The organism is Deltaproteobacteria bacterium (genome assembly GCA_017302835.1).
In the GTDB taxonomy this organism is placed as follows: Bacteria; Bdellovibrionota; Bdellovibrionia; order Bdellovibrionales; family Bdellovibrionaceae; genus UBA2316.
Genome location: JAFLCC010000007.1, coordinates 1 through 57,671, shown reverse-complemented (window position 1 = coordinate 57,671; position 57,671 = coordinate 1). Strand labels below are relative to the sequence as shown.

At 37.8% G+C, this 57,671-nt stretch carries 53 protein-coding genes and 2 tRNA genes (1 of these 55 running past the window's edge); 39 read left to right on the top strand and 16 right to left on the bottom strand.

Annotated elements, in window-relative coordinates:
- The 5 genes from pheS to J0M15_09475 all read left to right on the top strand — a co-directional run.
- On the top strand, positions 1 to 318 hold the end of the coding sequence (gene pheS / locus J0M15_09495; GenBank protein MBN8537276.1) for a phenylalanine--tRNA ligase subunit alpha. Its footprint begins 705 nt before the window's first position; the window shows 318 of its 1,023 coding nt (coding positions 706–1,023); the start codon falls outside the window, past its left edge; the stop codon is at positions 316 to 318.
- A 25-nt stretch (positions 319 to 343) separates the two neighbouring features.
- Positions 344 to 2,914 (top strand): phenylalanine--tRNA ligase subunit beta, encoded by a 2,571-nt coding sequence (locus tag J0M15_09490; GenBank protein ID MBN8537275.1) that lies wholly within the window; start codon positions 344 to 346, stop codon positions 2,912 to 2,914.
- 105 nt (positions 2,915 to 3,019) lie between these two features.
- Positions 3,020 to 3,364 (top strand): integration host factor subunit alpha, encoded by a 345-nt coding sequence (locus tag J0M15_09485; protein MBN8537274.1) that lies wholly within the window; start codon positions 3,020 to 3,022, stop codon positions 3,362 to 3,364.
- 103 nt (positions 3,365 to 3,467) lie between these two features.
- Positions 3,468 to 4,034 (top strand): MerR family transcriptional regulator, encoded by a 567-nt coding sequence (locus J0M15_09480; protein MBN8537273.1) that lies wholly within the window; start codon positions 3,468 to 3,470, stop codon positions 4,032 to 4,034.
- A gap of 166 nt (positions 4,035 to 4,200) precedes the next feature.
- The gene (locus J0M15_09475; GenBank protein MBN8537272.1) at positions 4,201 to 5,121 is read left to right on the top strand and encodes a trypsin-like serine protease; all 921 of its coding nucleotides are present in this window, start codon (positions 4,201 to 4,203) and stop codon (positions 5,119 to 5,121) included.
- Here the strand turns inward: J0M15_09475 and J0M15_09470 are convergent.
- Positions 5,113 to 5,637, bottom strand: a complete 525-nt coding sequence (locus tag J0M15_09470) for a hypothetical protein (protein MBN8537271.1) — start codon at positions 5,635 to 5,637, stop codon at positions 5,113 to 5,115. The genes J0M15_09475 and J0M15_09470 overlap by 9 nt on opposite strands.
- 122 nt (positions 5,638 to 5,759) lie before the next feature.
- Here J0M15_09470 and miaB point away from each other — a divergent pair, with 122 nt between their 5' ends.
- The 10 genes from miaB to J0M15_09420 all read left to right on the top strand — a co-directional run bounded on the left by miaB (position 5,760) and on the right by J0M15_09420 (position 18,157).
- A complete protein-coding gene (gene miaB, locus J0M15_09465; GenBank protein ID MBN8537270.1) occupies positions 5,760 to 7,208 on the top strand; it encodes a tRNA (N6-isopentenyl adenosine(37)-C2)-methylthiotransferase MiaB in 1,449 nt (482 codons plus the stop codon).
- Complete coding sequence (locus J0M15_09460) at positions 7,192 to 7,776, top strand: bifunctional nuclease family protein (GenBank protein MBN8537269.1); 585 nt, start codon at positions 7,192 to 7,194, stop codon at positions 7,774 to 7,776. The genes miaB and J0M15_09460 overlap by 17 nt, the downstream gene beginning before the upstream one ends.
- A 64-nt stretch (positions 7,777 to 7,840) precedes the next feature.
- Positions 7,841 to 8,350 (top strand): gamma carbonic anhydrase family protein, encoded by a 510-nt coding sequence (locus J0M15_09455; protein ID MBN8537268.1) that lies wholly within the window; start codon positions 7,841 to 7,843, stop codon positions 8,348 to 8,350.
- A 21-nt stretch (positions 8,351 to 8,371) separates the two neighbouring features.
- On the top strand, positions 8,372 to 9,835 hold the full coding sequence (gene guaB / locus J0M15_09450) for an IMP dehydrogenase (GenBank protein MBN8537267.1): 1,464 nt from the start codon (positions 8,372 to 8,374) through the stop codon (positions 9,833 to 9,835).
- A 204-nt stretch (positions 9,836 to 10,039) separates the two neighbouring features.
- Complete coding sequence (guaA, locus tag J0M15_09445) at positions 10,040 to 11,608, top strand: glutamine-hydrolyzing GMP synthase (protein MBN8537266.1); 1,569 nt, start codon at positions 10,040 to 10,042, stop codon at positions 11,606 to 11,608.
- Between the two features lie 12 nt (positions 11,609 to 11,620).
- On the top strand, positions 11,621 to 15,166 hold the full coding sequence (dnaE, locus tag J0M15_09440; GenBank protein ID MBN8537265.1) for a DNA polymerase III subunit alpha: 3,546 nt from the start codon (positions 11,621 to 11,623) through the stop codon (positions 15,164 to 15,166).
- A gap of 82 nt (positions 15,167 to 15,248) precedes the next feature.
- Positions 15,249 to 16,442 (top strand): hypothetical protein, encoded by a 1,194-nt coding sequence (locus tag J0M15_09435; protein ID MBN8537264.1) that lies wholly within the window; start codon positions 15,249 to 15,251, stop codon positions 16,440 to 16,442.
- Positions 16,443 to 16,448: 6 nt separating this feature from the next.
- Positions 16,449 to 17,387, top strand: coding sequence for a hypothetical protein (locus J0M15_09430; GenBank protein MBN8537263.1), 939 nt, complete (start codon positions 16,449 to 16,451; stop codon positions 17,385 to 17,387).
- A complete protein-coding gene (lipB, locus tag J0M15_09425) occupies positions 17,388 to 18,062 on the top strand; it encodes a lipoyl(octanoyl) transferase LipB (protein MBN8537262.1) in 675 nt (224 codons plus the stop codon). It abuts the gene before it with no gap.
- Positions 18,063 to 18,081: 19 nt separating this feature from the next.
- A tRNA-Val gene (locus J0M15_09420) sits at positions 18,082 to 18,157 on the top strand.
- A gap of 68 nt (positions 18,158 to 18,225) precedes the next feature.
- On the opposite strand, the gene J0M15_09415 is transcribed toward J0M15_09420, so the two are convergent.
- Both J0M15_09415 and J0M15_09410 read right to left on the bottom strand, forming a co-directional pair.
- On the bottom strand, positions 18,226 to 20,841 hold the full coding sequence (locus J0M15_09415) for a cation-translocating P-type ATPase (GenBank protein ID MBN8537261.1): 2,616 nt from the start codon (positions 20,839 to 20,841) through the stop codon (positions 18,226 to 18,228).
- An 89-nt stretch (positions 20,842 to 20,930) separates the two neighbouring features.
- Positions 20,931 to 21,926: a sigma-54-dependent Fis family transcriptional regulator gene (locus J0M15_09410; protein ID MBN8537260.1), complete on the bottom strand. Its 996-nt coding sequence runs from the start codon at positions 21,924 to 21,926 to the stop codon at positions 20,931 to 20,933.
- Positions 21,927 to 22,006: 80 nt separating this feature from the next.
- On the opposite strand from J0M15_09410, the gene J0M15_09405 reads away from it, so the two are divergent.
- Complete coding sequence (locus tag J0M15_09405; GenBank protein ID MBN8537259.1) at positions 22,007 to 22,177, top strand: DUF1328 domain-containing protein; 171 nt, start codon at positions 22,007 to 22,009, stop codon at positions 22,175 to 22,177.
- 29 nt (positions 22,178 to 22,206) lie between these two features.
- On the opposite strand, the gene J0M15_09400 is transcribed toward J0M15_09405, so the two are convergent.
- Both J0M15_09400 and J0M15_09395 read right to left on the bottom strand, forming a co-directional pair.
- A complete protein-coding gene (locus J0M15_09400; GenBank protein ID MBN8537258.1) occupies positions 22,207 to 23,223 on the bottom strand; it encodes a lipid A deacylase LpxR family protein in 1,017 nt (338 codons plus the stop codon).
- A gap of 102 nt (positions 23,224 to 23,325) precedes the next feature.
- A complete protein-coding gene (locus J0M15_09395) occupies positions 23,326 to 24,012 on the bottom strand; it encodes a lipid-binding SYLF domain-containing protein (protein MBN8537257.1) in 687 nt (228 codons plus the stop codon).
- 290 nt (positions 24,013 to 24,302) lie between these two features.
- On the opposite strand from J0M15_09395, the gene J0M15_09390 reads away from it, so the two are divergent.
- The 7 genes from J0M15_09390 to J0M15_09360 all read left to right on the top strand — a co-directional run bounded on the left by J0M15_09390 (position 24,303) and on the right by J0M15_09360 (position 27,670).
- Positions 24,303 to 24,557, top strand: a complete 255-nt coding sequence (locus J0M15_09390) for a CsbD family protein (GenBank protein MBN8537256.1) — start codon at positions 24,303 to 24,305, stop codon at positions 24,555 to 24,557.
- 32 nt (positions 24,558 to 24,589) lie between these two features.
- Positions 24,590 to 24,823, top strand: coding sequence for a hypothetical protein (locus tag J0M15_09385; GenBank protein ID MBN8537255.1), 234 nt, complete (start codon positions 24,590 to 24,592; stop codon positions 24,821 to 24,823).
- Positions 24,824 to 24,887: 64 nt separating this feature from the next.
- Complete coding sequence (locus tag J0M15_09380) at positions 24,888 to 25,289, top strand: hypothetical protein (GenBank protein MBN8537254.1); 402 nt, start codon at positions 24,888 to 24,890, stop codon at positions 25,287 to 25,289.
- Positions 25,290 to 25,628: 339 nt separating this feature from the next.
- Complete coding sequence (locus J0M15_09375; GenBank protein ID MBN8537253.1) at positions 25,629 to 25,904, top strand: hypothetical protein; 276 nt, start codon at positions 25,629 to 25,631, stop codon at positions 25,902 to 25,904.
- An 80-nt stretch (positions 25,905 to 25,984) separates the two neighbouring features.
- On the top strand, positions 25,985 to 26,272 hold the full coding sequence (locus tag J0M15_09370; GenBank protein ID MBN8537252.1) for a hypothetical protein: 288 nt from the start codon (positions 25,985 to 25,987) through the stop codon (positions 26,270 to 26,272).
- Between the two features lie 19 nt (positions 26,273 to 26,291).
- Entirely contained in the window at positions 26,292 to 27,584 is a 1,293-nt protein-coding gene (locus J0M15_09365) for a hypothetical protein (protein ID MBN8537251.1), read from the top strand.
- A gap of 10 nt (positions 27,585 to 27,594) precedes the next feature.
- Positions 27,595 to 27,670: transfer RNA gene (locus tag J0M15_09360), tRNA-Arg, on the top strand.
- A 237-nt stretch (positions 27,671 to 27,907) separates the two neighbouring features.
- Here the strand turns inward: J0M15_09360 and J0M15_09355 are convergent.
- Positions 27,908 to 28,309 carry a hypothetical protein gene (locus J0M15_09355; GenBank protein MBN8537250.1) on the bottom strand — a complete coding sequence of 134 codons (402 nt, stop codon included), beginning with the start codon at positions 28,307 to 28,309 and terminating at the stop codon, positions 27,908 to 27,910.
- A gap of 342 nt (positions 28,310 to 28,651) precedes the next feature.
- Here J0M15_09355 and J0M15_09350 point away from each other — a divergent pair, with 342 nt between their 5' ends.
- Both J0M15_09350 and J0M15_09345 read left to right on the top strand, forming a co-directional pair.
- The gene (locus J0M15_09350) at positions 28,652 to 28,999 is read left to right on the top strand and encodes a type II toxin-antitoxin system RelE/ParE family toxin (protein MBN8537249.1); all 348 of its coding nucleotides are present in this window, start codon (positions 28,652 to 28,654) and stop codon (positions 28,997 to 28,999) included.
- Complete coding sequence (locus J0M15_09345) at positions 28,996 to 29,316, top strand: type II toxin-antitoxin system MqsA family antitoxin (GenBank protein ID MBN8537248.1); 321 nt, start codon at positions 28,996 to 28,998, stop codon at positions 29,314 to 29,316. Before J0M15_09350 ends, J0M15_09345 begins: the two co-directional genes overlap by 4 nt.
- 118 nt (positions 29,317 to 29,434) lie before the next feature.
- Here the strand turns inward: J0M15_09345 and J0M15_09340 are convergent, their stop codons facing one another.
- Together J0M15_09340 and J0M15_09335 are read right to left on the bottom strand one after the other, a co-directional pair.
- Positions 29,435 to 30,304 (bottom strand): hypothetical protein, encoded by an 870-nt coding sequence (locus tag J0M15_09340; GenBank protein MBN8537247.1) that lies wholly within the window; start codon positions 30,302 to 30,304, stop codon positions 29,435 to 29,437.
- 73 nt (positions 30,305 to 30,377) lie between these two features.
- On the bottom strand, positions 30,378 to 30,908 hold the full coding sequence (locus tag J0M15_09335; GenBank protein MBN8537246.1) for an HAD family hydrolase: 531 nt from the start codon (positions 30,906 to 30,908) through the stop codon (positions 30,378 to 30,380).
- 135 nt (positions 30,909 to 31,043) lie between these two features.
- Here J0M15_09335 and J0M15_09330 point away from each other — a divergent pair, with 135 nt between their 5' ends.
- From J0M15_09330 to pstB, 4 genes are all read left to right on the top strand, one after another.
- The gene (locus tag J0M15_09330) at positions 31,044 to 32,045 is read left to right on the top strand and encodes a PstS family phosphate ABC transporter substrate-binding protein (protein MBN8537245.1); all 1,002 of its coding nucleotides are present in this window, start codon (positions 31,044 to 31,046) and stop codon (positions 32,043 to 32,045) included.
- Between the two features lie 99 nt (positions 32,046 to 32,144).
- Positions 32,145 to 33,068: a phosphate ABC transporter permease subunit PstC gene (pstC, locus tag J0M15_09325; GenBank protein MBN8537244.1), complete on the top strand. Its 924-nt coding sequence runs from the start codon at positions 32,145 to 32,147 to the stop codon at positions 33,066 to 33,068.
- 11 nt (positions 33,069 to 33,079) lie between these two features.
- Positions 33,080 to 34,036 carry a phosphate ABC transporter permease PstA gene (gene pstA, locus J0M15_09320; protein MBN8537243.1) on the top strand — a complete coding sequence of 319 codons (957 nt, stop codon included), beginning with the start codon at positions 33,080 to 33,082 and terminating at the stop codon, positions 34,034 to 34,036.
- Positions 34,037 to 34,038: 2 nt separating this feature from the next.
- A complete protein-coding gene (gene pstB, locus J0M15_09315) occupies positions 34,039 to 34,869 on the top strand; it encodes a phosphate ABC transporter ATP-binding protein (protein ID MBN8537242.1) in 831 nt (276 codons plus the stop codon).
- Between the two features lie 12 nt (positions 34,870 to 34,881).
- Here the strand turns inward: pstB and J0M15_09310 are convergent, their stop codons facing one another.
- Positions 34,882 to 36,270: a mannose-1-phosphate guanylyltransferase/mannose-6-phosphate isomerase gene (locus J0M15_09310; protein MBN8537241.1), complete on the bottom strand. Its 1,389-nt coding sequence runs from the start codon at positions 36,268 to 36,270 to the stop codon at positions 34,882 to 34,884.
- Positions 36,267 to 37,574 (bottom strand): O-antigen ligase family protein, encoded by a 1,308-nt coding sequence (locus J0M15_09305; GenBank protein MBN8537240.1) that lies wholly within the window; start codon positions 37,572 to 37,574, stop codon positions 36,267 to 36,269. The genes J0M15_09310 and J0M15_09305 overlap by 4 nt, the downstream gene beginning before the upstream one ends.
- Positions 37,575 to 37,720: 146 nt before the next feature.
- On the opposite strand from J0M15_09305, the gene J0M15_09300 reads away from it, so the two are divergent.
- From J0M15_09300 to J0M15_09285, 4 genes are all read left to right on the top strand, one after another.
- On the top strand, positions 37,721 to 39,871 hold the full coding sequence (locus J0M15_09300; GenBank protein MBN8537239.1) for a serine/threonine protein kinase: 2,151 nt from the start codon (positions 37,721 to 37,723) through the stop codon (positions 39,869 to 39,871).
- Positions 39,872 to 39,884: 13 nt separating this feature from the next.
- Entirely contained in the window at positions 39,885 to 41,723 is a 1,839-nt protein-coding gene (locus tag J0M15_09295; GenBank protein ID MBN8537238.1) for a serine/threonine protein kinase, read from the top strand.
- A 98-nt stretch (positions 41,724 to 41,821) separates the two neighbouring features.
- The gene (locus J0M15_09290) at positions 41,822 to 42,547 is read left to right on the top strand and encodes a PspA/IM30 family protein (GenBank protein ID MBN8537237.1); all 726 of its coding nucleotides are present in this window, start codon (positions 41,822 to 41,824) and stop codon (positions 42,545 to 42,547) included.
- Between the two features lie 64 nt (positions 42,548 to 42,611).
- Positions 42,612 to 43,961, top strand: coding sequence for an exopolysaccharide biosynthesis polyprenyl glycosylphosphotransferase (locus J0M15_09285; GenBank protein MBN8537236.1), 1,350 nt, complete (start codon positions 42,612 to 42,614; stop codon positions 43,959 to 43,961).
- Between the two features lie 124 nt (positions 43,962 to 44,085).
- On the opposite strand, the gene J0M15_09280 is transcribed toward J0M15_09285, so the two are convergent.
- A complete protein-coding gene (locus J0M15_09280) occupies positions 44,086 to 44,676 on the bottom strand; it encodes a hypothetical protein (protein ID MBN8537235.1) in 591 nt (196 codons plus the stop codon).
- Positions 44,677 to 44,840: 164 nt separating this feature from the next.
- Here J0M15_09280 and J0M15_09275 point away from each other — a divergent pair, with 164 nt between their 5' ends.
- The 3 genes from J0M15_09275 to fbaA all read left to right on the top strand — a co-directional run bounded on the left by J0M15_09275 (position 44,841) and on the right by fbaA (position 47,654).
- Positions 44,841 to 45,293 (top strand): hypothetical protein, encoded by a 453-nt coding sequence (locus J0M15_09275; GenBank protein ID MBN8537234.1) that lies wholly within the window; start codon positions 44,841 to 44,843, stop codon positions 45,291 to 45,293.
- Positions 45,294 to 45,830: 537 nt separating this feature from the next.
- On the top strand, positions 45,831 to 46,457 hold the full coding sequence (locus tag J0M15_09270; protein ID MBN8537233.1) for a matrixin family metalloprotease: 627 nt from the start codon (positions 45,831 to 45,833) through the stop codon (positions 46,455 to 46,457).
- A gap of 117 nt (positions 46,458 to 46,574) precedes the next feature.
- Positions 46,575 to 47,654 carry a class II fructose-bisphosphate aldolase gene (gene fbaA / locus J0M15_09265; protein ID MBN8537232.1) on the top strand — a complete coding sequence of 360 codons (1,080 nt, stop codon included), beginning with the start codon at positions 46,575 to 46,577 and terminating at the stop codon, positions 47,652 to 47,654.
- Between the two features lie 28 nt (positions 47,655 to 47,682).
- On the opposite strand, the gene J0M15_09260 is transcribed toward fbaA, so the two are convergent.
- The gene (locus J0M15_09260) at positions 47,683 to 48,888 is read right to left on the bottom strand and encodes a chloride channel protein (GenBank protein MBN8537231.1); all 1,206 of its coding nucleotides are present in this window, start codon (positions 48,886 to 48,888) and stop codon (positions 47,683 to 47,685) included.
- Between the two features lie 309 nt (positions 48,889 to 49,197).
- Between J0M15_09260 and J0M15_09255 the strand changes: the two genes are divergently transcribed.
- The 3 genes from J0M15_09255 to J0M15_09245 all read left to right on the top strand — a co-directional run bounded on the left by J0M15_09255 (position 49,198) and on the right by J0M15_09245 (position 52,462).
- Positions 49,198 to 50,580 (top strand): MBL fold metallo-hydrolase, encoded by a 1,383-nt coding sequence (locus J0M15_09255; protein ID MBN8537230.1) that lies wholly within the window; start codon positions 49,198 to 49,200, stop codon positions 50,578 to 50,580.
- Between the two features lie 184 nt (positions 50,581 to 50,764).
- Positions 50,765 to 51,409: a chalcone isomerase family protein gene (locus J0M15_09250; GenBank protein MBN8537229.1), complete on the top strand. Its 645-nt coding sequence runs from the start codon at positions 50,765 to 50,767 to the stop codon at positions 51,407 to 51,409.
- A 39-nt stretch (positions 51,410 to 51,448) separates the two neighbouring features.
- The gene (locus tag J0M15_09245) at positions 51,449 to 52,462 is read left to right on the top strand and encodes a hypothetical protein (GenBank protein MBN8537228.1); all 1,014 of its coding nucleotides are present in this window, start codon (positions 51,449 to 51,451) and stop codon (positions 52,460 to 52,462) included.
- Positions 52,463 to 52,490: 28 nt separating this feature from the next.
- On the opposite strand, the gene J0M15_09240 is transcribed toward J0M15_09245, so the two are convergent.
- The 4 genes from J0M15_09240 to J0M15_09225 form a co-directional block, all read right to left on the bottom strand.
- Positions 52,491 to 54,149 carry a putative transporter gene (locus tag J0M15_09240; protein ID MBN8537227.1) on the bottom strand — a complete coding sequence of 553 codons (1,659 nt, stop codon included), beginning with the start codon at positions 54,147 to 54,149 and terminating at the stop codon, positions 52,491 to 52,493.
- Between the two features lie 370 nt (positions 54,150 to 54,519).
- The gene (locus J0M15_09235; protein ID MBN8537226.1) at positions 54,520 to 54,957 is read right to left on the bottom strand and encodes a hypothetical protein; all 438 of its coding nucleotides are present in this window, start codon (positions 54,955 to 54,957) and stop codon (positions 54,520 to 54,522) included.
- Positions 54,958 to 55,207: 250 nt separating this feature from the next.
- Positions 55,208 to 56,827 (bottom strand): hypothetical protein, encoded by a 1,620-nt coding sequence (locus J0M15_09230; protein ID MBN8537225.1) that lies wholly within the window; start codon positions 56,825 to 56,827, stop codon positions 55,208 to 55,210.
- A gap of 92 nt (positions 56,828 to 56,919) precedes the next feature.
- Positions 56,920 to 57,375: a hypothetical protein gene (locus tag J0M15_09225; GenBank protein MBN8537224.1), complete on the bottom strand. Its 456-nt coding sequence runs from the start codon at positions 57,373 to 57,375 to the stop codon at positions 56,920 to 56,922.
- Positions 57,376 to 57,671: the final 296 nt, after the last annotated feature.

Below are 57,671 nucleotides of genomic sequence, written 5' to 3'. Positions count from 1 at the left end.
GAATATTTTGGCTCCGATTTAAAAACAAGATTTCGTCCTAGTTTTTTTCCTTTTACAGAACCTTCGGCAGAGGTGGATTGTCAATGCCCTCTATGTAAGGGAAAAGGCTGTAGCCTGTGCAAGCAAACGGGATGGATCGAGATCGGTGGAGCTGGGCTCATGAACCCTAAAGTTTTTGAGACGGCAAAGATCAAATATCCTGAATGGACAGGCTTTGCCTTTGGTTTTGGATTAGAGAGAATGGCCGTCATTAAATATGGAATTCCTGATGTTCGATTATTGCCAGAAAATAATTTATCATTTTTAAAACAGTTTTAATTTTTCAAGGATTTTGAGGATATAGATGAAAATTTCATTAAAGTGGTTAACCGATTACATTGATATAGAAGATTATTTGAAAACCCCTGAAGCTTTAGCTGATTTACTGACTCGGTCTGGGTTAGAAGTTGAGTCCATTGAAAATAAGGCAAAGGATTTTGAAAATGTCGTTATCGGATTGATACTTGAAAAAGATAAGCATCCTAATGCAGACAAGTTGTCTTTATGTCGAGTGACCACGGGTCAGGGTGTGGTTCATCAGATTGTTTGTGGGGCCCAAAATCATAAAACGGGAGATCGCGTGATTGTCGCTCTTCCCGGAGCCATCTTACCTGGGAATTTTTCTATTCAAAAATCAGTGATTAGAAATGTGGAATCCTATGGCATGCTATGTTCCTATAAAGAGCTGGGTTTGCTTGAATCAGAAGGTGGAAAGTCTAATGAAGGGATTGCTATTTTGCCAGCAGAGGCGAATGTGGGCCAGCTATTTAGCGAGTATAAAGGATTAAATGATGTTATTTTTGAAATTAAAGTCACACCCAACAGAGCGGATGTTTTAAGTCATTTTGGTTTAGCCAGGGAACTTTCTTGCTTGTTAAATAAAGAATTAAAAAATACAAATCATAGGGATGAAGGGATTTTTCGTAAGGAAAAATCCACAAAGAAACGATTTCATTTAGAGGTAGAAAATCCAGATCTTTGTCCAAGATATACAGGAAGATTCATTGAGAATGTCAAGGTGGGCCCTTCGCCGGCATGGCTCAAACAAAGGCTTGAAGCCTTAGGTTTAAAATCAATTAATAATATCGTGGATGTGACTAATTTTATTTTGCAAGATATGGGTCAGCCACTCCATGCCTTTGATGCGGATCTTATTCCAAACTCCAAAATAAAAGTGGGACTTTCTTCGAAAAACGAAAAATTTATCACCCTTGATGGGACCGAGATCACTCTTACTGGCGAAGAGCTATCCATCAAAAATGAAAATAATGAAACCTTGTGCTTAGCAGGATTAATTGGCGGCAAGACCTCTGGAGTTTCGGAAGCAACGAAAAATATTTTTTTAGAGTCCGCGTATTTTTTGCCTCACTCTGTTCGAAAAACTTCCAGAACTTTGGGGATAGAGACGGAGTCAGGATATCGATTTGCTCGGGGTATTGATCCCAATCTAGCCTTGCGCGCCTTGGACCGAGCCGCTTTTTTGATTCATCAAGTTTCATCCCCAATCTCACCTTCAATTTCATCGATGGCGTCCCTTGTGGAGTCAGGGGGAGAGGCTTCTGCTTGTGAAGTGTACGCAGATGAATATGATATTTATACAAAGCCAAATTCTCCGAAGGTGATTGAAATTCCCCTAGCTACGCTAACGGAAAGAATAGGGTACGAAGCGAAGGCCGATCTCTTTATGGATTGGATGAAAAGACTTTCTTGTCGGGTTGAAAGGATTGAAACGGGCGATAAAAAGAATGAAATTATTTTTCAGGTCACCCCGCCGAGCTTCAGAGTGGATCTTGAATCAGATATGGACTTAGTTGAAGAGTATGCAAGGCTTCAAGGTTATGAACATATCCCAGAAACATTGCCGGCCCTGTCATTTAAGCCCACTTCCCATGATCCTGTTTATGTCAATATGATTAAATCCGCTAAGGTCATCAAAGGCTATGGGTTTTCCCATGGATTTAATTATTCGTTTATAGGTGAAAAAGATTTTTTGAAGTTTAACGGTCCCCAGTTTGATTATTCAGAGTTGGGTTTTGAGAAAATAGAAGCGCTAGTGAGATTAAAAAATCCCTTAAATGAAGATTTAAATATCATGAGACCCTTGCTGACTTATGGTCTCTTCAAAAATGCCCTCAGTAATATTCGCTATGGTCATGACAATGGAAAGCTGTTTGAGATGGGAAAGGTATTTCAATCAACGGCAAAGTCCTTTAAAGAGAAGCAAAACCTGGCCCTGGTTGCTTGGGGAGCGAAGAGGGATCTTTGGAAATCCACACCTGAGGCCCCGCCGATTTTTATGATTAAAGAAGCGGTGGAGGGACTTTTAAATGACTTCCGAGTTAAATCATATGGTTGGAAACAAATTGAACCTTCGAAGGTCAATGAAAGTGCGGACATTCAACTTCCAGATTATCTTCATCCCTATCAAACAGCAGTTCTTATGGTTGAAGGCAGAAAAAGAGGTTTTATCAGTACCTTTCATCCTTTGATTCTAGAAGAGGAAAAAATCAGAGTTCCCATCGCTTTTGGTGAATTTGATTTTGATAATATCATCCCGATCGTTTCCAGGGTTAAGAGAGTGCAGAATATTTCTCGTTACCCCGTGGTCGAAAGAGATTTGGCTTTGCTTGCAGATTCTCATCAATCAGTTGAATCAATTTTTACTGTCATTCGTAAAATTGTGGCGAAGCATTTATTAAATTTAGAAGTTTTTGATATTTACCAAGGTGAAAACTTAGAGAAGGGCAAGAAGAGTGTGGCTTTAAGAATACGTTTTCAAGATTTTGAGAAAACGCTGGATGAATCCACAGTCAATCAATATCAAGAGCAAATACTTAAAAAACTAAATGAAAGCTTTCAAATCACACTCAGGTAAAATTTTAGACGCGGCGCTTGAGTTTTTCATTGTAACTGCTTGATTTTATTAAGCTTGTGGTTACAATTAAAAAAACCTGTTGAGTAATGGAAAATGGAGTAGATCATGGCTGGTCAAAATGTATGGAAGTCAACGATGACAAAGGCGGATATCGTTGAAAAAGTGTATGGTAAAATTGGTTTTTCTAAAAAAGAAGCCAGTGAATTAGTTGAACTTGTTTTTGATACCATTAAAGATCAATTGCATCATGGTGATAAAATTAAAATATCAGGCTTTGGTAATTTTGTGGTTACCAGCAAGCACGAGCGTGTTGGACGAAATCCTCAAACAGGTGTTCAGATCATGATTTCGGCCCGAAAGAAATTAACTTTTAAGCCCTCTCAGGTATTAAGAGCCATGCTTAATGGAGAAGATTATTCTCAATTGAAGGACGAGGATGACGATATCTAACCCAGAAGGTGGAGAACAAAAAATATCTCCCTTTAACCCTCAAGGAAATTTACCTGAAATTGTTCCTTCTAAGGATTTCAAGAAAGATTTCAAAGAAGAGCAAATGGAGTTTTCTATTTTAACTGAGATTCCTCTATCAACAGCTGAACCAGAAACAGAAATTGAAGTTAAAGCTGAAGCTGACACTGAGCCTGAACCTGAAGCGAGGGAAGTTCTAGCTTCAGAGTCGATTCCCCTCACTATTTCTGAACCCATTTCCTTGCCGGCAGCACTTTGTGATGATTTATTACTTGAAGAGATCAGTGCTATTCCTGATAAGATGGGTTTTAAAATTGGTGAAGTTTCAGATCTTCTAGGCATAAAGCAGTATGTGCTTCGCTATTGGGAAAGTGAATTTGAGGTATTAAAGCCTAAGAAAGCCCACAATAACCAGCGACTTTTTACCAAAAAAAATGTTGAAAATGCGTTTCTTATAAGAAAACTTTTACACAGAGACCGATTTTCAATCGAAGGAGCCAGAGTGGCTTTGAGAGGCCTTAAGGCCCATGTAAAAAAAGAACATCAAAAAGAAAAAGAAATCAAACAAGCCTTTCACAAGATGGATACCTATCATGATCGACTTGAAAACATAGCTTTAGATATTCGAAAACTTCGTCAGTTATTTAAATAGTAAAAATAGGCAAAACATAAATGTCATTACCGGTAGAGAATGGAAGAACTAGATTACACGTGATGAAAAAAATTCAAATTTAGATAGTGAAAGCGAATGTATTTATTCTTGCATTGATAATAAGAATAAGAGATTTGGTTCTAATGTTGCATAAACCAGAGTCATTATGAAAATACTTAATCAGAAGTTATTGAAAAGCGTTTTACTTGCAGCTGGATTTCTATTTTTGATTTCATGCCAAGATAAGAATCACCAAAATAAAAGCCATCAAACTGAAGTTTCCCTAGAAAAAAGCTCTGCAATCATTGGAGGGACTGAAGTTCTTGGTTCAGATCCTTTGAAGAAATTTACGGTTCTGATGCACGTCTATTCCGTTGATAAGGAAACGGATCCTAAACCCAAAAATATTTCAGTTTGTACGGGAATTATCGTTAGTCGGTTCCATGTTTTAACAGCAGCTCACTGTTTGGAAAAAGCTTTTGGAAAGATAACAAGCAATACCGTTAACAAAGACGAAAAACTAGATTCAAACATAGATCCAAGTTTAAAAAAACATGGAGTTGTTGAAGTGATTTATTCCCTCAATTTAGTTTCGAATGAGGTAAATAGAGATTATGTGAAGAAATCGATAATGCATTCTGGATATATCAGATCCGACGGGCAATATTTTGATATGGCGTTGTTAAAATTACGAAATGAGGTTCCTGCCGAATATGAACCCATCAGTATTTTACCTGCTGCTATGGAACTTAAAAAAGGAGATTCCGTTATCTCCTTAGGATATGGGAGTCATGGTCCGGGACTGGGAAATCAATTAATGAAACTCTATAAAGTGAGTGAAGTTCCCATTCAGGAGGATGAAGGAATCGAAATTGTTTTAGATCAAACAAATGGAAAAGGAATTTGCAGTGGTGATTCAGGTGGGCCAACAGTCTATTACTATCAAGGTAAATATTATCTTGTAGGAATTAATATGGCCGTCGTCGTCACAGACAAAACAAATCCTTCAGTTTGCAATACCTACGGAGTTATTGTTAAAACCCAAACATTTAAACCTTGGATCTTAAAACAAATAAATCTACTGTAGAGTTTTCAGTTCTTCAATTTCTGCAAGCTCGAAAGCATCATCTGATTCTTTATCCGAATCGGGTGAAGAAACCACTAAATTTGATTCTTCAAGGCCTAGTAATTTATTGGCAAGGTTTTCTAATTCTGTATTCGTCGTTGAAAATTGAAAATAAAAGTTTTCGTTTTTAAAATGGATCTTTTTCCAATAAAGGGGGAGCTCGGTGTTGTCCTCATCTTCTAGATAGTCCAGCATGGCGCCATGAATAAGATCAATTCCTTTGTGTAGTTGGAGCCAAACATCACTTTTATCATCGGGAATATCAAAGGAAATCTCAAAATTAGGTTGTTTGAGTCGCCCTTCTTCCAGAAACCCAATTTGAAAAAGAACTTCTTCTGGATAAATTCGGCCTTCAGTAACAATTCGATGGTTTTTCAGTTGATTGCCGAAAGTTTCCTCAACGGCATCTTTAATTTGTAAGGTTAAATCCTGTGGGAAGTGAGCCCATTTTTTTGAGTTTGGTCGTCTTGGAATCATATATCTCCTCAAGGAATAGGAAAGAGGTCAAATAAAGCCTGACTATATATATCAAAGATTGGATTGACACAATGAGTTTTTTACCTAAATATGGGGCCTTTTAAGGTCCAGAGGAATTTACCATGAATCAGAACTATCCTAATCAAGATATTGGCAAGGGACGAGGAGTTTACGTTTCCACCTATGGTTGTCAAATGAATGTCAACGATTCCGATCGCATGTTGGCTTTGCTTGAAATGGTGAATTTTGTTCCCGTTCAAGATCCAAAAGAAGCCAGTGTGATTATCATTAATTCGTGCTCCATCAGGGAAAAGCCGGTTCACAAGGTTTATTCAGAGGTGGGGACTTATCGTAAAATGAAAGAATTAAATCCTCAGCTCAAAATTGGAGTGGGGGGCTGTGTTGGCCAGCAGGAAAAAGAGAAATTAATAAAGAATCAGCCGATGATTGATTTTGTTTTTGGAACGGATGCGATAGATTCCTTGCCAGAAATTTTGACGGATCTTTATTTTAAAGAGTCAAATGAGGCTAAACAAGAAGTTAAAGAAGAAGATAAAAAAGACTCAAAGGCAGAGAAGCCTCTTTCGAATAAATCTAAAATTGTAAAAGCTCAATTTGCCCATCGACAACCCTATCATGTAGAAACTTTAGTGCGAAATCCAGGGGTCTCAACTTTTGTAAATATCACTAAAGGTTGTGATAATTTTTGCACTTTTTGCGTGGTTCCTTTTACTCGAGGTCGAGAAAAAAGCCGTCCCCAATCCCATATCTTGATGGACATTAAAACTTTGCTCAAAAGGGGAGTGAAAGAAGTCACTCTTTTGGGGCAAAATGTAAATTCCTATCAGAGCGAGTGTGGGGCTGATTTTGCTGATTTATTGAGTGCCGTGGCCAAGGAGACAAGTGTTGAGCGTATCCGATTTACCACGAGTCACCCTAAGGATTTTGATGAAAAATTAATCAAGGTGTTAGCGCAAAATCAATCAAAGATTTGTGAGTACATTCATTTGCCTTTTCAAAGTGGCAACACTCGTGTTTTAGAACAAATGAATCGCGGCTATACCAGGGAAGAATACCTCGAGAAAATAAGAATGATCAAAGAAATCATGCCCAACGTGGTATTGTCGACAGATATTATTGTTGGCTTTCCTGGCGAGACCGAAGCTGAGTTCTTGGAGACTCTTTCATTGATTAAGGAAGTGGCTTTTGAAACCGTTTTTGCCTTTAAATACTCGCCAAGACCAAATACCAAGGCCGCCAAATTTGAAGATCAAATCCCCGAGGCCATCAAATCGGAAAGATTGCAGCGTCTTTTTGATTTTCATAATGAATTGGCCTTTGACCTTGCCAAAAAATATGAAGGACGCACATTAAGCGTACTTGTTGAAAAAAAAGAAGAACCCATCCTTGGAAATGGGATGGTGAAACATTCTGGACGTAGTACACAAAACAAGTTGGTGTATTTTGAAGCTCCAGAAAATTTAAACCTTGTAGGAGAAACGGTGAATATAAATATAACTAAAGCTTTTCCTGCAGTTTTTAGGGGTGATTACAGTGGCAAACTCAACTAATATTAATTTACCAGTTCCTGATATCTATCAAGTTCTTGGTGGGAATTTATTATTTTCAAATCAGTCTGAAGAGGAAGAAGTTTTTCATCAAAATGATTTAATAGAATTATTTCCATTTGGCGTGTCATTGACTCCTGAATTGCATCAGCCCTTTGTTTTGTTAAAAGATAAAAGTTTAGAGTTTACCCTTCCTGTGCCTATCCACCCCATTGAGGCCGGAGCGGTCATCAATTTTGGTAATAAATCTCAAGCCCCCTATGATCCCCATCATTTTTTAGGGCAAATATTAGAGTCCTTGCAGATAAAAATACTTCAATGTGTTTTTGTTCAACTTAAAGGACCAAGACAATATGTTAGGGTGTATTTTCAAGGACACCAAAAATTAAACTCGATTAAGATTCAAGCCGATCAAGCGATCAGCCTTTGTATCTCGCATAAAGTTCCTTTGTTTGCGACTAAAAATTTTATCAATCAAAGCAAGCTTTTAAATGTGCAAATTGAAGGGGTCACCAAGCATTTGTTAGAAAATCAAAAAAACTTGGTAAAGAATTCAAATTATCTTCAATAGAGTTCTTTTTAAATTTTTTGATAAAAAATGTTGAGCTCTTTGCGAATTGTATATATTCTCGGCCATGGGTCTAATCAAATCCGTGCGAGGTTTCACTCCACAAATTCACGAGTCCGTTTTTTTAGCAGAAAATGCAACGATCATTGGGAATGTCACTCTTAAGAAAGGGTGTTCTGTCTGGTATCAAGCCGTTTTAAGAAGTGATGTCATGCCTATTGAAATTGGTGAAGATACCAATATTCAAGATGGAACAGTTATTCATGGGACTTTTGAAAAATGGGGAACAAAAATAGGAAATCAAGTCACCGTTGGGCACCAAGTGATGCTTCATGGAACGACCATAGATGATCTCTGTCTTATCGGCATGGGAAGTATTTTAATGGATGGGTGTTTTATTGCTAAAAACTCAATTGTAGGTGCCGGATCCTTAGTGACCGAGGGATCAAAATTTCCAGAAGGTTCTTTAATTATAGGAAGACCGGCAAGGGTAGCTCGCCCCTTAACTCAAGAAGAAATAAAGTACATTGCTCAATCTTCTGAAAATTATAAACTCTATACGACATGGTATCGATAATTTGATACGAAAGGAATTTAAATGGAATTTAGAAATATATCCTACGCTTTAACCTTTGACGATATTTTACTTATTCCTCAGTATTCTGAAATAGTGCCGACAGAGGTGACGCCAAAGAGTTTTTTTGCCAAGGATAAATATTTAAATACACCCATTCTTTCCTCGGCTATGGATACAGTGACAGAAAATCGTATCGCAAGAATCATGGCGCAAATGGGAGGCCTTGGAATTATCCATAAAAATATGGACATTGAAAAACAATGTTTAGAAGTCGAGCGGGTTAAGAAATATGAAAGTGGCATGATCCAGGATCCCATCACCTTGGGACCTAAGGAAAAAGTGAGCAAAGCTTTAGAGATGATGAGTCGCTACTCTATCAGTGGCGTTCCCATAACGGTGGATAAAGTCTTGGTAGGAATTTTAACCAATCGGGACCTTCGATTCGAGACCAATGTCGATCAATTGATTGAAGATTTAATGACCAAAGAAAATTTAATCACCGCCGTGGAAGGCACCACTCTTGAGCAAGCAAAAAAAATCTTGCAAAAATACCGAATTGAAAAGCTTCCCGTGGTGAATGCGAAGGGCGAGCTGAAAGGATTAATTACCATCAAAGATATTGAAAAAGCCCAGGCTTTCCCTCAAGCAACGAAGGATTCTCGAGGCCGTCTGTCTGTGGGGGGAGCTGTCAGTGTCGGTAAAGAAGGGATTGCCAGGGCGGAGGCCTTGTGTGCTGCCCATGTGGATGTGATTTGTATTGATACCGCCCATGGACACTCTAAAAATGTGATTACGAATTTGGAATACCTTTCTAAAAAATTTAAAGATGTTATTTTTATCGCTGGAAATGTCGTTACTGCCGAAGGAACTTTGGCTTTGATGGAGGCTGGTGCTGATGTGGTAAAGGTCGGAGTGGGGCCTGGCAGTATATGTACTACCAGAGTGGTTGCCGGAGTGGGGATGCCTCAAATCTCTGCCGTAGTGGAGTGCTCCAAGCAGGCAAAGCACAAAAGAAAAACAATTATTGCCGATGGCGGAATTAAATATTCAGGGGATATCACCAAGGCTTTGGCTTTGGGTGCGAATACGGTGATGATTGGGAATCTGCTGGCAGGGGCCGAGGAATCCCCTGGTGAAACGATTTTATATCAAGGACGAACGTATAAAATGTACCGCGGGATGGGATCTATAGGAGCTATGTCCAAGGGCTCTAAAGATAGGTATGGGCAAATGGATATCCATGATGTGGACAAGTTGGTTCCTGAAGGTATCGAAGGAAAAGTTCCCTATAAAGGGAGTGCCTCTGGTATCATTCATCAATTAGTGGGTGGTTTAAAATCAGGGATGGGGTATTTGGGGGCTTCGAATATTGAAGAACTTCAAAAACGAGCTAAATTTGTGCAAATTTCCCCTCAGGGTCTCAAAGAGTCCCATGTTCATGATGTGAGTATCACCAAGGAAGCACCCAACTACCGCTTAGAGTAGAGGGGTTAAGCCTAGGAATCAACTCTTCGTTCTCGTCGATCGAACTTCTTGCGACTTGGCCTTGCCAAGTCTCAGTCGTCTCACTCCTGCGGCCTTGATTTGAGTCCTAGGCACAGCCCCTGCCAAGAATATTCTTTTGTCCGGCGGCGCGATGATGGCAATTTTCCTTGTTAAAATAGTGAATTCGATAAAAATTAGAAAGCTATGACAAAACTATTAGATCACGGATTTTTAATACTCGATTTTGGTTCTCAGGTGACTCAACTCATTGCTCGACGTCTGAGAGAAATGGGATATTTTTCAGAGATCAGACATTTTTCCTACCCACTTGATGAGATTAAGAAAAAAAAATATGCGGGCATTATTTTAAGTGGTGGCCCAAGCTCCGTTTATGAAGACCAAGCTCCCTATCGTTCCATTAAAGAGTTGCAAGTAGCTGCTCCCTTAATGGGAATTTGTTATGGTATGCAATTAGTTTGTCACGATTTGGGTGGCAAGGTGGAACCGGCAAAATCTCGTGAGTATGGGTACAAGACAGTTCATTGGAGTAAAAATATTTTCAAAGAAAATCCAGATGTGTCTTCCTCTTTGAATTATGATCAAAAAGTTTGGATGAGTCATGGGGATGTGGTCACTCAGATCCCTGCAGGTTTTACTTTGTTAGCAGAGACTGAAGACCATCCCGCTGCTATTGAAAGTGAAAAAATATTTGCGGTGCAGTTTCATCCTGAAGTGGTGCATACGGAAAAGGGCGAGAAAGTTCTCGAGTACTTTATTAAAAAATGTGGAGCACAAAAAAATTGGCAAACCCAGAATATGTTGGAAGAACTTAACGAGCAAGTTCTGTCCATGGTAAGCCCTGCAGACCATGTGCTTTGTGGTCTTTCTGGAGGGGTGGACTCCAGTGTCGTTGCCATCCTACTGACTAAAATATTGGGGAAAGACCGAGTTCATTGTGTCTTTGTGAACAATGGATTGCTTAGAAAAAATGAGTATTCAGATGTTCTTAATTCCTATGAGCATGTGGGACTCAATGTGGTGGGGGTGGATGCTTCAAAGCATTTTTTGGAAGGATTGAAAGGTCTCATTGATCCAGAATTAAAAAGAAAAGCCATTGGGCGTATTTTTATTGAAGTATTTCAGGAAGCTGTGGAAAAAATAAAATTACAAACAAAGATAGAAATAAAATGGTTGGCTCAAGGAACTCTGTATCCTGATGTGATTGAAAGTGTTTCGACCACGGGGAGTTCGGTGACCATTAAGTCCCATCACAATGTGGGAGGGCTTCCAGAGAAATTAAATTTTAAATTACTCGAACCGGTGCGACTTCTTTTTAAAGATGAGGTCAGGCGTTTAGGTCGTGAATTAAAGGCTCCCGAAGAGATTGTTTCCCGGCATCCTTTTCCTGGGCCGGGATTAAGTATTCGAGTTATTGGCGAAGTGACGGAAGATCGTTTGGTCCTTTTAAGGGAAGCAGATCATCTGTTTATTCAGTATTTAAAAAATAAAAATTTATATGATAAAATTTGGCAAGCCTTTTGTGTGCTCACTCCCATTCAGACCGTTGGTGTGATGGGGGATGGTCGTACCTACGAGTACGTGTTAGCCCTACGAGCGGTGACCGCTATTGATGGGATGACTGCGGATTGGTATGAATTTGATAGTAGTGATTTAAAAGCTATCTCGAATGAAATAACCAATAAGGTGAAGGGCGTTTCGCGAGTGGTGTATGATATTACCAGCAAACCTCCAGCAACTATCGAGTGGGAATAAATGTCTGAAAGTATTCCTTTTGTTCATCTCCATGTGCATTCAGAGTACTCTCTTTTAGAGGCTTCTTGTCGAGTCAAATCTATGGTTAAAAAGGCAGCTGGTTTTGGAATGCCAGCGGTGGCCCTTACAGATAATGGAAATATGTTTGGCGCCATTGAGTTTTATTTTGCTTGTAAAGAGAATAACGTGAAACCCATTCTTGGAATGGATGCTTATATCTGTGAAAATCGTTTGGAAAAAAAGCAAGAACGAGAATCCAATTTAGGTCCCAGGCGTTTGGTTTTACTTGCCAAAAACTTTCATGGTTACCAAAATCTTTGTGCCTTAAGCTCCGTGGGGTTTCAAGAAGGGTTTTATTGGAAACCTCGGATTGATTATGAGATTTTAAGAAAATATTCAGAGAATTTAATTTGCCTCAGTGGAAGCTTGCGGGGTGAGGTGGCCGATGCCTTTCTTAAAGAAGGAGCGGAGTCCGCCAAGAAAAAGATCCTCTTGCTGAAAGAAATTTTTCAAGATGATTTTTATTTAGAGATAAATCGTATGGGACTACCCACCACGATGGAGCAAAATGGCCATCAATCTTTAAATGATTTTTTAGTTTCTGCAAGTCGTGAATTTCAACTCCCATTGGTGGCGACCAACGATGTCTACTATTTAAATCAAGAGGATCAAATTGCCCAAGAAGTTTTAGTTTGTATTGGAACTAATCGCACCTTAAATGATGAACATCGGCCTAAGCTAGGTTCCAGCGAGTTTTACTTCAAAGCTCCCCATGTAATGAGAGACCTCTTTGCCGATATTCCCGAGGCCATTGAGAACACTTTAAAGATTGCTGAAAAAATTAATATCCAATTTAATTTAAAAGATGCCCAAGGAAAAGCGATTTATCATTTGCCCACGTTCCCAACAGAAGAAGGCCGTAGTCTTAAAGAAGAGATTTCTTATCGATCGCACAAAGGCCTAGAGGTTCGATTTCAAGAAGCGGAGGCTCGTGGTGAAGGGGTCCTGGAAGAAAAAAAACCTGATTACCGAGCTCGTTTGGATTTTGAATTAGGTGTCATCGATAGGATGGGATTTAACGGATACTTTTTGATCGTCCAAGATTTTATTAATTGGGCGAAAGGAAACAATATTCCTGTTGGGCCGGGGAGAGGATCTGGAGCCGGGTCTTTAGTTGCTTACTCTTTGAATATTACGGATTTGGATCCTTTACCTAATTTTTTATTATTTGAAAGATTTTTAAATCCAGAACGTATCAGCATGCCCGATTTTGATATCGATTTTTGTCAAGATCGACGTGGCGAAGTGATCAAATACGTCACACAAAAATATGGAGAAGCCTCAGTTTCTCAAATCATCACTTATGGAAAGCTACAAACCAGAGCCGCTCTCAAAGATGTCGGTCGCGTGCTAGGAATGACTTTTCCAGAAGTCGATGTGGTATCAAAGCTGATTCCTGATAAGTTGGGGGTGACTCTTAAAGAATCACTTGAAATGGAGCCAAGAATTTCAGAGATGATGGAATCAAATCCCACGGTGGCAACCTTAATAGATCTAGCTCAAAAAGTGGAAGGAATGGTTCGCCATGCAGGGATTCACGCGGCGGGAGTGATTATTGCCGATGGCGAGCTTCGAAAACATGCGCCTTTGTATAAGGGTGCCGATGGTGAAAATGTAGTTCAGTATGATATGAAACATGCTGAGAAAATTGGTTTGATTAAATTTGATTTTTTGGGTTTAAAAACCCTCACTCATATTCATTATGCGTTAGAGATGGTAAGAAAAAATAAAGGAAAAAAAATTTCTACCTCTGAAATCCCTTTAAACGATCCTAAAATTTATGAGCTGCTTTCCCGTGGAGATACCGCTGGAATTTTTCAGTTTGAGGGTGAAGGTATCAGTGATGCGACTCGAAAAATAAAACCTTCTTCTTTTGCAGATATCACCGCCATCACTTCCTTGTACCGCCCAGGACCCATGGCCAATATTCCTGAGTACACGAAGCGAAAGCATAAGGAATCTCCCATAGAGTACTTGTTAGAGGATTCTAAAAAAGTATTGGAAGAAACCTATGGGATTATGGTTTATCAAGAACAGGTGATGGGGATTGCCTCTTTGATTGCAGGTTACAGCCTTGGTGAAGCCGACATGCTCCGTCGTGCCATGGGAAAAAAAATCAAATCAGAAATGGATTTTCATCGGGAAAGATTTTTGAAAGGGGCCAAGGAAAAAGGTCATGATGTCAAAAAATCAGAAGAGCTTTTTGAGCTTATGTATAAGTTTGCTGACTATGGTTTTAATAAATCCCATGCGGCGGCTTATTCTGTAATTACCGCTCAGACAGCATGGATTAAGCATTACTATCCTGCTGAATTTTTTGCAGCGCTGTTGTCTACAGAGATTAATGATACCGATAAAGTTGTTAAGTATGTTAAAGACTCGCAAAAACATCAATTAGAAGTTCTGCCTCCACACATTAATGTTTCAGAGTATTTGTTTACGGTTAAAGGAGAAAAAATTTATTTTGGGCTAGGGGCGATCAAGGGAGTGGGTCAAGCGGCAGTGGATTCCATTCTGGAAGCACGTCTTGAAAAAGAAGATCATAAATTTAAAGATCTCTATGATTTTTTTAGCAGTGTGGACTTAAGAAAAGTAAATAAAAAAGTCATCGAGTGCTTGATTAAGTCGGGTGCCTTTGATGGTTTTGGATTTCAACGATCTGAACTTCTGGGTGGTTACACTTTATTTTTAGACAGGGCCATTGAAGTGCAAAAAGACAGAGAGCTCGGGCAGACCTCATTATTTGATTTGGATCAGAGTCAAAAAATGGATATTAAATTGCCAAAGGTAAAAGTATGGCCACGCATGGTTCAGATGGGCTATGAGAAGGAGGTCCTTGGTTTTTACCTGAGTGATCATCCTTTAAATGGTTATGAAAAATTAACCCATATTTGGACCCATGGACATATCAAAGATTTGCCTGAGCTGGCTAAAAAAGCAGAACCCATTGTCCCGTCACCGAGTTCCAATCCCTATGACCGTCGCAAGGATCAAAAACGCAGAGTGATTATTGCTGGTATCGTGACGGAATTCAGAGAAATGATAACCAAAAAGGGAACACGGATGGGTTTTGGAAAATTAGAAGATTTGACGGGGAGCTGTGAGTTAGTGGTATTTCCTGATGTCTATGCTAAATTTGAACCTGTTTTTAAAGAGGATAAGCCTGTTTTACTTGCGGGAATGTTAGAAAACAATGAAGAACAATATAAGATCATGGTGGACAATATTGCGAGTCTAGATGAGGTTTTAAAAAAATCTAAGAAAGTGATTTTTAATTTAGAGTTGTTAGACTCGAGTGAATTTGAAAAACTAAATTCAGTGTTAAAAGATTTTTCTGGTCCGACTCCTTTAAGTTTGAAAATTAAACTTAAGGAGTACGAAAGAATTGTCGAGATTGAGCATCCTGAAATTCAAGGCCTGTCAATCAACAACGATTTGTTTGATAATATTCAATCTTCATTTGGAAGAACTGATTTCCTAGAGTTGAGTAATAGTTAAGACTATTAAGAAAGTTAGGTTTCTAGGTTGCTGAGATGCCAGGATAAATTGGAAGGTCATAGGGTTGACGAAAGGGAAAGTGATGAAACATTTTTTTAATAAAGAATTAATTTTTTATATCGTCGTATTTAGTTGGATGCAAAATGCTGTCTTTGCTCAAGAGACACTGATTGAAAGATCCTATACGATATCGAGTGAAAAAGAATCCCTCATCGAGGCTAAAAAAGAAATCATGGAAAAGGCCGTTCAAAGTGCTGTCGAGGATATTTCTCGGGATATTATTGGCGAAGAAAGATTGACCAAAAATAAGACTATTTTCCAAACCAGAGTCGTTTCTAAGGCTTCTAAATTTATACCTTTTTCAAAGGTAACAGAACCTGAAGTTCTTGACAAAAAAACAACCCAAACGATTTTCTTAAAAGTCAGCCTTCAAGAGTTAAAGAATATTTTAAAGGAAAATAGAATATTAGAGGAAATAGATCAAAAATTAAACATTTTACCGCTAGTTCATTTTGAAAATATGCTATCAGGGAAAAAATACAGATGGTGGTCCAAACAAGATGAGGGATGGAAAAAAATCTCTCTCTCTTTTGAATCTCAACTACAGAAAAATTTACTTAAGAGTGGCATATTCCTGCAGCGACCCACCTTTTTCGAATTTCAAAATTCAATGCCAACAATAATGGCAGGGGAAAAATGGGCCATGGAAGATTTAATATATCTTGGAAAATGGTATCAATCGCCTTTTATTTTAGAAGGAAGCGTTTCGGTTAAAAATACAAATAAAAAATCAATCCAAAATGTTTTGTTCATGAAGTTAACATTGATTCAAGCTCAGCAAGGGAAAGTGGTTCTGGATATTCAACGCCAATATGATTTACCGGTTTTTAAAGAAGATCATAAACTAGAAACTTGGATTGAAACCAAAATTGCAGAAGAGGTCGATTCTATTTCTCTTGATTTATCCCAGCAGTTAGATGAGATTTTACAGAGAGGAATTCTAAATACTCAGAAGATCCGATTGCAGTTTAAGATGACTTCTAGGCCGTTAAGAATCGAAAATATAAAAGAAAAAATGAAGGCCTTTTCAAGCTTGATTAAAAACATGAGGGAAAGGGAAATCACCTCCCAATTTGTTGTTTATGAAGTGGATTTTTCTGGATCAGTTCAAGAATTACAAAATAAAATTCTTTCGAGTGATTTTAGTTTTGGAGAATTAACTAAGATTTCTTTGCTCAAAACCAATGAGAAAGAAATGATTTTTGAAATTAAGTAGGGTGACATGAAAAAAAATATTTTAAAATTTTTAGCTGGCTTCATTCTGATCTTCAATATGGTTTTATGGCTATCCTCCTGTTCGTCCTTTGAGAAAAGGACGGCAAGCCCAAAGAAAATGATAAAAGACATTCCCTTAAATCAAAGTAAGAATAATCAAATAATTAAGAAACGGTTGTTAGTTCTTCCTTTTATTGATAACAAAAAAATTCTTTCAGATGAAATGAGTTCAGCTATCAAAAAGGCTTTTATTCGTGAGCTAAACAAGAATGAAGATGTCATTTCATTTGATAGTCGCGATTTAAATCTGTCTGATTTAAAAATGACACCTCAAGGCTCCTATGATTTTAAGGATCTACAAAAGAAGTTAAAAGAATTTAGCGTTCACAGTGGACTCGAAGTGCAAATTCATGAATTAAAGATTAAGAAATCAGCTCCTAATAAAGGTTTAATTCGGAACATAAAAATCGAATATGAATGCTCGGTAATTGTTAAAGTCGTGAATCAAAATGGAAAAGAATTATTTAACACAATGAAGACAGTTACCTATAAAGATCAAGAGGGACTTATTGCTGGCGAAGTGTCCCCAGACACCTCGTCGCAGCTAATGGCCACTTTAGTTAAGGATGCTTTATTTGAATTTGTACCTCAGGTCGCTAAATCTCTAGAAGCTATTGTTTGGGAAGGGCGAATTGCTTCTATTCAGGGAGAGAGAATGTTTTTAAATGTTGGCAAGGTGTCTGGGCTCAGTGCAGGTGATCTCTTAAGAGTGGTGGATGAGGGAGAGGAAATTTATGATTCGGAGTCGGGGCAATTTATTGGAAAAAGCCCAGGAAGATTAAAAGGAACCCTTGAGGTTGTTAGCTTTTTTGGGCAAGACGGAGCCATTGCGATTGTCCACTCTGGTGGCGGTTTTAGAGAAAATGACAGGGTGGAGCTGTATTAGATGTTGAATCACGCTCACGCTCACGCTCACGTTAATCATCGGTTCTATCAAGTAGAATCCATTTTTCTAGGAAGGCGTGACTTTCATGAAATGGATGAATTTCAAAAAAAGAAAATAAAGGAAATAAAATCCTCAAATAGGGTCCAAATTTTTGGAATGGATTTTAATTCCACAATCACTCTCGGATTAAGAGCCAGGAGAGAGACAGATCTGGTGACAAATGAAAACCTTCCCATTGTTTCAACCGATCGAGGTGGCTTTGCCACCATTCATTCCCCTGGCCAGCTGGTCATTTATCCAATGATAGATTTAAGAAGTTTTGATCTAGGAATAAAGAAATTTATCGATATTTTATTTTCGACATCCCAGGATATATTAAAATTTTACGGAATGACTTCTTTTTTTGATATTCAGAAGCCCGGATTGTACACGGAAAAAGGGAAAATCTCTTTTGTAGGAATTAAAGTCGATCAAGGTGTGGTGAGGCATGGGATTTCCATTAATATTTCGAACGATTTAGAATTATTTAAGCTCATTCGTTCTTGCGGTATCTCTTGTCAAGCCCACGACCGTGTCGCCAATTATAATTTAAAAGCTACTTTTCCTATGGAGGATTTTTTTCAAAAATGGGTTGAAGCTTTTAAAATAAATCTTGATTTTAATATTTCTAAGTAATAATTTGTGTCATCTTTATGCGGTTTTAGCTCAGTTGGTAGAGTGCTTGCATGACATGCAAGTGGTCACAGGTTCAAGTCCTGTAAACCGCACCATTTTCGTCCGGAGACGAGGACGATGAATCTTTACCCCTACCAAACAAAAGCAACTTCGGTTCTAGGGTTCAAATATTTCTCTGGAACCATTTTTCAATTTCAACACTAATAAACACCGGACTTGAAACGACGACACAAAGTGCTAATTCAAAAAAACTTAGAGGGCTGGTTTTGAAAACTTTATTCATTGCGGGTAAATACAAAACAGCAAGATGAACTATAAATGTCATTAGGACAGTAATCCACAAAGCTTTATTTGTTCGAATTCCTAAAGTAAATAAAGAAAGTGATTCAGACCGAATTGCCATGACATGCCCCAGTTGGGTTAAAGTCAATACCGTAAAACCCATTGTTTGCCAGTGTTCAATGCCTTGATTTTTAGCCCATGCAACAATTCCAAGAGTAAGTCCTGCGGTTAGAAAACCAACCCAAACAGTATGTTGCCATAAGCCTCGGGCAAAAAGACTTTCCTTAGGCGATCTAGGAGGACGTTCCATGATATTTTTTTCCGCAAGCTCTGTGCCTAAAGCTATACCTGGAAAACCATCGGTGACTAAGTTAATCCATAAAATATGAATCGGTAACAAAGGAATTGGTAATCCTAAAAAAGGCGCCAAGAATAAAGTTAAAACTTCACCAGAATTTCCTGACAAAGCAAACCGAACAAATTTTCTTATATTATCATAAATTCGACGACCTTCTTTTATAGCAAGAACAATAGTAGCAAAATTGTCATCAAGTAAAATAATATGTGAAGCTTCTCTGGCAACATCAGTTCCACCTTTGCCCATTGAAACCCCAACATCGGCACTTCGTAAGGCTGGAGCGTCATTGACCCCGTCGCCAGTCATGGCCACGATTTCCCCACTCGATTGAAGAGCTTTCACAATATAAATTTTTTGTTCGGGGGCGACGCGGGCATAAACTTTAATGTTATGAATAATCTTCTTGAGCTCGATATCAGTTATTTTCGAAAGTTCTTGGCCGGTCATTACCAAATCCGTATCAGATGTTATGATATTAAGATCTTTTGCTATGGACTTTGCAGTTGCTGGATGATCGCCGGTAATCATAACAACATGTATTCCAGCAGATTTGCTGAGGCGAACGGCTTCTTTTGCTTCAGATCTTGGAGGATCCATCAGTGCTACTAGGCCTAGAAAAACTAAATCAGTTTCTGCATGCTCAATAGAAATTTCAGTAGTGGATAAGGGAAGTTCATTATAAGCCAGAGCTAATATGCGATAGCCTTTAGCTGCCATACTTTCTATCGCACTGGCTTGTGAATCAGCCGAAAAAGATTCACCCTTGTCTTTATTTAACCAAGTTTTGCAAAGTGGAAAAAGTTTTTCAGGAGCACCTTTTGATAAAATTAAATGACTAGATTTACTTCTATGAATAGTTGTCATCATCCCGCGATCACTAGAAAATGGCAGTTCTGCAATCCTAGGTAATTCATTTTCAAGATTCAATCTGTCAAAATCAACTTCAATTGCCGCTTGAGCTAAAGCAATTTCCGTAGGCTCGCCAAGTGCTTTTTGATTTTCATCAAAGCTAACATTATTATTAAGAGCTAAGTTTTTTAGGATATAATCCCAACTTGTATTGGGCGATATGACTTCAGGAATAGTGCAAAGAGTTTTACCGTCCAGTGAAAAATTTTGTACTTCCATGCGATTTTGTGTCAATGTGCCCGTTTTATCAGTACAGATATAGGTAACAGCACCAAGAGACTCTACGGCTGGTAATTTTCTGACCAAAGAATTGTTCCGTCCCATGGCCCTGGCCCCAAGCGCAAGAGTTACAGTGATCACAGCAGGAAGTGCTTCTGGAATTCCAGCAACGGCTAAACTTAAAGCCGTCATAAACATCAACACTGGGTCTTCGCCACGAAAAAATCCTGTGGCAAAAATAACAATGCAAATACCAATAACAACAATCGTAAGCAACTTGGCAAAGCGAGCCATTTTATTTTGCAGAGGTGTATTGACCTCGACTTCTTCTTTAAGCAGATTTGCAATTTTACCCAGCTCGGTATTCATTCCTGTGCTAACTACAATTCCTATAGCATTGCCAGAGGTGACCATTGTACCCTTGAAGGCCATATTTTTTTGATCAGCAATAGGCAGAGATTCGTGGGGAATGGCTTCTGTAGTTTTATTAATTGTATTGGATTCCCCTGTAAGACTTGATTCATCAACGCCGAGCTGAGTTGATTTTAAAATTCTTAGATCCGCTGGAATAAATTGTCCTGCCTCAAGAGCGACGATATCACCTGGGACAATTTGATAGGTGGGAATTTCAATAAACTTTCCCATTCTTTTAACCTTCGCAATGGGTGTCGAGAGTGCTTTAAGGGCTTCCATGGACCTTTCCGCGCGGTATTCTTGGATGAAACCAAGCAAAGCATTTAATATAACAATAGCAATTATAGCAATGGTATCTTCAGGCTCGCCCAGGAAAGCAGAAATGACGGCTGCAATCATTAGAATAATAACGAGCAAATCAGCGAACTGGGAAAGTAAAATTCTAAATGCACTTTTTCTTTTGAAATTATGAAGTCTATTGTCGCCATGTTTTAAAACAAGAGCTGTGACTTCAGTATCTGACAGTCCTTTTTCAATATTAGTTTTATGTGCCAGTAGAGTTTCGGTTTCAGAATTCTGATGCCAAGCTTTTCCCATATAAACACACTACCTTCTAAATCTAAGCAATTTTCATTCCATCAGAATTATTTTGTTCATAAGTTCTCGAGTTAAAGGGTCCTCTGCTTTTAATTATCTTTCGATAACGAATCGTTTTCATCGGGTTTGATTCTTTTATATAAAGTCTTTCGATCAATGCCAATTTCTTTTGCGGTCTTATCTCTAGCTCCACCATTTTTATGCACTGCAAATTCAAGATACCTATGAATAACTTCATCTAATTTCGGAAGGCAGCTGGTGTAGCGCAGAGAAAAAGTGTTTTCATTTGAAAAGAAATCCATTTTGTCGTTACTTTCATTGAGCCCCATTGCCAAAGGAATAAAATTTTCAAGAACTATTTCTTCTGTCTTGCAAAGCGCGACAGCTCTTTCTATGGTGTTCTCAAGTTCTCTGACATTGCCTCGCCATGGATTTTCCATAAGAAACTTTAGGGCCTCTTTGGAAAATAATTTAATAGGAACTTCATTTTCTAAAGAGTATTTCTTTAAGAAGAATTCTGCGAGTAAAATAATATCCTCAGGTCTTTCTCTCAAGGGTGGGATATGAATAGGGATGACATCTAGTCTGAAGAATAAATCTTCTCTGAATCGATGCTCGTCTATTTCTTGAGCTAACAATTTATGGGTGGCAGAAATAATGCGACAATTGATAGACCTGCTTTGATTCTCTCCGACGCGTTTAATTTGTTTTTCTTGTAAGACTCTTAGCAATTTAGCTTGTAGAGATAAGCTCAAGTCTCCTATTTCATCTAAAAATAATGTTCCATCCTGGGCTTCTTCGAAGAGCCCAATTCTTTTTTCTTGAGCCCCAGTAAAGGACCCTTTTGCATGGCCAAAGAGCTCAGATTCTAGAAGGTTTTCTGGAATTGCAGAACAATTGATGGCCACATAGGGGCCTTTGTTATGTTTGCTTTCTCTGTGAATAAATTTGGCAAAAATTTCTTTTCCAGTTCCACTTTCTCCTGTGATGAGAATATTTGCTGAGCTTCGAGCTACACATTTTGCAATATTCAACGAAGTAATAAATTTTGGACTTTGTCCAATAATCTTAGTTTGTTCTGTCATTGTTTCCCTTTCGGTGGTTCCAAAAATACTTAAAACGATGTATTTATTACGAGTTACCCTTGGGGCTGCTATACTAATTTATAATTGCCTTAGTATCATTTGTAACTGGTGCTAAAGGATTAGCCGGCCTTTCTATGGAAATTGGCCAATTGCTATTAGCAGTTTTTCTTGTTCTGGCTGAATTTTCTTTCTTAATATCGTTATTAAACCAGAAAAAGAATAAATGTATCGAGAATAGGTATTATGTTTAAATTAATTAACATTGACAAGCTAAATTCTGTTATAAAGAGTAGGAAATGGTTACAGACGCAAAGCTATTGAAGTAGCTTTGCTCTTTAAACTCTGGGCTTCTTGTCACAAATCTCCAAATGACATCCCATCTTTCGAGTTTAAAGCCGGTACCAAAATCAGATTCAATGACTAAAATATGTTTATGAACCCTGGGGCTTTCCTGATAAGTATTTCCATCTAAAAAGAGATTTCTTGCAACCATAAGGCCACGCACTCCAGTAAAAAGATAAAAACTTGATCCATGGGATAAATTTAAGTCTTCGGAATTGAATTTATCTCCATCTCCTGCGGAATCACGGGTAGGGCCAAAGTCATCGGGCAAATTGATGCCATATCTGAGCAAGCCGCCAAGATGAGTCTCCGTTAAAACATTTCCTATAGAGGCGCCATAATAGGGAATGAGATCAAAATATTTTTTTTGCTTTCCAAAAAGCTCTATAAATCTAGATCTATTTTGGTAGTATAGTTGAAGAGAAGGCTCGTTTTTCAATTGATTCTTCCAGCCTTGGCTTTCAGTTGTTCCAATTAAACGGTGAAAGCTATTTTGAACCTCTTCTCCTTTGGCCGCAGGGCCTACAACACCTAAATTTATTGAGAAGAATTGACTATGGCTTTTGGTTCTGAAATGAACTAAAAAGCCTAAATTTAACCATCCGGCATAGGGCCTGTCTTCTAAATTTGGATTTTTATTTACGATGTTGCTTGGTGAGTAAATTTGTTGCGCTAATGAAATGCCATAATTTGTATTTGATTTATTGAATTCTTTTCTTAAAAAATCTGACCAATTTGTTAGCTTTTTGGCCCAGTTTGGCTGTTTGTTATTTGACAGAATGTAAGAGAGTTTAAAACCATTAGTGTAAGATTGATCCGACCCAGGGCCGCCGATATTTCTTGAATCATTTTCTATATAGAAGTTGAATGTATTTCCTGACAGTGATTCGAATTCCAAACAAAACACAGGCAAGGATAAGAAAGTGATAACTACGAGTAAAAGGGATGTTTTCATTTAAGGTGGGCTTCTTGTCACCAATAGGGAAAAGAGTCACACAGATTTCCGCAACGAGTTTGATTCTCTGTGTGTCTCTCAAAAATTGGCGTAGCTATGTAATTAAGGTGCGTTTCTGTTAAGTGAATTTACATAACTCCTTGTTTCCTCTGGAGCGGTCTGCCCACTTGAGGTCAGTAAATCTAGCGCTGTTGGATCTGGAGAATACATTTTCATATTTGACTCGTTATCGACCATCATTGATGCTCCCTCAACAACAAGACCACCAAATAAGCCACGCGATCTGGAGTAGCTATAAACCTCACTGCTTAGCTGATAATCCGTTCCAGCCTGAGCATCTCTTCCCACAGGGCCAGCGGCAACAGAAATATCACCCCCAAGTGTGAAGTTGCTAACACTGAGTCTGTCGACAGCATTTTTGCTGACAAAGACCAGGACCATATCCACAGTGGCTATCCCAATCTGTAGTCCCCAGCTACCTCCGGCAACCTTTAAATAAGATGGCTGGCTCCATCCACCGTTTGTCCGACACGAGACAAGTCCACTTCCTACTCTGGCGCCGAAAACAAAGCCGCCTCGAATGACATCAGGTATCGTTGCGATACATACCGCTTTTTCTAGTAAGGTTTTTGGAATGGAGTTATCAGAAATCTTTACGACTTCATCAAGTACTTGCGAGGCTCTTAAAGACTTCTCTCTGAGGGAGCTTATCGAAGCGGAACTTCCTATAAGTGGAAAGAGTAAAGTGAGACTCAGTACAGAACTTAAAAAAGAAAATTGTCTTTTCATGGAAAACTCCTTTTGACATTTTAAAATTATTTTTAAAATTTTGTAAAGAGAGTGAGCAATTTCTTCGCCATCAAAAAAGAAGGCTGTTGCAAAATAATTAAGGTTGATGAAAATTGACGTTCAAAAAAAACCCTTAAGAGCCATTTAATCCTCGCAGTTCAAAGCAATTAAGATTTAAAGTTACTTTGATTTGATCTCAGGTAAGGTCTCTCCTTTGCAACTCATAAAGGTAATTAGAAATTCACTTCTTAAAAGAGGAAAAAATGAATAACAATAGCAAAGGAGCATATATGACATTAAATGAAAATACCATCAAAGGTAAGTGGCTAGAGATTAAAGGCGATCTTCAAAAATCTTGGGGAAAGTTAACAGATAATGAGTTAGAGCAAACAAAGGGTGACATGAAAGCCATTGGTGGGCTTATCCAGCAAAGATACGGAGAAAAAGAAGAAGTTTACGGAAAAAAGCTAAGCCATATCTTTCAGCGATTTGAGATGAAAAAAGATAAACTTACTGATGATCTAAAAAAGTCAATACACAGTTAAAATAAAAACAACAATAAAAAAAGGAGATTGTTATGGCAAATCATGCAAGTGAAACGTTAAATAAATCTGAACCGGTTGTGATGTCCTACGATGCTGGGAAAAAAATAGGAGCTATGGCTTCTGATTTTACAAATAAAACTTCAGATTATGTGAAAACAAGTCGTGATTACGTAAAGGAAAATCCAACAGCTGGAGTGGCTATCGCTGCGGCTGCTGGCGTGGTAGCTGGAAGTCTGCTGACAATGGCATTAAGAAGACGGCACTAGAAACAAATTAACTGAACTGATGGAAGAGGCCTTTTGGTCTCTTCTTATTTTGTGAGAGACGAAGATGATTAAGTACATTTTTATTATTTTATCAAGGTTGCTCAATACGATGACCGACTTTGAAGAAACTCGAAAATCTCTGAGGCAAGAGTTTTCATTAATAATGTTTCAATTACTTATAGGTGTTCTGTCTATTTCCATAATCTTCTTTTCTGTGGTGCAATTAGGGAATTATTATGAAGTTTGGTTGAGGCAGTTTGAAAATGGTTTTGTTATTGGGATTGTCAGTTTTAGTGCTTTAGTTCTGATATTTTCTGTAGTCTTGTATTTTCTCTTTTTTAGGAGCCCATTCAAAGGTCTGCTAAACCGAGATGAATTGTCAAAAGGACTCGAAAACGATCAGGTTCTAGAAAATCTGGCACTAAACTTTGCTGAGGGTTTTGTTGAGGGTTTTAAGAAACATTAGAATTCAAACTTAACTATCTGTGTTTACGAGCAAAAAAGCATCCCACCCGGTAGCCTCAGGTTCATTCCTGTGTCAAACTCTAGCGCCTAACTCTTCTGAAAAGGTGCGTGGCTCAAAATTGTTTCTCTGTTTAAATCTCGACAGGTAAAACTAGTAAAAAACAGTTTTAAAATAAACCTCTATCTATTTAACTTTACAAAGACAAAATAAGATTATCAATGGATCATAAAATAGAAAATAATTCATAATTTTTCATGAAATAGAAATTGAATTAAAATAAAGGTTGAGATTTGATTAAAAAATAGACTAGACTTAAGGATATAGAGAAAGGTGTTGGACGTGAAACTGATTGACAATCAAAAAGTGCTAAACTTAAATTTTGAGAACAAAGAAGAAGTTCTACATTCCTTACAAGAAGAAAGCGTTTCATCGACCCTAAGCCAAAGGCTTGGTTTAGAGAGTTTAGTCTATCATGAGCTAGATGATTTTCCGATAAAAACAATGAGTGAAATCGACAGGTTGTCAGATAATATTAAAATACTTTCTGGATTAAATTCTAGATTATCTTTTGTGATGAAAGAAGTTCATTACATGTTAAATATAAAAAATAAGTAAATTTATATATATAAATAAAAGTAAGAAGTTAGAGCTGCGCTGAGTCTTTTTCTTTTAAATTTTCTTCCGATAAAAAGCTTATGGTTTTACAAAGGGCGCTTTTATTTTCTTTATTTGTTTTTTCAAACTCCCAAGTGCGAGCGGAATACAGAGTCTTCCAATTAATTATCTACAGCGATTCAGAAAAGCAGGTACTTTCGAATTTAGATCCAGAGCAGTATATCAGATATTATCCAATTTTGAAGGGTGAGAAAATTAAATACACCACTACCTGGATGTGTAAGGGTAGAACTAATGGAAAAGAATATTGTCCAAACCCAAGACTTAAGCCTGAGGTTTCGGAGCAGGATTCTTTAAATAAAAAATAAATTCTGATAAGCTGAACCCATGTCGCTTGAAATAAATCGTAATCGAAAAATATACCAAGATGATTTAAGTAAAATTCAGGAAGAGTACCAGGAAAAAAAGAAAAATTTAGTTGATGCCAAAGAAAAGGAAATTAGTTCTTTAAAGAAGTTTTATGATAACAAAAAAAACGATTTGACGGAATCCCAAGACGCGGCAATTAACCATATTCAGGAAAGTCAAAGTCAGCAAGTAAATGAATTTCGAAACAAAAGACAAGCGATAGTTGAATCAGGACATAAAGAGATAAAAAGTGCCGAAGAATTGTATAACAATAAATTAACTCAGTTTCAAAACAAGAAAACGAACGAATTGAATGAAATCCAAGATAGGTATTCAAAAAAAGTAGATCAAGTAGAAGAAAAAAATAAATCAACTCTTGAGAAAACCAGAGAACAAGCTGATAGAGAGTATCAAACTTTGATTGAAAAGCACAAAGAGCAAATGAAACGCACCTCGGAGCTTAAAGAAGCAAATATTAATAATATACGCGAACAAAATGAAAAAACCGTCGTTGCCGAAAAAGAAAAAGGTAATCAAGTTATTAACGAACAAAGAGAGATCAACGAAGAGAAATATAAAAAAACTCAAGAATTTGGCCTAAAAAAAACCAGCGAAGTGGAGCTTCAACAGAAAGAAAAACAAAAAAAATTAGAAGCAGCCTATCAGAAGGAAAATGAAAAAAAAATTCAATCTTGGGAAGTCAACAATGAGCGAAAAGAAAAAGAATACGCAGAAAAAATGTTAAAAACAAAGGAAGGCAATGAACAACAATTAAAATTGCAAAACAAACACTTTGAATCTCTTTATCAAAAAAATGATCAAAATAATAATGTCTCTTTGCGAATTCAGTCAAAAAATTACGCTAAGGCCTTGGCGGATCAACACCGGGATTTTTTGAAAATTTCATCTAAATACACAGGAAAAGAGGAAGACCCTTTTTACAAAATTCAGGATCGCGGCAATGAGCTTTCTGAAGACAGTCATTTTTATGTTTTAAAAGCCTACGTTCCAGAACATGAAAAGGAAAATATTAATGTTATTGTTCAAAAAGATAAAGCAACGGTATCTACACAAAGAATGTTTAAAGAGACCCTAGATGATGCCGAAAATGGCAAAAAAGTCAGTACCCATTCAGCTCAAAGCTTAAGGGAAGAATTTAATTTTGACACTCCTATCATCTCTGAGGGGATAGCTCGGGAAAGAAGTGGTGATTATGTCTTTGTAACGATTCCGAAGTTGCAATCTTTTAGGAATCGTTCTATAAAAGGCTAATTTCTTTAAAGTCCTCATAGCTCAACAGGATAGAGCTACCGTTTCCTAAACGGTCGATAGCGGTTCAAGTCCGTTTGAGGACACCATTTTCGTCCGGAGAAAAGGACGATGGATCTTTACCCATTCCAAACAAAAGCAACTAGCAAGGCAGGACGAAGTCTCTGCCTGCGGTCGCATATAGCAAAGGATATGGGTCCGGCAAGGAATTCGCCCCACCGGTAAAGCTCACAGCGGTTTTCGCCAGAGTGATCTGGAGGAGCTAAGTAGCCCCCTTAAAAATCTTCTGGCCGACAATTTTGCAAGTGATATAAAGTCCATTACACTTATTGGACTGCGCCGCCCACTAAACATTGGGCCACATAGCCAGTTCCCTTAATCGATATCCAGGCCAATCGGTATTGACGATAGCTGGTAATCCAGGGAATAGCAAACTTGACAACAAACTTATTTGTTTCATATGTATCGAACTGATCATAACCACTGCCAGATTTTACAAAACGCAACTCTTCTGTATTGATGCCAGTACTCAAATTTTGAGAAGACTGTACAAATCGTTTGTTATCCTTAATGACTAATACAGGATTGGTTCTCTCGGAAGGCGCCAATCCATTTTGATCTTTTAAAATTCCACAATACATTTCAAAGTTGCTATTGTTTTGTTGGGAAAAACCAACGCTTGAAAATAAAAAAAACATAGCGATTCCTAGATATTTAATTTTTTTCATAATCATTCTCCTGAATGTTTTAAGGGTACCGTTCAACATTGTACGGTTGAATTTCCATAAAATAAAATTGAAGTCGGACCGTGTTCAGTTGGGAACTATATTCGAAAAGCAAAAGAACTTCATCTGTAATAGTTTGTTCTGTAAAAAATACATGTCGAACTTCTGGAAATAAACCGAATGTTTAGAAGCTTAGGTTTACACTACAAGAACCAGCTTTTAATGCAGCCTTTTTAACCGCAGCTACTTTCGACATTTCAATTTGAGACTCCGTAATGATTTCACAATCCTACCTCTAAAGTGCATAATACACTTGTAGTACTGATACAAATGTAGTACTATCTGATGGTGGATCGCCTTTTTGTTTACTCACCACTGATAGAAGAAGTTTTAGCGGAATTTGCTAATCATGATGCTTTAGCAAAACAGATCGAGGACGAAATTCTCAAGAATCCTGAGGCTGGAGATATCGTTCAAGGAACTGGCGGAATTCGTAAAATGAGACTGGCTGATCCCGGAAGAAACAAAGGAAAACGCGGTGGCCTTAGAGTCTTTTTTCTAGATCTTCCGGACAAAGAAAGAACGCATTTGATTTTTTTGCTCAGAAAAGGTGATGCTGACGATATTTCGCCAGATGAAAAACAGGTTTTAAAAGAATTAGTAGTTCGAATTAAAAAGGAGTCTTCAAAGTGAAAAAGAAAACAAAATTAGGGCAAGCTTTAATTCGAGGTCTTGAAAGTGCCGTGGCTTATGAAAAGGGCGAACTTAAATTAAAAACTGTAAAGCGAACTTTAACTGCTCCTGCTCCGACTTTTTCAAAAAGTGAGATCCGTAAGCTTCGAGATGTTCTCCATTTAACACAACAAGAATTTGCTTCGCTTTTGAATGTGGATATTGGAACTCTTCGGCACTGGGAACAAGGTCGAAGAAAGCCCAGTAGTACGACCAACAGACTCCTTCAATTGTTTCAGGAAAAACCAGATCTAGCTGAAATGCTCATCGGAGCGTAATTTTGGAGAACATTCTCCATCGGGAGAACAAGCTTTGAATACCCAAATCTGTCCTATTTAGAACAAATAGGACAATTGTTAGTGCCTTTTGTCTGAATCTCTAAAATTGACAAACGACCTATCGACGATAGGGAAGTTGGAATGTAAGCAGGGAGTAAATAGCAAAATGATCGCTTAAATATTGGCCATTTACTTTTTGATCCAAGGTAATGCCACCGTTTAAAGTTTTAAGAAACATTCTGGCCTTAGGCGAGAACCACATCCCATCAATACGGCGACTGCTATTGCTATCATCGCCGATAAACGTATTTCCAGGAAAAAAATCCAAGTAAGACATTCTTTTAAAATTAAATTGCTCTTGAGAATCTGGTGCCGAATTGAAGTCTCCTCCAATGACGTGGGCTTCATTCAAAAACCTTTGTATCAGAAAATCAATTTGCATTTGGCGGTAAGCAGAGTTTTCCATTTTATATTCCAGATGAGTATTGATATACCAAAAAGGATTCAGTTTTATGGCAATATAACCTCTTTGTAGCTCAGATGTTGGAAGTAAACCTTGATCAACGGCTAAAACATTCTGCTTAGTGATAACAACTAAATATTCATTAAATTGATTCCATGCTGGATGTGTAAATTGAGCCACTATTTTTTGTAAAGGATAGCGACGATCCATAAGGTATTTCTTAATAAATTCAATTTGGTTAAGGTTGCCATTAAAAGTAGTACAGACTTCTTGAAGCGAGATCACATCAGGAGAAAGCTCAAGAATTTTATTCAGAATTTGCTCGAATCGAAATTGCCAATTTCCTGCAAAACAATGTAGGTTCATAGAAAAAATATTCATGCTTGGATTGAGGCCTGGAGTTTGACCGATCATTTGAGCCTTTGAATTATGTGAATAAAACAAGCTCAAGATAAAAATGAAATTCAGAATTATTTTTTTCAAAATTTTTCTAATGACGCCTAAGGACGGATACCATGATTCCAAAGAAAGCTCCTTTGTTTGTTTCTTACTTACTGTTTTGATATAGGGAATTCAAGTATCATAGAATGTAATATGGTTACAACTTTTCAGTTATAAAATTGACACATCCAAGAAGAGATTCAACTCGAAAATGAGGGCTCTGAAAATGACCTTGGATATCTCCTGGGCCAACTAGAACAGTTTTACAGCCAGCTCGGAATCCAGCTTCAACATCACTATAGCGATCTCCAATCATAAAGGATTGGGACATATCAATTTTCCATTCAGCAGCGGCTTCTAGGATCATTCCTGGCATCGGTTTACGGCAAAGGCAATGATCGCTATCAACATGAAAACATATTTTGATATCATCTAAAGGGATTAATTTATGAATTTCGGAGTTGATCAGATAAACACTATCCTTAGCCACCCAACCTCTGGCGACGTCGGGTTGGTTAGTGACAGCGATAGTTAGAAAATTAAATTTTTTAAATTGGGCAAAGGCTTCAATGACTCCAGGGAAAAGCTCGAGCTCGCTGAGGACATAGGGGGCCTGGAATTTCCCATTCCTATTAATTAATTTATTAATAACCCCATCACGGTCCATAAAAATGGCTTTATTTTTCATCTATCAGTACATCCTTGGCCTTACCCTCTCATTATCCTAACAAAAAACCAACCAAATCTTAACAGTGCGGCTCTAGTAAATGGGTAAAATCTACAGTAGGGTTCTATCAAAAATTATCAAACGGAGGTTTTATTTATGTTCAGATTGAATTTTAAGCAAGTTCTCATTTTTATGAGTTTTGTTGTGGCTCTAAAAGGGCAAGCGCAAGTTGTTAAAGCCGATGGTTCCAGTACTGTTTTTCCAATCACGGAGGCTGTTGCTGAGGAGTTTCAAAAAGAATTTAAACAATATAAGGTCACTGTTGGTATCTCTGGTACAGGCGGTGGATTTAAAAAGTTTTGCCGTGGTGAAACCGATATCCAAGATGCGTCTCGACCAATTCAGTCAGAGGAGTTAGAGAACTGTAAAAAAGCGGGAATTAAGTTCTTAGAATTACCTATAGCTTACGATGCTACGGTGGTTGTAGTTAATCCTAAAAATACTTGGGTGAAAGAAATTACGGTGGAAGAATTAAAAAAAATGTGGGAACCAGCAGCTCAAGGTAAAATCACGAAATGGAATCAAGTAAATCCAAAATGGGAAGATGCCCCCATAAAGCTTTTTGGCGCTGGGTCGGATTCAGGGACTTTTGATTATTTTACAGAAGCCGTCGTGGGAAAAGCTAAATCCTCAAGAGGGGATTACAATGCCAGTGAGGATGATAACACCTTGGTTACTGGAATTTCTAAAGACAAAAATGCATTAGGATATATTCCTATGGCCTATTACTTTGAAAATAAATCAAAATTAAAAGCATTAGCTATTATAGCAAAAGATAAAAAAGGTAGCACCGTAGCTCCTGTGCTGCCCAGTCGTGAGACAGTTGAAAATGGGACTTATCAACCCTTGTCTCGGCCCATTTTTATTTATGTTAATGAGGCCTCGCTTAAAAAACCTGAAGTCAAACAATTTGCTGAGTTTTATCTTAAATCAGCAGCAGCCTTAGTTCCAAGTGTGCAATATGTTCCATTACCGACGAAGGTTTATGAAATGGTGAAAGCTCATTTAGCAAAAACTAAATTAGGAACTGTTTTTGGAGGGCATTCTGAAGTTGCTTTGAAAATTGAAGACTTATTAAAAAAAGAGAGTGTTCAATAACTGATTTATGGAATATATGGAATATCTGGGATATATGGGATATATGGAGTTTATACAATATGTGGATTATATCCCCTATATCGAATATTAAGAGGAACTATGGCAGATCTTTCAGTTTTCACATCAGCAAGCCACCCGGTGAGACGTTGGCGAAGAATCAAGGACAAAATCATTGAAAGCATTTTGTTCTTGGCCGCAGCCTCATCGGTTCTGGTGACAGTTGGTATTATTTATATTTTAGTTTCAGAGTCTTTGCCTTTTTTCAAACAGGTCAGTTTTGTCGAGTTCATTACAGATAGCGAGTGGACACCGATGTTTAGCGAACCTAAATTTGGAATCAGGCCCCTGGTTACAGGAACCTTTATGGCTACCTTTATAGCCCTCTTAGTTGCCATCCCTTTGGGCACCATCACCGCCGCCTATTTGAGTGAATACGTCAAGCCTCATATTCGAGAGATGCTTAAGCCCATTTTGGAACTCTTAGCGGCGGTGCCAAGTGTGGTCTATGGTTATTTTGCTTTGTTGTTTGTTACCCCTATTTTGCAAAAATTTATTCCTGACCTGGGTGGTTTTAGTATATTAAGCGCAGGGATTGTCATGGGGATTATGATTATTCCCTATATAAGTTCACTATCTGAAGACGCGATGAGATCTGTTCCAAAGCATCTTCGTGAGGCCTCAGCGGCTTTGGGCTCTTCCAAATTTCAAACTACTTTTAAGGTGGTGATTCCTTCGGCATTTTCTGGAATTAGTTCGGCATATATTTTAGGCATATCCAGAGCCTTGGGTGAAACCATGGTTGTGGCCATTGCCGCTGGCATGCAACCTAATCTCAGTTTTAATCCCATTGAGCCGGCTTCCACTATCACGGCTTTTATTGTCCAGGTGAGTCTTGGGGATCTACCTCATGGTTCTATTGGATTTCAATCCATTTATGTGGCAGGATTAACCCTTCTGGTTATGACTCTAACATTTAATATTCTTGGGATGTGGATTAGAAATCGATTTCAGGAGAAAGAATAGTGGACGCAATCATGGTGCCTAGTTTTAATTCGGAGCCAGCAACAAAAACTGAATCTTTAACTATAGATTTATCTCGAAATGTAAAATCGAGAAAAAGAAAAGATTTCTTTTTTGCTATGTTTGGATTGATGTCTTTGCTCTTTGCTTTAATTACCTTGCTAGCTCTTTTTATGGATTTAGCAATGACGGGTGTGCCAAGAATCAATATGGCTTTTTTCTCTGAGTTCCCTTCTCGGTTTGCTGACAAAGCCGGGATTTTATCTGCCTGGGTTGGTACTTTTGCCGTCATGATGACCACGGCATTTTGTGCGATACCTGTAGGTATTGCGGCTGGAATTTACCTTGAGGAGTATGCTCCTAAAAATATGATCACGAGGTTAATTGAGCTCAATATTATTAATCTTGCGGGCGTTCCTTCAATTACTTTTGGTTTGATGGCCTTGGGATTGTTTGTTTACAAATTAAATCTAGGTCAAAGCATTCTGACCGCAGGCATGACTTTGGGATTGCTCGTATTGCCTATCATTATCGTGACAACTCGTGAAGCGATCAGAACCATTCCTAATGTGATCCGTGAAGCTTCCTATGGTTTGGGTGCCAGTCATTGGCAAACAATTCAGCATCATATATTGCCCTATTCCAGTGGTGGGATTTTAACAGGAGTTATTATTGCTTTGTCCAGGGCCATTGGTGAAACAGCACCTTTGGTGACGATTGGAGCGTTGACCTTTATTGCTTTTTTGCCAACATCTCCTTTTACTGGTGAATTTCCATTTTTAAGTTTTAAATGGCTTGGAGATTCCTTTACGGTGATGCCTATTCAAATGTTCAATTGGATTTCCAGGCCTCAATCAGAATTCCATGTGAATGCGGCGGCGACAGGAGTGGTTTTGCTATTGATGACCCTGGTTATGAATGGAATTGCAATTTATATTCGGTATCGTTTTAGAAGAAAGATGAATTGGTAGGCATGACAAATACATTTCAAACTCCAGAAAACTGCGAAACTAAGTTTACCTTATCTCCAAATAAAGAATTTCTTCGTGCTAAGGTGAGTCACCTTTCATTTAAGTACAACCCTCAAGATAAAAAAATATTAAATAATGTTTCCATGCCTATTTTTGATAAAAAAATTACGGCCCTGATTGGCCCTTCCGGTTGTGGCAAAACCACCATGTTGAGATGTTTTAATAGAATGCATGATCTCTATAATACAACTACCTACGAGGGGGATATCCTTTTGTATCCTGAGGGGAAGAACATTTTAAGTTCTGAGATAGATCCCATGGAAGTGCGAATGCGCATTGGTATGGTCTTTCAAAAACCAAATCCCTTTCCGAAATCAATTTATGATAATGTGGCCTACGGATTAAAAGTGAGAGGCATAAAAAAGAAATCTTTTATTGATGACAAAATTGAAAAAAGTCTTTCCCAGGCAGGTCTATGGGCCGAGGTCAAGGACCGTTTGCAATCTCAAGCAACGGCGCTTTCTGGAGGACAACAGCAGCGGCTTTGTATTGCCAGGGCATTAGCTACAGATCCAGAGATTTTACTTTTAGATGAACCAACAAGTGCCTTGGACCCTATTTCTACAGCTCATATTGAAGAGCTTATTGTGGAAATAAAACAAGATGTGACAATTCTTATTGTCACTCATAATTTGCACCAAGCCGCTCGCTGTGCTGATTACACGTCCTTTATGTTTTTGGGAGACTTAATTGAGTTTGGCCCCAGTGAGCAAATCTTTACCAAGCCCCAAGATAAGCGCACTGAAAACTATATTACCGGACGTTTTGGTTAGAGCGCCTTGAATTTACACTCGGTGATAATCATCCTGATATCTATGAATATCGTCTTCGCCTAGATAGGTTCCTAATTGAACTTCGATAAACTCAATGACCTCAGTCCCGGTGTTTCTTATTCTGTGTTTGGCCTTTAAAGGGATTTTGACATAGCTTCCCCTTTGAATGGGAATAATTTCTTCATTCAGAATAATCTCGCCCTTACCCTGGGTGATAATCCAGTGCTCTTCACGATGGTCATGGGATTGGTAGGATATTTGTTGGTTTGGAAGAACATGGATGACCTTTGATTTAAAATGATTCTCTTCTCTTAAGACTTCGTAGCGTCCCCAGGGGCGATCTTCAAAAGTATGTTCCCTGACAACCTTGTGGTTTAACTCTTTAAGCTGATTAACAATAGTCTTTACTTCCTGAGTGAGTCCTTTTTGAGATATCAATAAGGCATCGGCAGTGTCCACGATGATTAAATTATGAATTCCAATGGTCGCATAAATTTTTTGTTTGAGTCCATGGATATAATTGTTTGATGAAATAACTTCAACAGGAAGGAATTCAGGCTGTGTGTTCTTAAATAGCCCACTGACGGCATCCCAGGAGCCCACATCGCTCCATCCTAAATCACAGGGGATGCATTTTAACTTTCCATCTTGAATTTTTTCCATAATGGCATAATCAATAGAAATATTAGGAAACTGAGAATAAACTTCATTCAAACCAAATTGAGAAGAGTTCGCCAGATGGTTTGAATTTATTTGAGTAGCCACATTCCAAACCTCGGGAGAGAGAGTCTTGAATAAGTCGATCATGGTGGCTACTTTGAAAATAAATATTCCTGCATTCCAAAAATGAGTTCCCGATTTTAAAAATTGAGTCGCTAGTTGAAGTTGTGGTTTTTCAAAAAAACGAAGAACCGGATGGGCCTCATTCAAATTTTGTGAATTAGTTTGGATGTATCCGTAGCCTGTTGAAGGGAAAGTAGGCTTGATACCCAGAGTAACAACAAATCCTTTGGAGGCCTCTTTTTCTGCGAGGGCGACAATTTTTAAAAATTGAAGCTCATCTTCAATCAAATGATCGGAAGGGAAAATAGCAACGATTTCATTGGTTTTATTTTGCAATTCCAAATAGCGGCAGAGGTAGGCTATGGCCGGAGCTGTGTTTTGAGCAATAGGTTCGTATAAAGCTTTTGCAGTGGATCCGGTTTTTTTTATATTTTGCTCTGTTAAGCTTTTCAGCTCTTCATGGGTAAGGACCAAGGGGGCCCCTAGCTTTTCAGCTCTTTGAATGCTCAGATTTTGCAAAGAATTATCAAATAAATCACAAAACTGTTTTGGCATTTTGACACGAGAGACGGGCCATAGGCGAGTGCCACTTCCTCCAGATAGAATGACGGGTATCATGATTCCTCCTTGGTTTGACTTTTCAAACGCGCTTTTAACGATAAATTATATTTTGATATCAGTGAAAATGTTAAAGCAACAAAAAATAAATAAACCAATCTGACCTTAGATCTTTCAAAATTACATTCAGTAAAAGCTCCAAGATGAAAGCTGACTTGGGCCGCCAGAGAGCCTAGAAATAAGGGATTCTGGGTCCTTTGGTAAAATTTTAGAGTCAGAAAAAGAACAGAGAGGATAAAGCATAAATAAAATAAGAATCCAATAAATCCTGTGTTGGATAAGGCCTGAAGATATTGATTGTGAGCATGACTTTGAAAATGATCAGAAGGGACTCCTAGCTGTTGAAAGTAATTGGGAAGAAAGTTTTTGTAGTCCCCATGGCCAACGCCAAACCATGGATGATCTAGGAACATGGCCCAATTGGTTTTCCATAAAACAAGACGTTCACTATCGTAATTTTCGCTGGGGTGAAAGGCCTGAAAAATTCTTTCACGGAAGGAGCTCCAAAAAATCATTAAGGAAGTAAAAAGGAAGGTCACGCCGCTGAGAACAAACACGCCCACTTTCCTATGGGTAAGGAAGGAAATAAGAAGAAAGGCCATGGTGACACCAATCCAAGCACCCCGAGTCAGTGAAAGCAGAATAGATAAAGAAATGAGGATCCAGGTGAGAAAAAATAAATTCTCGCCAGACTTCAGTTTCTTCCAAAAAGGAAGATAAAATGATTTGAACTCCATGGATTTTGTAGAGCTTAAACAAAAGGCAGCAAGAAGTCCACAGTACATTCCATAAATGTGGGCAAAGTTCATAGGGTCATCAAAAGGCCCGCCAAAACGACGGCCGTGGGTCAGTGGTTCTTGCTTGAAGAGATCAAAATTAAACACATAGCCAATGGCACCATAGACAAAACAAATGCACAAAGTGATAAAAAAAGGTTGAAATTGGTGAATTAGACTTTTTAAGGAAGTCGTTGTCAAAGGAAGTGTTGCTAAATGAATCCACTCTAACTTTTGGAGAAACCAATAAAGAGAATAAAGATTTAAGATCCATTTCCATTCTGAAAAAAGAACGAGAAAGGACGAACTATCTCTTAGGCCAATGGCAACCACTACCAACCAGAAAAAGAAAAAAAACTCCCAAAAATAAAGGTTATTGTTTTTACTAAAACTAGGTAGACGAACCCATGGTATCTGCTTTTTTCTAATTTCCCAAAGAGAAACAAGCAGGACGACAACAGAAAAAAAATCCATGAGGGATTGAGATATCAGCGTGCTGCCAAGAAACAAGAAAAAAACATAGTTCAAGATGAGTACCCTCAGTCATTTTTAGTCTGACAAACCTACCTTTTCTGCAGGATACTGGCAAGTGGATAAATTGGGTTTAAAATGTCATTTTTTATGACACTCAAGTCTTAGACTTAAGAAATGAACTTAAAAACCGATGCCTTCTCATGTTCATTTCAAACAGGTTTAACATCATTCGCCTTATCGGAGAGGGGATTTCTTCTCATGTTTATGAAGCCATAGATAAAAATGAAAAACGAGTCGCGCTTAAAATTTTGAAGCCACACTTAATTAGTGATGAGCTGAGTGTACTTCGCTTTAAAAAGGAAATTGAAATCACTCAAGGTTTGGATCATCCAGGAATCGTAAAAATCTGGGAATTATTCGAAGAGAATGGCCAGCTGGGACTTGTGATGGAATATATTGAAGGAATTAATTTATATGATCAGCTAAAATTAGAGAAAATTTTTTCTTTAAGTGATTTCACTTTAATTTTTAAACAATTACTTGGGATCTTCAGATATTGTCACAGCCGCGGTATCATCCATCGCGATATAAAAACTTTAAACATTTTTGTTAATTTAGGACAGGTTACTGTCATTGATTTTGGAATTTCAAAGATCACCGCTGTTTCTGATTTGACTCATGCCGGAACTACCCTGGGAACTCCTGAATATATGGCCCCAGAGCTCTTTGCTGCCAGTCATTATGATCCTCGGTCTGACATTTATGCTCTCGGAGTTGTCGCCTATGAAATTTTAGCTGGGCACTTGCCATTTCAAGCAGAGAATTTGGTTTTGCTTTACGAAAAAAAGATTCAATCAGTGCCAAAATCAATCAGATCTTTTCGTTCTGAGGTGCCAGAATGGCTTGAAAAAATTATTAGTAAGATGCTTGAGAGTTCACCACTAGACCGATATCAGACGATTGCAGAAATTGAATTTGATTTCCAATCGGAGCATTTTTTCGAATTGCCAAAAGGTCATTTTCAAGAAACTCTCTGTTTAAAATGTTATGGTAAGACACCAATTCTTTTCTCTACCTGTTTGTGTTGTGGATTTAGCTTGTTAGATCATCAAGAAAAGGATCCAAAAAAAGTTGAACATAAAACTAAGGAGCTTTGGGTAAGTCCAAGCTCCCCCAAGCAAAAAACTCGTGAGTATCTAAAGTGGATAGGCAGCCCTAACCGCTCTCCGACCATCTTTAAATGGGGGCGACTGCTTTTCAACAATGTCCCTGCTTCTATGGCTTCTTTAATTAAATTTCAAGCCAAAAAAATGGGAGTTATTTTAGACGAGACAGAAATTTCATTTCAAGTCTGGTTGAAGCAAAACTTTATGTTTCTTATCAGTGGTGTTCTCTTAAATTTAATTCTTTTTTTTGCAATTGAATCGATATTGAATGAGGGAGTTATTCCGTCAAGATACCCGTCTAGGTGGATTTTTATTGGGTGTTATGTCTATTGGGTAAAAAAGTTATTTACGGTTTTAAAGAAGCCATTTCCACTTGAGAGTTTTAAGAATTCAATTGGCTTTATATTTTATGGAACCACTTTACATCTTTTGGCATTCTTCGTAGTTAGTGAAATTTATAGTAAGGCAAAGTTAGCTTCCCAACAAATGTATTATGCAGAGACGGGGAGTAATTCAATGCAAGGTATTTTTTTAGAAGGGTTCCTTTATGCTTTGAAAAATTTCTTTAAAACCTGGGTCATCGGAACCTATCCGATGGGATTGTTTATTGCTTTTGGTTATATTGCTTTTGGTTTCGTTTGGGTGGTCAGATTGTATAATATGTTGAGAGTTCCCCTGATTTCAGATTGGAAAAAGTCTTTTTTCAATGAGAATAACGATCTGAGCCCAATAGAGAAGGGTCTACAAAAAATTCGTTACTTGTCCCAGAAAGAAACCAGAGATTGGGCCCAAAAAATAATCATTAATTTTCTGACCCTATGGGGAAAGTCTTTTAAGGGCCGAACTGAGTTATTAAAGCAGTTAGTCCCGTTAGTAAATTCAAGCATAGAAATGATTTGCGTGCTGGATCTGATAAAAAAACAGTTGGAGGAAAAAACTCTTTTGGTGAATTCTACGGGAATGGATAGAGGTCAGGATCTATTGCGATTAGAAGACATGCAGATGAGAGTCGTTCAAAACTTGATCTTAATGGATTCAACCATCTCTAGAGTGATTTATGAATTCCAGGATGAAAATGCAGTGAGCACAAAGATCTCTTTTGATTCGCTTATTTCTGAATCAAAAGAGATCAGGAATGTTTTCGAAAGCACTTCGGAGCTACAACATTTATCGAGGACGGCATGAGGTTTTCCAACGCATGAAATTAGCCAATAGATATCACGTCTTAAAAGAACTGGGGCGTGGTCATACTTCGATTGTTTATGAAGCCATGGATGAAGTAACGAAACAGATAGTGGCGCTGAAAACTTTTGATCCATTGATTAATCAAGATCTCACTCAAGTTGAACGGTTTAAACGTGAGGCTGAGATTCTATCCCAGATGAATCATCCACATATTATCAAGATTTTTAATTCTTATCTCTCTCCTGAATCGGGGATGGTGGAAGGTGACGCAAAATTTTTGGTCATTGAAAAATTTGATGGAGAAAATTTAAAATCTCTGATTGCTAGATCAGGAATTCTTTCGTGGTCATCTATAGATAAAATCACCAGCCAAATTTTAGACACGCTAATTTGTTGTCATGAAAAGGGAGTTGTTCATCGCGATTTGAAACCTCAAAATATTTTAGTCAATCAAAGCTTAGACATTCGACTGTTAGATTTTGGAATTTCACGAATGACGACAATGGATGATCTTACCAAAACAGGGACTATTCTGGGAACACCGGAATATTTAGCTCCGGAATGTTTTTCTTCTTCCCATGTGGATCTTCGAGCGGATGTGTATTCCTTGGGCTGCGTTTTATATGAGATGATTTCATCACGGTCGCCGTTTCATTCGTCTAGTTTGCATCAAATTTTTAGTCGAAAAATTAAAGGTGAAATTAAAGAATTGAAGGAATTGCGTCCAGATACGCCTACGGTATGGTTAAATTTAGTACAAAAATGTCTCCATGTCGACCCGGATTATCGTTATCAAAATATTCGAGAGATCCAAGAAGACTTTCTAAGTAAAAAACAGATTAACGTATTCAATAAGACAGAAGCACCTGTTTGTTTGAATTGTAAAACCCATTTTTTACTGGGAGCTAATTTTTGCTATAACTGTGGAAAAATGTCTTTGGAGTCATTGAGTCCTGGAGTGGCCTCTTTGATTATAAAGTCCTTTGATAACACCGAAGTCATGAAAAAAGTTTTATTTCGATTGTACCCTCAAATAAACAATGTGGAACTAGAAAAAAAACTTCAGAAATTACCTGTATTATTGGTGAAAAACGTAGATCCCAAGTCAGCAATGGTGTTGAAGAACGAGTTTTTAGCTTACCCCGTGGAAATTCAAATTACGAATAAGTTACCCACAGAATTTCAGCTACCACAAATGTATTTTCTTCTTGCACTTTTTCTATTTTTGCCCATTTTTGTTTTTGAAGTCAGTCTCGTTGTTAAAATTTTTATCGTTTTGCTTTGTGAGGTTGGTCTCTATGCCTTTTACTTAAAAAGAACGATTCCGCTGATTTCAAGTTTTAATCGCAAGTTGAAACCTAATTCTGATCTTGATCTGTCGCGCATGTTATTAAAGCTTCCAGAAATAAAAGATCAGAAGTTAAGAGCCATTTTAGGTCAAATACTCTTGAATCAGGTGAAAACGATCGAGACTTTAGTCGGCACTCATTCGGAAATGACAAAGGAGCTGGTTAGTTTCACCGAAAAACTTCTGGATCTTTCTCTCTCTCGAAATTTTGTTTTTGAACGGTTGCAAAATGAAGATCTTGTTGGGCTTAAGAAAAAAATGGAATCACTGGCCGTTCAAATAAAAAATGAAAAGGATTTTATAAAGCTGGAAGGACTTATTCATGAAAAAGGAAAAACGACGAGCCTTTATTATGATTACCGTAGGTTGCGAGAAGAAAATCAGGACTTTTACAACTTTTTGTTAAATTATTTAAGTGAAATGGATCTTCAAAAAAAGTCTATAAAGTCCTGGACGCAGAATTTAGAATTTTTTGGGGACCCATTAAATCGTAAAGCAGGATAGGGTTAAGTATTTTAAGAAGAAACCGATGAAGTCGCAGGGGTGAGGCTTAGGCGTCACTCTTGATGAAGTTGTATCATGCTATGAAAAGGGGAGAGATTATGGATCGCTTAACTCAATTACTATCTCGGATATGGAATATTGTTCTTGGTAGGACAGAAATGTTTACCGAAGGCATGGAAACCCCGGAAGACAAAGTAAAAAATTATCTTTCTAAATTAAATAGTGAAATGAATGAATTAAAGGCGACGACGGTTCGGGTCATTGCTGATGAGAAAAAACTGAAGCTCCAGGTGACAGAGCTGTTGCTTGAAGCCAAAGATTGGGAAAACAAAGCGGTCTTGGCCTTAGAACACAAAAATGAAATATTGGCACAACAGGCAGTAGAAAAGCGGGATCAAGTTCAAGCTAAAGCCTTGGCACTTAAAAGTGAATGGGATAAACAAAAGGAGATCGTTGAAAAGTTCAAAGCCCAGCTGGAGCAAACCCAAGAAACCATTGAAAAAAGGAAACGAGAATATAACATCGTTTTGACTCAATACAAAACAGCCCAAACACAAAAAAATATTACAGATATCATTGCCAATCAATCAAAGTCTTCAGAACTGATGGATTCCCTCAAAGACAAGGTGATAGAGCTTCAGGCCCAAACAGAAGCAACGAGTTCCTTGTCAAACTCAGGCAGTCTTAACGATGAATTTGATAAGTTGATAAAATCTAAAAAGTCTTCAGTCGCATTGGAAGATCTTAAAAAACGCGTGGGTTACCATTCAACAATTGAAAGTGACACGCTCAAGGACGTTACTGTTAAAAAAGTAGGGAGCTAGTAACGCGAGATCTGGCAAGAAAATATATCTATTCAGAATTCCAAAAAAAGTGTAGTCTTCCCCTATGTTGAAACCGGTATTAACGCCTCGTTATAAAGGGGCAGTTCTTTTTTTTGATTTATTGAGTTTCGTTGCAAGCTCTCATTTGGTTAATGGGCTTCGTTTTTCTGATTGGGGTTTCCAGTTAGAACAATCCCTTGGGTTTTGGTTTATGGCGATGACCTTGTTGTCTTCTTTGTATATATTTGGATCCTTTGATTTAGATACGCAAAAACTATCGACTCTGATGAAAAGACAATTTATTGCTGTGTTTTCAACACTTCTAATTGTTTTGTTAATCAACTATATTCTGAGTAAAGAACGATCGGGTATCTTTGGAAGAGGTATCTTGTTTGGTACCTTAATAATATTTTGGTTTCTATCTTCAATGTATAAAGGACTTTTATGGAACCGTTTGAAAATTCAAATTTCTAATTTGAAATACTTGTTTATTGCCCATGCTGATTATACAAAATTGATTAACGAAGAAATCATAAATAAATTTTCCTTTGCGTCTGTCGTCTTTGTCCCTTCCTTAGAAAAGGGATCTATTCAGGCGGGAAGAGACTTGAACGAAATTATTAATAAAGATTGGACATCGATTATTCTGGCCTTGCCCTCAAAGTACTGGAACACAGGGTTTTCAGATATTTTAATGAAAACAAGATTTGCAGGAGCCTCCATCCTTAATTTAGATGATTTTTTTGAAGGAGTGCAAAAAAAAGTTCCTGTCGATTTTTTAAATCAAGAATGGTTTATTTTTGAAAAAGGTTTTTCCCTAATTAATAATCCTTTTGGGCTCAGAATTAAGCGTCTTTGTGATATGATTTTAGCTTTGGGGTTGTTGCTACTGTCCTGGCCGGTAATTATTCTGGCGGCCATCTTGATAAAATTGGAGTCTCCGGGAAGTGTTTTTTATAAACAAATTCGTACCGGTCTTAATGATCATGAATTCACCATATTTAAATTGAGATCAATGGCCAAAAATGCTGAGGTGAATGGGGTGCAATGGGCCCAGAATAATGATTCTAGGGTGACCAGGGTGGGAAAGTGGTTAAGGATCACGCGGATTGACGAGTTACCTCAATTGTGGAATGTGGTGAAAGGGGAAATGAGTTTTATAGGCCCCAGGCCAGAGCGTCCTGAGTTTAATATTGAATTAGAAGAAAAAATTCCATTTTATCGATTGAGACATCTAGTGAGGCCCGGCATTACTGGCTGGGCCCAAGTCATGTATCCCTATGGAGCTAGCATTGAGGACTCCAAGCAAAAACTTCAATTTGATTTGTACTATATAAAAAATTTTAGTTTCTTCTTGGATTTGCAAATCGTCTTTAAAACAATTCAAGTCGTTCTTTTTGGCAAAGGAAGATAGTCCTATTTGCTGAAGAATCTTACCTTGGTTTTTAGGATTACTATTTAGGACAACTTGGGTTACAATAGTCCAACCGACGAGACCGAAGATTTAAGACTTTTCAAAAGCGCGCCTTGAGGGGCTTTTATTCAGAAGGTTTTTTATTTTGATTTTGTTGAGCTTTTAATTCCGCTTTGCAAATTTGTACTTTTTCTTCGTACTCATCTTGTCTCTTCATGAGCACCTGCTTGTAGCCTTTAAATCTTTCAATTCGATCTTTTAAAAATTCCTCTGAAAGGCCCACAAGCTTATCTTTTTCGTCAAGACCAACCTTGTACTCGTCCTCTTTGTCAGTGATTCGGTCCATAGGCTCGGTCCATTTAAGTTTGCCATCCCCACCATTTTTTTGATCAGAAATTTCCAGACGGCATTCCCTTAAAACTCCATAGAGTCCTAGGGACCCATACTTTCGATTTCCATAGACACGATCTTCAAGTTCATATACTTCGTATTGAAGTCGACGTAATTCTTCATTCATTTGAACTTTCTTTTGAACTACCATATTGCCGTCTTTAATACCTACTTTGGTATCCCCGGTGACATCACCGTGATTTTTAATTTCCGTATTTATTTTTTCTGCTTTATTTGGGTTGCTGCTACAATTAATTAGATTAAGAGCGAAAAGCCCCATAAAAATCACAAGACTTAGGGAACTGCATTTTGACATTTTTTCCATTGTAATATCTCCATTATCTGTATGCTTACCTAGGGAGAATATAAGGTCAATAGATAAAAGACTTGTTCGTTTTTTAAAAAAGGATTAGTTACAAACTAAGTTGCTAAAAGCGTGTTTAAAAAGTCTTTTTAAACACGCTCTGAGATAACTGGGGGAGATGAGTTATGAAGGCTTTTTTGTTTTTAAAAGTGGTCATTATCTGTTGTTTTTTTGAAACAACTTCCATGTCCATTCCCTGTTGGAAAAATGAAGCAATGCAATCGATCATGCCAGCAAAAATTTGTTTTAGTAAAATTTTTCTTGAAAAAAATCAAAATGAATTTAAAAAAATATATTTACTTAATGATGATTTTGAAGACCTGCTTCCAATCAACACTTTGGAGAAAGAAACGAACAACAGTTACAAAGTAGGAATTAAATCAGATTATATCAATTACTCTGAAAGTTGCGGTTTAAATTTATTTTCTAGAATTATTTTCAATGGTTTTTTTTCAAGTGACGGGAAATATATGAAACATGAAAAGTCAAAATTAACTATTAAATTTAATCATTCTAGAAACATTTGTAAGGAGCCACTAAAAAGTGGCAGCGAAAATTATCTTCCTCTCCCTGATTGAAGGCGTTCTTGAAAAGGGCAGGAGGAGAGGATTTTTTTAATCCTCTTCTAGGTCCAGATGGGCTTTTTTGATTGGCATTTTGTTCAACACCCTTGGGATCGTCACGGTTATGACTGGGGGAACTGATGGGTCTTGCCAATGTATAAATGCAAGACACCTGCCAACTAGTTATACAGAGTCAAATCAATAAGTTATCTATGCTGGTGTCTCTTTAGCTATCAGGATCACCGCGCCCAGCCCTCGACATTGGTGTGGCTTTGTCTCCACAGGAAGTATTTGATTAGTCATAAAGGAACTTTATGTATAAAAATTGTCTCATAATGGTTGTCTAATATTAAGACGCTAAATAGTCAGTAATATTAATAAGTTGCAGAGATGATGTTTTTTTTGAATGAGTATTCTTGAAATGAGACAGTAATTAGTGTCTCGCAAATATTTCTTTAGAATCTTAAATTTATTAATAATTTCAATAAGATGAAAAAATCTCAAAATAACTCACTGTTTGGCCTACGACTTGCCATGGTATCACAATGAGATATGAAAACATTATTCAGACTAATTTTATTTATCATTTTGTCAGTTGCTGTTTCCTACTTGTCTGGCTGTGCTCCAAAGCCCCAAGAGGATTGCGGCTTTGTGCAAAATGTTTATGGGGAAAGAATTTCTTGGAAAGGTAAGATTCCCATCGTGATGAAATTGCATGAATCCGTTCCTGCTAATTATTATGAGTCTATTACTTCTGCAGCCGAAAAATGGAATAAAGCTTTAGGAAAAAATGTTATTGCTGTTGATACCAAGGACATTCAAAAAGGCCCCGTTCTGTCTTTTAAGGACATGCAAAATGTCATTTATTTTTATGGAGAATGGGAGGAAGACAAACCTACGGAACAGGCGAGGACAAGTGTTTACTGGCTTGGAGATGAGATCAAAGAGGCGGATATTCGCATCAATGCTAAGAATTTTAAATTTTATGATTTAACTCTTCAAGATAAGTCTTCAACGAAAATAAATCTAGAAGCCTTGCTCATTCATGAAATGGGGCATGTCCTCGGTTTGAAACATAAGGATGCAGATCAAAGTGTTATGGGAACTTATTTGGCAAGTCAATTTGATCGGATCACCATTGCGGCTACAGATAAAAAATCCCTATCCTGCGAGTATTAATTGACCTTTTGGGGACAGGCTCTTAATAGCCCCATAACTTTACGAGTTGAACTTTGTATTGAACCTTGTAAGGTTGGATAAAATATGATTAAACAACCTTTTCAAAAGGAAATCTTTATGTCGCAAAAATTATTAGAATTAGTGAAGCCTGGAGTCCTAACAGGAGAAGAACTTCAAACTGTTTTTTCTCAATGTAAAAAAAATCATTTTGCTCTTCCTGCCGTGAATGTCGTGGGAACAGATTCGGCCAATGCAGCACTTGAGGCCGCAGCTAAAGTGAGAGCCCCAGTGATCATTCAGTTTTCAAACGGAGGAGCGCAATTTGTTGCGGGTAAAGGTCTAAAATTGGAAGGGCAGAAGTCCGCTATTTTGGGAGCCATTTCTGGAGCTCTGCATGTTCATAACGTAGCACCTCATTATGGTGTCCCCGTCATTCTTCACACCGATCATGCAGCGAAAAAACTTTTACCTTGGATTGATGGTTTGTTGGATGCTGGAGAAAAGCACTTTGAAAAAACAGGGAAGCCCTTGTTTAGTTCTCACATGTTGGATCTTTCAGAAGAAAGCTTAGCTGAAAATATAGAAATCTGTGGGAAGTATCTAAGCCGCATGTCTAAAATGGGAATGACCTTAGAGATTGAGTTAGGTTGTACCGGCGGTGAGGAAGATGGTGTTGACAACAGTCATATGGATCATTCAGCTCTCTACACTCAACCTGCGGATGTGGCCTATGCCTACGAACACTTGATTAAAATTAGCCCTCGATTCACGATTGCCGCTTCTTTTGGAAATGTTCATGGCGTTTATAAGCCAGGAAATGTAAAACTGATGCCAACGATTTTAAGAGATTCTCAAAAATATTTATCAGATAAATTTCGTTTGCCTGTTAATTCTTTGAATTTTGTTTTTCATGGGGGCTCCGGTTCAACTCCTGAAGAGATTAAAGAATCTATCAGTTACGGTGTTGTGAAAATGAATATTGATACCGATACCCAATGGGCTAACTGGTCTGGGATTATGGAATACTACAAAAAAAATCAAGCTTATTTACAAGGTCAAATTGGCAATCCCGAGGGTGAGGATAAGCCAAATAAAAAATACTATGATCCAAGGGTTTGGCTCCGCGCAGGCCAGGCCACAATGGTAACTCGACTTGAGCAAGCGTTTAAAGAGCTCAATGCTGTGAACACCTTGTAACTTCAGCCCTGGTTGTGAAAGAAGTGTATTAATTTTTATTAAAAAGTGGGAATTTTTTATTGAGAAATTTTTGACTTTTATAAATACCTCTGTTGCCAGAAAAATAATAACTCATCATGCAGGCCACAAAGGCATAGGGTGTTATTTGATATCCAAAAATTTCAATAGCCAAAAGAGTGCAGGTGAGTGGGGTATTGGCAGCACCTGCAAAAACGGAAACAAAACCGAGGGAAGCAAGAAGTTTAAAAGAAACAGGAAGCAGGTTCGAAAGAACGTTTCCTAAGGTAGAACCGATATAAACTAAGGGAATAAATTCACCCCCTTTAAATCCAGAACCAACAGTTAAGGACGTAAAAAAGGATTTAAAAAGAGGATCTTGGATCGTCAGAAGTTTGGTGAAAGACTCTTGGATGACGGGAAGGCCCAGTCCTGAATAGCGATAGGACCCTTCATAGTAAAACAAGAGTGATAATAAAATTCCAGCATAAAAGGGTTTTAAGGGTGGGTATTTCACCCATCTGTTAAAAATAGATTCAACAAAGTGGGTCATTTTTGAAAAAAAATTGGCGGTGATGCCAAAGATCATTCCGGCAAAAAAGATAAAAAATAAAGTTTTTAGGTTGAATTCAATCAGTTCTAATTTTGGAAAATGACTATGGGGAGCTCCTAATAAAAAAGCCGTGTAAAAAGCGATATAAGAGGCCACCGCGCACTCAATCCATGCAAAAATTTTGAGTCTCCCAAGATGAATGACCTCCATGCCAAAGATCATTCCGGCTAAGGGGGCTCCGATAGCGGCGCTAAAACCGGCGCTGGCACCGGCAACGAGAAGTATTTTTCTTTCCTCTTGAGAAATCCGAAAAAAATGAAAAAGTTGATCCGATAAGGAAGAGCCAATCTGCACAGCGGTGCCTTCTCGTCCTGCGGAGCCGCCAAATAAGTGAGTGAGTAAGGTAGAAAAGAAAATCAAAGGGGCCATGCGAAAGGGCACCACATTTTTTGGGTCGTGGATTTCTTCGAGAATCAAATTAGTTCCTTTGGTCGTGGAGTTACCACTTAAGAAATAAAGGTAACCGATAAGTAATCCAGCAAAGGGCAATCCAAAAATAAGAAGTGGAGTTTTCTCTCGGAGGTCAGTGATAAAGGAAAGGCTTTGCAAAAAGACAAAAGTGGCCGTCCCCGATAACAGACCACAAAGAGAACTTAAAAAGATCCATTTTAGATATTTTTTAATTTTAGTTGTTGTCTTCAAGATCCACAGTCTACCTGACAGAAAGCTCATAAAACAATAATTTATATTAATCATAAGAATAATAATCTTGATAGGTCATCCGAGGCATTGATAGCTTGAAACAAATGAATAAATATCACACATGTTTCCGGTTGTTTTCTATGTTGTTGGGCACAAAAAAAAATGAAACCTTGCAGAGCCGAACCCTAGAGAGTTTTGTTCCATCGAGCATCAGCTTGGGTAGTCAACAAGGAGAAAACCAGAAAAAAAATCGCTATTCTCTTGATGATAAAAGCCAAGAGAGCAAAAGCAATGTTCAGTCCAAGTAGACTCAGATTTTTGGGTGCCGCGGGTACAGTGACCGGTTCAAAATATCTCTTAACTACAGGGGATACTCATGTTCTGATTGATTGTGGCCTTTTCCAGGGACTCAAGGAGTTAAGATTAAAAAACTGGGATCGGTTTCCAATCGCCCCAGAAAAAATTGAAGCGGTGATATTAACCCACGCTCACATAGATCATTCAGGATATATTCCTAGGTTGATCAAAGAAGGTTTTGTGGGGAAAATATATTGTACACCGCCGACCTTAGAGCTCTGCAAAATTTTGCTGCCAGATACGGGCTATATCCAGGAAGAAGATGCCCGGTGGTTAAACCGTAAGAACCTTTCTAAACATCACCCAGCCTTACCATTATACACTAGGGAGGAGGCTGAAAAGGCACTCCGTCAATTTGTTCCAGTTGAATTTGATTTACCTATTAGGGTCACGAAGGAATTCAGAGTGACCTTTCAATATGCTGGTCATATTTTAGGGGCGGCAAGTGCGTTTGTTGAAACAAATGGAAAAAAAATCGCATTTTCTGGGGATGTGGGCAGATTAAATGATGCCGTGATGTACCCTCCAAAAACTTTAGCCTCTGATATTGATTATCTGGTTGTTGAATCTACCTATGGGGACCGTGTTCATAAAGAAACCAGTGAGCTGAATGAATTAGAAAGAATAATTAAGGAAACTTTTACAAGAAAAGGAGTGATGCTCATTCCCGCATTTGCTGTGGGTCGTGCTCAAACTTTTTTGTATTTAATTTCAGAACTCATTCTTCAAAAGAGAATTCCAAGAATTCCCATATATCTGAATAGCCCCATGGCAACGAGTGCAACTAAACTTTTTTGTCAGTTTAATAAACTTCACAAACTCACTGAAGATCAATGCGATTATTTCAATAGCTTAGTAACCTATATTAAAACACCTGAAGAGTCTAAGGCCTTGAATGAAAAAAAGGGACCCATGATCATTATTTCAGCCAGTGGAATGATAACGGGAGGGAGAATTCTTCATCATTTAAAAGCTTTTGGAGGAGATCCGCGGAACACCATTCTTATTGCTGGATTTCAAGCTGAAGGAACTCGAGGAAGAGCGATCCAAGAGGGAGCTCGGTCTATTAAATTTCATGGACAGATGCTGCCAATCAATGCCTGTGTGGAAGTTATTGATAATGTGTCGGCTCATGCTGATTATACTGAAATAAAAGAATGGCTAGCTGCTTCGCAGATGAAACCCCAAAAAGTTTTTATTACTCATGGGGAAATTTCAGCCTCATTCAAAATGAAAGAGCATCTTGAAGCTCAATTTCACTGGAATTGTGTCGTTCCTCAAAGGGATCAAGAGTTTAGTTTGGATAGGCAGAGCTAGTAACGGAAAATAGAAATAGAGAACTATCAAACTATTGAACTAAAAATAAACTATGGAACTATAGAAAAACTACAGTGGACTATTTTTTTTTCATTGTGAAGAACTATTCAAGTAAAAACTCAATTTTTTTCAGTGACAAAAGTGATTCCCACCAATAAGGAATAAGAAAAACTAAGGGGGACTTATGTCTTTAAAAATTCTAGGGATGACTTTTATTTCTTTAATGTTAACCGTATCTTCTTCGAATGCTGAATTATTAACGAAAGAATTTTCTGGTAAGGAAATGTATGGCGTTAAACTATCGAAATCAGCTTCAGCTAAAGTGGATCAGCTAAATGTGGATCTGGTGCAGGTGGGAGCTGGCTTACGAACTAAAAAAGTTCTCGTTGCTAATATTAAAGTCTACACTGCTGAACTGTTTGTCTCAGAGCCTTTGGCAGTCGTTAAATCGGATGCTGATATTCTAGAAACGGTATCAAAGGTGAGAGCGGCCGCTGTTCAACTCACTTTTTTAAGAAGTGTCGAGGCAGAAAAAGTTCAAGTTTCTTTCCGCGAGGCTTTAGTGGCCAATGAAGTAGATATTAACTCACCAGAAATCAACCAGTTGTTTTCTTTTTTGGCAGCTGGAGGCGAGGCTAAAGAGAAAAAAACAATGACATTTTTAACTATCAAAAATGCAGATGGAACAGAAACACTTTCCTTTGAAGATACCAATGGGAGCGTGGGAATGGTTAAGGGGAATAATCTGAGTAAGAGTATTTTTTCCATGTGGTTAGGTATTCCTGCAGATGATGGTTTGATAAAGCTAAAAGCCGAATTGTTAAATTAAAAGAAAAACATATTCTAGAAATAGGTGGAGATAAATAAAATGAAATTTTTAATATTAATGGCTTCTTTATTGTTATTGGTTTCTTGTCAAAAGTTAAACAACTTGATGGACGTTCCAGATAAAATGGACGACTTAAATAAGAAAATGGACAAAATGACTTCGGGCATGGAAACGACTAATGCTGGTATGAAAGAAATGATTCAAGGAATGGGCACAACCAATGCGAATATGAGAGAGATGATTCGCGGGATGGATGCCACGGTTGTGGGAATCAATGATCAACGTGTTTTATTGCCATTTGAACAATTGATGAATGAAGCTAATTATGAAAGGCTGAGTCCCATACCCTCTCAGTTGATGCCATGGGGCCAAAAATTAGCCCAAGCAATTCCCGTAAAAGATTTTGCTGAGTTGGTGTATCTTTGGTTGAAAGAGATTCGCGAGGTCAATCCTATTAAAGCACAAGACAAAGAAGGAAATGAATTAGATTATACACCTGCAGAGATTTCTAGGATTAATAAAGTGAAGTTAGGTCGGTTTTATGCTCTTCAGACTGTTTGTGGTTTTTTGCCTGATGAAAAAGTAACTGAAATCATTGATCTTCATATTAAACAATACTCTCGATTTGAAAAAGTTGCCTATAAAATTCTCATGATGAGGGCTCAGTTTATTCGTGATATTCTTTTGCAAGAAAGTCTTCTTTCTGAGCCCCTTTCCTCTGTGGGTGTTATTAAAGAGGCAATGATGTATGTTGAAAAGCTGGATTTTATAGCTCTCCTTCCTTTTAAATCCAAAATATCATATAAAATCGATGGATTCTTGGCTCCGATGGATACTAATATTGAAGAAAAACTGGATCCAAAGATGATGCGGACCCTACTAAGAAAAATCGATTTGTCTGTGAATCAAGATTTTAAAATTGAAAAAGAAGAAGTGGTTGTGAACTCAGTTGAAGAGCAATCCAAGATTCAAACTCAAAAAACATCGGATCTAGCCAAGGCGATGGAACAACTGAAATCAAGACTTCAATATTGGGAAGCAAACACGCCCTAGTTAAGAAGCTAGTCACGAATGAACTCCCTTATAAAAAGAGCAAAATAAATATCTGTGTCCCGATAACTCTTAGAAACATTGTTAACGGGTACACGGTGGCATAGGAGATGGCACAACTATCGGATTGAGTCATGCTATTAGCAAAAGCCAAGGCAGGAGGGTCTGTCATGCTTCCGGAAAGAAGCCCACAAAGAGTGACATAATTCATTTTCATGAAGTACCTGGCGTAAAAACCAACAATAAGAATAGGAATCAAGGTAATGAGGGCGGCCAAGGCCATCCAGTATAGGCCGTCTCCATTTATAAGAAGATCAAAAAATTTTTCTCCAGCTTTCAAACCGACACAGGACAAAAATAAAATCATTCCAAACTCTCGCAAAATTAGGTTGGAGCTTTCAGGCATATGCCAAATAATTTTCCCAATATGACCAATGCGACTCATTAAGATCGCTATGATCAAAGGACCACCAGCCAATCCCAGTTTCAGAGGAACGGGCATTCCCGGAATGAAAAAGGGCATGCTTCCTAACACAACTCCCAGAAAAATTCCTAAAAAGAAGGGGATAATTTGTGGATGATCTAACGATTTTAAGGAATTACCAAACTCATGGGCTACTTTTTTAAGTGACTCTTCTTCACCAACGGCAATCACACGATCTCCATATTGAAATTGAAAATCGGCAGTGGGGGTGAATTCAATTTCAGCTCTGGAAACGCGAGTCAAGGTGACTCCAAAACGTTGAAACAAGTTTAATTCCCTGGGGCGTTTCCCAACTATTTGAGGTTGGGTGATAATAATGCGTTGGCTTGAAATAGTGTGGGAGCCAGTCCTTAAATCAATGTCACTGACTTCGCCAAGGATCAACTGAATATTTTCAAGTTGTTCTTTTTTTCCAATGGCTAAAAGAATATCTCCTGTATGGATTAAGGAGTCAGCTGTAGCCACACAAACAGAATTTCCATGCTGAATTCTAGAAATTAAAATACCACTTTCCTTAAGAGACGGTATTTTTTTTATCATGATTCCATTGATGTTTGGATTTTTAACGAGGATATTCAGAGTTGAAAGTTTGCTGGCGCTGGTATTTAATTTTTTTAAAATTTCTGCCACTTCTCCCTGAATGTTAATTCGAAAAACATACCTAATCAGAGTCATAGTTAAGACAATCCCTATGATGCCAAAGGGATAAGCCACAGCATAGGAAAGTCCTGGTGTTTGTGCCTGATCAGGCAGTACGTCTTTGATCATCTGCTGGGCTGCACCTAGGGAAGGGGTGTTGGTCACGGCTCCAGAAAACAGGCCAATCATCACCGAGGTATCCAGGCCTGCAACATTTTTAATAATAAAGGTAACGATAAGGCCTAGAATAACAATGCTGGCCGCAAGTAAATTAAGATGAAGGCCATTTTTTTGAAGCGAAGAGAAAAAACCAGGTCCCACCTGAGTTCCGATAGTAAAGATAAATAAAATAAGTCCAAACTCCCGGATGAACTCAATGACATGCGTATCCAGAGTGAAATGCAAATGCCCAAAACCGAGTCCGACAAAAAGCACAGCGGCAATGCCCAGTTTAAAACGGAAAATTTGAATGCTCCCGAGCCATAAGCCTAGGCCAGCAATCAAGGATAAAACTAATATGGAATGAGTTACGGATTCTTTTGTGAGTAAATCGATTAACCAAGTCATTGGCGAAGTGTAAGGGATTCATTTTCTAACGTCTAGTAATTATCGATTCTGCCGCAACGAAAAAATTAATTTTTAAAATCAGATTCTAAAAAGATAATACTCTAGTTTCAAGGAATGCAGTGATCCCCTTATATTGACTTTAAAGCTGGTTAGCCGGTCTCGGTTTCTACTAGATTTAGAAATGTAAGAAGGGTTTCTTCTGGTTAATGTCTTTGATAGCTAAACTCTTTGAGGGATTTTGCAGCCATGCTTTGAAAGAACGGAATCGGTGTAATTAGTGAGCTTTTGCTTTTTATGGTAAAGTTAAAAAGGGCCGAATGTTAACTTCTGGCCCTTTTTTTATTTCTTCTGGATTTGTTATTTATTTATATTATTTACTGAAAGTATTAATTAATTCTTGGCAGGAAATATCGTTTAATTTTAGATTTTGATGCGTGCCTAAAATCTTAGTGGCATTAACACTAGACGTCTCCATTGCTAATGCTACTTTACTCAAAGTCAAAGTTTTTTCCACTTTAAGGATTTGAACAGATCCCTTACCAGCAAAAGGTTCATCGCAGAAAATATCCCCTCTAGATAATGTGCACCTACTTGCAAACATAGAGTTGCCAATTTTAGTTTTTGTGAGAATTTTAACTAATGTATCTTGATCATTTGATGAAATTTGCACATATGCTTTCTGATTTGGCGATTGGCCGAACACAGTCATCAAAGGGGGAACTTCCATCGTATAACAATTGTCAGTATCTTGGGCCATAACAGAGGTCGATGCTGCCAATACAGCTAAGGTCATTAATACTTTTTTCATAAAGACTTCTTTAGGTTACTTTTTTAATGTGACCTTAATTGTTATAGCAAACTCAACACCAACCCCTAAAAGATCCTGATTGTATTTACTATCTTGTGAATGTATAGATTTCTGACATAGTGACCATTTTGCTAATGGCGAAAGGAAAAAAATGGTCTGTTCAAAAAACCTTAATTTCACGGAATTTTTTGGAGGCTTCATTTTGTTAGAGTCTCTTAAATTCAGAGAGGACTTTTTGTTCAGGATTTGGCTACTCCCGACGAAGATTATGTCCCCAAATTAAACCGTTTATTAATGCAGAGTTATCACTGCCAGACCAAACCCCATCGAAAAAGTTTATATTGAGGGTATAGCTTCCGTCGCTTTGTGGTTGGGTTGATGCTAAAAATCCAGGTTGTTTCGGCTCATGATTAGGTTCCACCCCTATTTTTACTTTACTCCCCAAAAGACTTTGTGTCCGTAGAAGATCTAAATCGATTCTAAAATCTGTCAAATTATTGATATGAAGTGCTGAATCGATATTTTCACCATAGGCACTTTCTAGAAGATGAGCATAAAGTGTTATAGCTTCTTCTCTTGATCTTGTATTCACTTGTAACTGAACTTGATTAGTTGTCGGATCAATAACTAAAATTTTTGCACGAAGGATTTCAGGCATGGATTTGCCATTAGCATATGAGTCAAAATTCAATTGAACGTTTTTTATCGAACTTAGATCTAAAACTTGTCTTGGCATGCTACCACTTTCGCTTGCCCTGTAGATACTTCTGATCCCAATTTGCTGCTGACTATATTTACTCGTATTGTTCATTTGTCGAAGAGCCATGATATTATTTAAATCTCCCATTACGTCCTGCCACTTAGCAATCGCTTGAGCCGCTTGTGCAGCGACCATTTCGTCCACAACAAGTTGTGGACTTGTTTCAGCTCTTTTTGTTAGGTTAGTTGATAACCAAGTGGTGGTGGCGTCTCTTAACCATTTGTTAATTCGATTAGCCTCTGATTCCCACCCCTTATCAACAATTAAAGGCTTTGGGGGATTTGCATTTTTTCTAAGTAAAATATTTTGAGCCGTCTCTAGCTTTTCAAAATTTTTGTTACTCAACTCGTGGATCGGACCTAAAAAATTCAAGCTTGAATAGTGGTAGCTTGCATCAAAGTTGTCGACATCTAAAAATCGCTTTCTTCCCCATTTATCTTTTTCAATTAACCAGTGGCGCCTTTGACCATGATCATCTTCAAACACAAGTTCATCTCCTGGTCTTAGTTGATTATAAATTTCGGGAAGATTAGGATTGTTTCCTAACCACCGAAATCCTCTAAGCTCAAAAGATCTTAGAAAGGATGAGTTATTTTCCCGTACCGTTTTGTCCGTTTTTTGCTCCAGAGCCACTTTTTTGAAAGAAATTTGCAACATTTTCCCAGTTTCTAAATCAATTTTAACGGCTTTTACTCGATTAGAAGTATAGTCATAAGCCTCGAAACTTACAAATTTCCTATCGTTATTTACATTAATATCACTAATAATGGTCAGTACATTATTCGCATACGGCCATCCGTTATTTTTATTTGCATCCGCAGATTCCTGGATAACAATGATGTCCAAACGGCTAATCTTTCCTGAGTTAAAAAAAGCCAATTTTTCAACCTGCGTAAACATTTTTTCAGAACCCACAAAACCAGCAGTTGAAGCGATGTATTCAGCCTTTGGTCGAAATGTATTAGAATCCGACAGAACCTTTGGCTCACCCAAAACTGGAACTATGAATCGAGGTTTAGAAGAATAGAGATCTCTACAATCCAAGGCATATGCCAAAATAGGCAATAAGGTTGTCAAAACTATAGACAAGAGAGAAACATGCTTTTTCATTTTATACCTCTACAGTGGGTCGCTGCAACCGACGTGCCTCTGAACTCGATAGTTATCGCTGAACAAGAATTTATTTAAAGCATCGAGGGTGATTATGGCCAGTTACCTTCTTTGGGGTTTGGTACAATAAGAGCGGTATGACTCGCAGAAAGGTTTACCAAAACCGGTATTTTTGGATCACCAGATTCTTGCAATGGCTGAATGGCCGTCCCACTAGGATTTATAAGAGTCATTGCGGTGGCAGTATTAACATTTTCACCTGTAAGTTCTACAACAAGGCTACCAAAAGTAAAAGCATCTATTGGAAAAGCGAGCTTAACTTTCTCATTAGACGTAATATGGATTGATTGCATTACGATGGGAACAGCATTTTGTAAGAAACTGTATCGGTGCTTCCCATCATTAGTTTGATTGAGGAATTCCTCTTTTGTCATTCTGTTTACTTTACCACCTGTAGCTTTAGCGAGTTCCTCATAGACATCAGCCGCTGCAAAGTTAGTTGAAAAAACAAAAAGAAGTAAGCCGTAGAATAGAAGATTTTTTTTCATCACGAGCTAATTAGAATATGAAAAGTAAGAGTTGTTAACTAAAATAAATTTAAGTAAAAAAAGGGATATTAAAGTCCTAGTAGTCCTAAGCACCCTTTCAAAAGAAAAAAAGATTCTTAAAAAAGTGACTTTGTTAGGCATAGCGGTGTCATGGGATTAAACAATTCAATGCCTCTTTCTTCTTTTTGTGGGGATAGGGGTTTAATTGGATTCAGGGTCATACTTCCATTGCAGGGCAAAACGGCTGTTTAGGTAGCCAACTTTTTGCATTATTTTAAGCTTAAAATACTCCATGT

Coding starts and splice junctions, on each gene's coding strand:
- J0M15_09400 (MBN8537258.1), bottom strand. CDS start 23,223: ATGAAAACATCCCTTTTACTCGTAGTTATCACTTTCTTATCCTTGCCT.
- J0M15_09350 (MBN8537249.1), top strand. CDS start 28,652: ATGGTGGATCGCCTTTTTGTTTACTCACCACTGATAGAAGAAGTTTTA.
- J0M15_09335 (MBN8537246.1), bottom strand. CDS start 30,908: ATGAAAAATAAAGCCATTTTTATGGACCGTGATGGGGTTATTAATAAA.
- J0M15_09485 (MBN8537274.1), top strand. CDS start 3,020: ATGGCTGGTCAAAATGTATGGAAGTCAACGATGACAAAGGCGGATATC.
- J0M15_09430 (MBN8537263.1), top strand. CDS start 16,449: ATGAAAAAAAATATTTTAAAATTTTTAGCTGGCTTCATTCTGATCTTC.
- J0M15_09310 (MBN8537241.1), bottom strand. CDS start 36,270: ATGATACCCGTCATTCTATCTGGAGGAAGTGGCACTCGCCTATGGCCC.
- J0M15_09395 (MBN8537257.1), bottom strand. CDS start 24,012: ATGAAAAGACAATTTTCTTTTTTAAGTTCTGTACTGAGTCTCACTTTA.
- J0M15_09240 (MBN8537227.1), bottom strand. CDS start 54,149: ATGACTTGGTTAATCGATTTACTCACAAAAGAATCCGTAACTCATTCC.
- J0M15_09365 (MBN8537251.1), top strand. CDS start 26,292: ATGTCGCTTGAAATAAATCGTAATCGAAAAATATACCAAGATGATTTA.
- fbaA (MBN8537232.1), top strand. CDS start 46,575: ATGTCGCAAAAATTATTAGAATTAGTGAAGCCTGGAGTCCTAACAGGA.
- J0M15_09455 (MBN8537268.1), top strand. CDS start 7,841: ATGGGTCTAATCAAATCCGTGCGAGGTTTCACTCCACAAATTCACGAG.
- J0M15_09385 (MBN8537255.1), top strand. CDS start 24,590: ATGGCAAATCATGCAAGTGAAACGTTAAATAAATCTGAACCGGTTGTG.
- J0M15_09230 (MBN8537225.1), bottom strand. CDS start 56,827: ATGAAAAAGCATGTTTCTCTCTTGTCTATAGTTTTGACAACCTTATTG.
- J0M15_09410 (MBN8537260.1), bottom strand. CDS start 21,926: ATGACAGAACAAACTAAGATTATTGGACAAAGTCCAAAATTTATTACT.
- J0M15_09275 (MBN8537234.1), top strand. CDS start 44,841: ATGAAGGCTTTTTTGTTTTTAAAAGTGGTCATTATCTGTTGTTTTTTT.
- J0M15_09470 (MBN8537271.1), bottom strand. CDS start 5,637: ATGATTCCAAGACGACCAAACTCAAAAAAATGGGCTCACTTCCCACAG.
- pstA (MBN8537243.1), top strand. CDS start 33,080: ATGGTGCCTAGTTTTAATTCGGAGCCAGCAACAAAAACTGAATCTTTA.
- J0M15_09295 (MBN8537238.1), top strand. CDS start 39,885: ATGAAATTAGCCAATAGATATCACGTCTTAAAAGAACTGGGGCGTGGT.
- J0M15_09290 (MBN8537237.1), top strand. CDS start 41,822: ATGGATCGCTTAACTCAATTACTATCTCGGATATGGAATATTGTTCTT.
- J0M15_09390 (MBN8537256.1), top strand. CDS start 24,303: ATGACATTAAATGAAAATACCATCAAAGGTAAGTGGCTAGAGATTAAA.
- J0M15_09285 (MBN8537236.1), top strand. CDS start 42,612: ATGTTGAAACCGGTATTAACGCCTCGTTATAAAGGGGCAGTTCTTTTT.
- J0M15_09415 (MBN8537261.1), bottom strand. CDS start 20,841: ATGGGAAAAGCTTGGCATCAGAATTCTGAAACCGAAACTCTACTGGCA.
- J0M15_09475 (MBN8537272.1), top strand. CDS start 4,201: ATGAAAATACTTAATCAGAAGTTATTGAAAAGCGTTTTACTTGCAGCT.
- pstC (MBN8537244.1), top strand. CDS start 32,145: ATGGCAGATCTTTCAGTTTTCACATCAGCAAGCCACCCGGTGAGACGT.
- guaB (MBN8537267.1), top strand. CDS start 8,372: ATGGAATTTAGAAATATATCCTACGCTTTAACCTTTGACGATATTTTA.
- J0M15_09255 (MBN8537230.1), top strand. CDS start 49,198: ATGTTCAGTCCAAGTAGACTCAGATTTTTGGGTGCCGCGGGTACAGTG.
- J0M15_09280 (MBN8537235.1), bottom strand. CDS start 44,676: ATGGAAAAAATGTCAAAATGCAGTTCCCTAAGTCTTGTGATTTTTATG.
- J0M15_09245 (MBN8537228.1), top strand. CDS start 51,449: ATGAAATTTTTAATATTAATGGCTTCTTTATTGTTATTGGTTTCTTGT.
- lipB (MBN8537262.1), top strand. CDS start 17,388: ATGTTGAATCACGCTCACGCTCACGCTCACGTTAATCATCGGTTCTAT.
- J0M15_09250 (MBN8537229.1), top strand. CDS start 50,765: ATGTCTTTAAAAATTCTAGGGATGACTTTTATTTCTTTAATGTTAACC.
- J0M15_09225 (MBN8537224.1), bottom strand. CDS start 57,375: ATGAAAAAAAATCTTCTATTCTACGGCTTACTTCTTTTTGTTTTTTCA.
- guaA (MBN8537266.1), top strand. CDS start 10,040: ATGACAAAACTATTAGATCACGGATTTTTAATACTCGATTTTGGTTCT.
- pstB (MBN8537242.1), top strand. CDS start 34,039: ATGACAAATACATTTCAAACTCCAGAAAACTGCGAAACTAAGTTTACC.
- J0M15_09380 (MBN8537254.1), top strand. CDS start 24,888: ATGATTAAGTACATTTTTATTATTTTATCAAGGTTGCTCAATACGATG.
- J0M15_09235 (MBN8537226.1), bottom strand. CDS start 54,957: ATGAAAAAAGTATTAATGACCTTAGCTGTATTGGCAGCATCGACCTCT.
- miaB (MBN8537270.1), top strand. CDS start 5,760: ATGAATCAGAACTATCCTAATCAAGATATTGGCAAGGGACGAGGAGTT.
- J0M15_09435 (MBN8537264.1), top strand. CDS start 15,249: ATGAAACATTTTTTTAATAAAGAATTAATTTTTTATATCGTCGTATTT.
- J0M15_09490 (MBN8537275.1), top strand. CDS start 344: ATGAAAATTTCATTAAAGTGGTTAACCGATTACATTGATATAGAAGAT.
- J0M15_09370 (MBN8537252.1), top strand. CDS start 25,985: ATGGTTTTACAAAGGGCGCTTTTATTTTCTTTATTTGTTTTTTCAAAC.
- J0M15_09300 (MBN8537239.1), top strand. CDS start 37,721: ATGTTCATTTCAAACAGGTTTAACATCATTCGCCTTATCGGAGAGGGG.
- J0M15_09355 (MBN8537250.1), bottom strand. CDS start 28,309: ATGAAAAAAATTAAATATCTAGGAATCGCTATGTTTTTTTTATTTTCA.
- J0M15_09270 (MBN8537233.1), top strand. CDS start 45,831: ATGAAAACATTATTCAGACTAATTTTATTTATCATTTTGTCAGTTGCT.
- J0M15_09480 (MBN8537273.1), top strand. CDS start 3,468: ATGGAGTTTTCTATTTTAACTGAGATTCCTCTATCAACAGCTGAACCA.
- J0M15_09330 (MBN8537245.1), top strand. CDS start 31,044: ATGTTCAGATTGAATTTTAAGCAAGTTCTCATTTTTATGAGTTTTGTT.